This is a genomic window from Jonquetella sp. BV3C21 (genome assembly GCF_000468895.1).
Taxonomy (GTDB): domain Bacteria; phylum Synergistota; class Synergistia; order Synergistales; family Dethiosulfovibrionaceae; genus Jonquetella; species Jonquetella anthropi.
Genome location: NZ_AWWC01000012.1, coordinates 1 through 56063 on the forward strand (window position 1 = coordinate 1; position 56063 = coordinate 56063).

The window sequence follows — 56063 nt, forward strand, 5'->3', positions numbered from 1 at the left end:
GGTTGTATTGGGCCCCAACGTTGCCGTTTTCGGCCGCTTTCGTGTACCACTGAACCGCTTTAGCCTTGTCGACCGGTACGCCCTCGCCTTCGTCGTACATCAGCGCAAGGTTGTATTGGGCCCCAACGTTGCCGTTTTCGGCCGCTTTCGTGTACCACTGAACCGCTTTAGCCTTGTCGACCGGCACGCCCTCGCCTTCGTCGTACATCAGCGCGAGGTTGAACTGAGCGTCAGTATTGCCGGCTAATGCCGCTTTGGTGTACCACTCGATCGCCTTCGCGTTGTCCTCCGGCACGCCGTCGCCTTCGTCGTACATCAACGCGAGGTTGAACTGAGCGTCAGTATTGCCGGCCAATGCCGCTTTGGTGTACCACTCGATCGCCTTCGCGTTGTCCTCCGGCACGCCGTCGCCTTCGTCGTACATCAACGCGAGGCCGTACTGAGCGTCAGATTGGCCGGCTTCGGCCGCTTTCGTGAACCATTCGATCGCTTTGGCTTTGTCTTCGGTCACGCCGTCTTCGCCGCTATAATACGCCAGCCCAAGCAAGAACTGACTTTCCGGGTCATTTTCTTTGCCCTTGAACCAGTCGGGGACATCCGCTGCCCACGCCACCCCGGAAACTGCCACCAACAAGGAACAAACGACTGCAGCTATTTTTTTCATCGTGAAATCTCCTTTTTGTAAAATGAGCCTCGATACGAAGGCCCTTGAACCCATTTGATGAGCGGGGAAAATCTCCCCAGCGTTTCGCTGTCCGCGCCTTCTCCCTCGCCCTGCTCCCCAATTATCTTGTTTGCGCTTGAGCGAGACGGTGGTCCTCCTGGGCTTGGGACGCCAGAACGCCAACTGTTTCGGCCTCCAATCTTTCTTCCGCCCGTTTTTTGAGATTGTCCGCTTTTTTATTCCCGGCCAAGAGAGCGCGGCAGGCCCAGTAGTACGTTCTCGTCATGTCCTGCGGAACTCCGTCGCCCGAATAATACATGACTGACAGGTGAATCTGCGCGTCCGAGTCGTTGCCTTCTGCCGATTTGACGCACAGTTCCGCCGCCTTTGTCCTGTCTTTGGGAACTCCGATGCCCAACTCGTACATTCTGGCTAACTGAAACTAGGCGCGGGGATATCCGGCGTCTGCTGCCTGTAAATACAGCTCTGCCGCTTTGGCCGTGTCTTTTTTGACCCCGTCGCCTTTAAAATATGCCTCGGCCAGCCGATACTGGCTCGCCGGATCGCTCCCCTTTCTGTCGGCCCCTTCAGGACCGGCATCTGCCCAAGCAGCCCAAGCAGACGCGACGAGCGCCGCACAGACTAATGCCGCCCTTTTCTTCACGATTTTTCCTCCCCTCAGACCCCAGACGGGCCTGCCTTTTCCGCGCCCTGATGCCCGCGTTGAGGCCGCCAGGGCAGCGGAATTTTCTCCGTTCAAAACGTGTCCTGAGGCTGGACTTTCCGAGTCGGTCTGCCCCACAAAAACAGCGCGGATATTTTCCCGGCCGTTTTCTTTTTCGCCCCGGTCGAGCGACAACGGGCGATGTCCCGATGATCCGCTGTTTTTTGTATCGTAACACCTTTATTTTTTCCTGTCATCTTCCTTTACGGGTGGTTTCCCCTACCCTTTGGACCGCGACAAAAAAAGGGGCGCTCTTTAAAGAGCGCCCCTTTTCATCATGAATTGTTTTAATACACCTGTCAGCAGCTGACTTGGTCATGAGTTTTTCCGCGGTCCGAACGGCCCGTTGTCCGGGTGACAGAAGCACGACGTGAGATGATCGCAGACCATGCCGGACGACTGCATGAACGCGTAGCAGATCGTCGGGCCGACGAAGACGAAGCCGGCCTCTTTCAACCGTCGGCTGAGAAACCGCGAGAGGTCCGTTTGAGCCGGCACCTGCTCCTGTCGGTCATACCGGTTGATCACAGGGGAGCCGCCGACGGTTTCCCACAGCCACGCGGCTGGGTCAACTCGGTCACGCAGGGCGAGCCAAGCGCGGGCGTTCGTTATCGCCGCCTCGATTTTTCGCCGGTTTCGTATGATCCGGGGGTCAGCGGCCAGTTCGTCGACCTTCCGTTCGTCGAACCGAGCGACGGCCTCCGGGTCAAAGCGACAAAACGCGGCTCGGTACCCTTCCCGGCGGCGAAGGATCGTCAGCCAGCTCAGTCCGGCCTGAGCGCCCTCAAGGACCAAAAGCTCAAACAGAGATCTCTCGTCCCAGCATGGCCGCCCCCATTCGAGGTCGTGATACGCCTGGTAAAGCCCGTCGTTTCCGGGCCAAGGGCAGCGCGTTACTCGGTCCAACGGATGAGGTTGTCCCGAAGGAGCTCGGCCACGCGGGCTGTCACCGGCCCGACAGCGCCGCTTCCCACCGGCAGCTCTCCCACGGCGACGACCGGCACGACACCTTTAATGCTGCCGGTGATGAACGCCTCGGACGCCTGAGTGATCTCGTCGAGCCGAGGGCAGCGGAGCTGAACCGGCAGCCGCGCTTCTCCCATGAGCTGGAGAAGAATTGCCCGGGTCGTTCCGGCCAGCACCCGCTCGGACGGGGCGGTGATGATGACGCCGTCTTTTACCAAAAAGAACGTACTGTGAGCCGCTTCGGTGATCTGTCCGTCCGGGCAGTAGACCACTTCAAACGCTTCCGGGTCGTGGCGGTTTTTCTCGTACGAAGAGGCGTAATCGATGCTCTTGGCCGTTGGGTTGGTTCGGCCGTGAAGGACCGGGTACAGCCTGACGCCTTTTTGGTAGACTTCCGCCGGCGGCAGGACGAGCGGCTCAAAGGTGCAGAAAAGGCGCGGCGACGGGAATCGGCACTCGTCCACAAAACTGTCTCCGCCGGTGACGAAAACTTTGGCGAGAACTTCGCCTTCCAGCCGGCCGATGCCCTCAAGCACCAGTTTCTTCAGCTCGCCGATATTCCACGGCATTTCAATGCCCAGTTGGGCCGCTGACGAAAAGAGCCTTTCCAAGTGCATGGTCAGCTGAACCGGCCTCCGGGAAGATGTGCGAACCAAGTCGAAGACGCCGACTCCCCGCTGAATGACGTGGTCGCTGACCGGAATGCTGACCGCCTCAGCGGGAAGGAACTTCCCCTCGTAGTAGCAGATTTTCACTCCATCATCGCCTCCAGATCCCACCCGGCGCGAAGCTGCTCCAGCGCGGCGCCGTGGGTGAACTTGAGCCCCAGCGGCGTCACGGCCGCGCAGCGGCGCCCGATCGCCCACAGCTCGCAGCCCAGCTGAGGCTCGTCGTGAGGACGTCCTTCCAGCCAGAAGCTGACGCCTGTTTCGTTTTCCTCGTGGCGGCGAATCATGCCGCCGTAGCGGTACACCCGCTGTCCCTGATGGCAGATTTTTATTCCCGCCAGCTCGTCTTTAGGACAGTCGGGCACGTTGACGTTCAAAAAGACGCCGCCCGGCAGAGGGCTTTTCCTGAGCTGACGAAACACAGCAACGGCGACGGCCCCTGCGGTTTCATAGTGAACCGCAGGCTGCCCGACCGGCGTGACGACCGACACGGCCACGGCCTGCCGGCCGGTCAGACAGGCTTCCATGGCCGCCGCGACCGTGCCGGAATAGGTCACGTCGTCTCCCAAGTTCGCCCCATCGTTAATGCCCGAAAAGACGGTCCCGTCCGAGAGACCCAGCCCGTCGAACGCCAAAATGACGCAGTCCGTCGGCGTCCCGTCGCACTGCCAAGAGCGCACGCCGTTCCACCGGTCGACCGGCTCCAGCCGAACCGGCCGTCCGAGCGTCATGCTGTGACCGCATAAGCTGCGCTGGCGGCTCGGCGCGACGACCGACGGCGTTTCACCTTCGGCCTGAAAGGCTCGGACCAGAACGTCAAGCCCGGGGGCGCTGATGCCGTCGTCGTTTGTCACCACCATGGCGAGATAACCAGACGGTACAAAAGCGTCAGAGGGTAGCCCAATATGTAGGCAGTCGCCCCGGTGTACACCAGCGCGATCAGCACGAAAAAGCCGTACCGCTCGTACTGCCATATCCAGCGCTGCCACGCCCGGGGAAAGAGCGGAAGAAAGACTTTGCTGCCATCCAGCGGCGGAATTGGCAAAAGGTTAAACAGCCCAAAGCCTAAGTTGATGATGACAAAATACTGGAGCACTTCCAGCAGGGGCACGCCGCCGAACGCCCCGGACAGCAGATAGACGGCGCTCCAGCGAAGGATTCGCCCCACGACGAGGGCTGTCAGGAAGTTGCCCGCCGGGCCGGCCAGAGACACGAGGACGATGTCCCGCCGCGGGTTTTTGTAGTACCGCGGGTCGATCGGAACCGGCTTGGCCCAGCCAAAGCGGAAGACCAGCAGGGCAAGAGTTCCCCACAGGTCAAAATGTTCCAGCGGGTTCAGGCTCAGCCGTCCCCGCATTTTGGCCGTCGGGTCCCCGAGCTTCCACGAGGCCCAGCCGTGGCAGACCTCGTGAAACGAGACGGCCCACAGCACCGCCGGCAGACTGAGCAGCAAATCGACTAACGTTCTCACTCACTCACGCTCCTGACCCGTTCGGGCCGATAACTCGAATACCAACGCCTTCCGGGCGCGGCAGCTCATACAGAAGTTTTTAGAGGACCACAGCCCTGCCAACTTCCCGCTCAGACGGCCGATATGCCGATCAAGCGAAAACGCCCGGCACTCGCCGCCGCTGCATGACCAGCGGGCAATCTGCCCGGCGGCTTCAAGCTCTTTGGCCTCGCACTCGCTCCCCTGCCAGCCGACGGCCATCAGTCCGTCGAGAAGCCTCAGCTCGTCCCACAGGCATTCCAGTTTGCCGTGCAGCTCTTCAAGGGAGCCGTCGTTGACGACGACCCAGTCGCTTTTACTTTTTCGATCGCCGTCGGGCGAAAAAAACGCTTCCCGGCGGCTAAGTTCCGCCTCGTCCAGCCCGCGGCCGGCGTTCCGCTCTCCCCGCCGCGTCAAAGGCGCGGCCACGTAGATGACGCCTTGGCACCACCACGGCAGGCCGCTCTCAAAAAGAAGCGGGATTTCGACGACCGCTATGCCGTTCGCCGGAAGGGAGCGTTCGATTTCGGCTCTCACCGGCGGGTGAATCAGGCCGCACAGTTTTGCCTGCTCGTCCGGGCTGGCGAAAGCTCGGCGGGCCAACGCGGCTCGGTCAAGCCGGCCGTTTGAAACCACGTTGCTCCCCCAAAGGCGGCGGGCCCGTTCGAGGATTTCTTCCCTCTCCCACACCCGATCGGCTATCCGATCGGCGCTCAGAGTCGCAGCGCCGCGGCCCCCAAACCACGCGAGCGCCGTCGACTTACCAGCGCCGACTTGGCCGGTTAAACCGATAGCCAACACTGGGCCTCACCTCCCCAAAGTCAAATTCGTCCCGAAGGTCGGGGGCAATTTCTGCTAAAAACCGCGACGGCCTTTGAGTCGTCGTCGAGCCAAAGAGGCGCCGCTCCCGAACCCGCGTCAGGATCAGCCGCTCCTGCGCCCGGGTCATGCCCACGTAGCACAGCCGACGCTCTTCCTCGATCTCTGCCGGGTCGTCGGACGACCGGCTGTGAGGGAAGATCCCCTCTTCCAAGCCGATCATGAACACCAGCGGAAACTCCAGTCCCTTGGCGCCGTGGAGCGTCGACAGGTTGATCCCCTGACCGCCCGAGTCCCGGTCCGCGTCGGTGTACAGCGCGGCTTGGGCCAAGAGTTCCGGCAGCGAGTCGCCGTCGCCGGCTAGAGACAGAATTTCCATCACGTTGTCGTACCGGTCTTCCCAGCCGGCCGGGTCGATTTTCTGCAGGACCGTCTCATAGCCAATCCGCATGAGGATCACGTCCAGCGCGCGTTTGAGATCGCCGCCGCACCCGAGAATCTCGCCCATCGCGCCGGCCAGCTGGCGGGCTCCGGCAGCGCCCTGCCCGGAAAGCTCCGCCCCGGTCTGTGCCACCGCCGCCCAAACGTCGGCCGGGTCAGCAGTCCGGTGAGACAGCAGGTACGCGTCCAGCTTGTCCAGTGACCGAGGGCCGAGCCCGCGCGTCGGAAGGTTGCCCACCCGATCGAGCGACGCCCGGTCGTACGGGTTGAGCGCCAGCCGAAGGTAGCTCAGCACGTCCCGAACCTCGCGCCGGTCAAAAAAGCCCTGACCGCGCACCACTTGGTAAGGCAGGTTGTGGCTGAGAAGCGACTCTTCAATCCGGCGGCTGAGGGCGTTCATTCGGTACAGGATCGCCACGTCGCTCGCCCGGTAGCCGGAGGACAGGAACCGTTCGATTTCCGTCGTGATCAGCTCGGCCTCGTCGTCGCTCGTCGGACAGTTCCAGACTTGAGGCTTGGCGCCCTGCTCCCGGTCGGTCCACAGGTTCTTCTCCCGCCGGTCAAAGTTGTGGGATATCAGCGAGTTGGCCGCCTCGAGAATGCCCCCAGTTGAGCGGTAATTCTGTTCCAACAGCATGACCGACGCGCCGGGAAAGTCGCGTTCAAAGTTCATAATCATGCTCATGTCGGCGCCGCGCCAGCCGTAAATCGACTGATCCGGGTCTCCGACGGCCGTCAGATTCGCGCCGCCTGACGCCAGCAGGCGCATGAGCCGGTATTGGGCCGCGTTCACGTCCTGATACTCGTCCACCAGTACCCAGTCGAGCGCCTTCTGCTCCCGCTCCTTCACCTCGAGGAACCTCGTCAGAAGCTCCAACGGAAGGGCGATCAGGTCGTCGAAGTCCCACGCGCCGCGGGACTTGAGCAACCCGTCGTACCGCTCGTACAGCGGGCCGACGATCGACTTCATCGGGGAATTGTCGAACGCCCCCAGCCCGGCGCCCGAGTTCTTCGCCTTAGAAATCGTCTCCAGCACCCACGCGGGCGTGTACTGCTCCGGGTCTAAGTTCAGCGCTTCCAAAACGGCCTTGGCCGCCGAAAGGGAGTCGGCCCGGTCGTAGACGACGCACTGGGGCGGATAGCCAAGCTGTTCGAGCTGAGCGCGGCTGCGGAAAAGCATCTGCAGTCCGAACGAGTGAAAGGTCCGAACTTGCAGACCGGCCAAATTTTCTCCCAGCGACGCGGTCAGGCGGTCCAGCATCTCCCGGGCCGCCTTGTTGGTAAACGTCACGGCCAAAATCCGCCAAGGCTTCACGCGCTGCGCGTCAATCAGCCACGCTATTTTTCGGGTCAGCACCCGCGTCTTGCCGCTTCCCGCGCCGGCCAGAATCAGCTGACGCTTGCCCAGGTAGACGACCGCTTCTTTTTGGGCGTCGTTCAGCCCCTTCAGCCACGCCGACTCGTCCATCAGCAACGCTCCTTTTGACTCGAAAAAAGGGAGGGCACAGGCCCTCCCTTTCATTGACTTGTTTGCTCAGGCCCGGATCTTCAGCAGGCCATAGCCGCCCGCCTCGCGGCGGTAAACCAGCGCCGGATGCCCGGAGTCTGTGTCCACAAAGATGAAGAACGAGTGACCCAGAAGCTCCATCTGCAGCGCCGCTTCCTTGGCCGTCATCGGGTGAGGCTCGACGACCTTCTCCCGTTCGATTCGGACGCCCGAGTAGCTGCTCTCCGGCTCGGCCTGCGCCGCAGTGTCCTCGTACCCAAACGACACGTCGTGAGCCTTCAGCTGAGCGCGGTCAATCAGGTACTCTTTGTGACGGCGGATACGGCGCTCCAGGACCTTGAGGGCCAGATCAAACGCCTTGCGCAGGTCCGGATCCCGCTGTTCGCCCCGGAGGACGACGCCATTCGCGTCGGCGGTAATCTCTACTGTCACAAAGTCTTTTTTATCAGTTTTCACCGCCACCTGCATGTCCAAGATCCGGGAGAAAAATTTCTCCATCCGCCCCAGCTTGCCTTCCATGTACTCTTTCATCTCGGCAGGAATCTTTGCATTGTGCGTGGTGAATCGAATATCCATCATTCCATCCTCCTTCCGCAGGTTCTGCTGCAGGTAAAGAACCAAGTTTCCTTTACCTTTAACTGTATTGTATCACATTGGCAAATTATCACGCCCGCGTCAAAACGACAGCGAAGCCGCGACGTTTTTCGCCTAGCTTTTTTAGCTGGGGTCTGTTTAAATAGATTTATCACAATGCCTTCAGGAGATGATTTCTTTGGAGCTTTCAAAGCGTGCGCGGAACCTTCAGCCTTCGGCGACGTTAGCCGTGTCGGCCAGAGCGGCCGAACTCAAGCGGCAGGGACGCCCGGTCATTTCGTTTGGCGCCGGCGAGCCGGACTTCGACTCCCCCGACGCGGTGAAAAAGGCCGGACACGACGCGATAGAGTCGGGCAAGACCCACTACACGCCCAACCCAGGAACGCCTGAGCTGCGAGAGGCCGTCTGCGTCGATTACTCCCGCCGGTTTGGCTTGGACTACGCGCCCTCAGAAGTGCTGGTCGGAAGCGGCGCAAAGCCGTTGATCTACTGCGCTCTGGCCGCGCTGCTTGACGACGGCGACGAGGTGATTCTCCCCGTCCCGGCTTGGGTGAGCTACGTGGAGCAGATCAAGCTCTGCGGCGGCAAGGCCGTCTTGGTGGAGACCGGCGACACGAACCACCTGCCGTTGGCCGATCGGCTCGAAGCGGCCGTCACGCCCCGAAGCAAGTGCATTCTCATCAACAGCCCGAATAACCCGACAGGCGCCGTGTACGACGAGGAGACACTGAAGGCCATCGCCAGCTTGGCGCTTCGCCACGACCTCGTCATCATCAACGACGAGATTTACGAGCAGCTCGTCTATGAAGGCGCGTACTCCCAGATCGTCAAGACCTGCCCGGAGGTCAAAGACCGGACGATCAACGTCAACGGCGTGAGCAAGGCTTTCGCCATGACGGGCTGGAGAATCGGCTTCGCCCTCGGCCCGGCGAAAATCATCAAGGCCATGGCAGGCATTCAGGGACACCTGAACTCCTGCGCCTGCTCGGTGTCTCAGGCGGCCGCCCTTGGCGGACTTCAAAACGCCCAGGCCGACGTGGCCGTCATGCGGCAGGCGTTCAGCGCCCGCCGACAGCTGGTGTTCGACCTGCTGGCCAAGATCCCCGGCGTCTCGTTCGTCCGGCCCAAGGGGGCTTTCTACGTCCTCGTGGACCTGAAAAACTTTCTCGGCAAGCGGCGCGGCGATGTGATACTGACCGACGACGCGGCGTTTTGCTCCGACCTTTTAGAATATGCCAACGTAGCTGCCACGCCGGGCAGCGCGTTCTTCGCGCCCGGCACAATGCGGCTGTCCTACGCCAACTCGGAGGAAGATATCCGCGAAGGGCTCAAGCGCTTGGCGTCCTACGTGGCGTCTCTCCAATAAAAGCTTTTCAACAACAAAGGAGCCGAAGGCCTGCGATGCAGTCCTTCGGCTCCTTTTATTTTTTTACCCCGTCAAGGCCGGTCCGGCCTGTTGGCCGTCTCGTCGAACCACCCGTTCAGGCGTCTCAGGTACTCAGCCTTCGTCAGCCGGGGCGTGAAGTCCTTGATGACCGCCTGTGCCTTGGCGCCGCCGTCGGACAACAGGTCGACCAGCGTCCCCAGAAGGGCGCGGGCAGGGTCAATCAGCGCCTTGTCCACGTTCTCCACCTTGTAGTCGGCGCCGTGAAACGAGCCGCTGCAGCCGCCGCTGTGCGGGTGAAGGGCCGGCATCAGGCAGCTGATGTCCCCCATGTCGGTCGAGCCGGCGCTCCAACCGGCGCGGGTAATGCCGCTCCCAGTGTAGCGGACGTTCGCCGAAAAAATTTCTTCCAGCTGTCGGTTCGGGTGCAACGGAAGGTATCCCGGCAGGGCCCGCACGACGCACCGAGCGCCCAACGCGTCGCCGCCGGCGAGAAAAGCGCTTCTGACGCTGGGGAACGCCCGGTCGATGGCGTCGAGCGTCGCCGCCCGGAGGTACCCTTCCAGCCTGACGTCGTCAGGAATGGCGTTCACCGCGTCGCCGCCTTTTGTGATGATGTAGTGAACCCGAAGGTGGTCTTCGTCCCGAAACGTCTCCCGCAGGGCGTTGACGCCGTTCATGCCCGACAGCGCCGCGTAAAGCGCGTTCACGCCCTTGTGAGGCTCGCCGGCCGCGTGGGCCTGCCGGCCCTGATAGGCGACCGAGTAGGCCCGAAAGCCGTTGCAGCCTTCCGGGAGCGTGAAGTCATCGCCGCACCCAGCGTGAACCATCATGGCAATCTGCACGTCGTCAAACGCGCCTAGCCTGACGAGTTCCTGCTTGCCGCCCAGGTAGCCGATCTCTCCGGCCTCACGCAGCCTGAGCCGTTCGCCGATCATGATGTACTCCTCGGCAGGGACGGCTATGAAGACGATGCGGCCGCACAAGCTCTGCGCCGCGCCGGAATCCTTCAAAGCCATCGCGCAGCCCAGCAGTCCGGCCATCTGAAAATCGTGGCCGCAGGTGTGAGACGCCCCGGTAGTCAAGTCGGCCTGCGGATAGTTCCGACAGGTCACCGCGTCCAGCTCGCCTAATATGGCGACCGTCGGCCCGGGGGCCCCGCACTCCAAAACAGCCCGAAGCCCTGTACGGCCCAAGCCGGTCTGCACTTGAAAGCCCAAACCGGACAGGACTTCAGCAGCCTTCGCGGACGTGCGGAACTCGAAGTACCCGTGCTCGGGGTGAAGGTGCAGGTCAGTCCAAAACGACAGCAGATCGTCCCGCCGCCGGTCCAGCGCTTCCATCAGACTCGTTTTCAGACCTTCAATGTCCACCGTCATGACGCTTCTCCTTCCCGGCTGGCTGGAACTTCGCCCAACGCTTGGCCGATAACAGCCGACAGCTCATCCCACGTCGGCACGCCACGAAAGATCACTTTGTTGTTCAGCACCCACGTCGTTTGGCCGGCACGGATTGAAAACCGAATCGTCTGCCACAGCCAAGCGAAGCACCGAGGATCGTAAAAATCAATTTCCAGCCTGTCGCCGTAAACTGAACTCAACCGTTTAACCAGTCGGCCGACCGCTACGCGGTCGTTCTCTCCTGGACGAGTCCGCCGATCGTCGTCCCGAAGAACGACGGTGCATCACCCGCAGCCGCCCGTCGCTCCTTCTCGGAATATCTTGAGCTTCATCGGCCTCTCCCCCTTTAAGTTTTATCTTAAAGCAGGAATCAGGACTTGACAACACGAGGCCAGACAAAAAAAGTCCGTCCCCGGGGGGGACGGACTCGAAAAACGAATTAACGCTTGCTGAACTGGTAGCGGGCGCGGGCGCCTCTCTGGCCGAACTTCTTGCGCTCGACCATACGGGGATCCCGGGTCAGCATGCCGGCCTTCTTGAGCTGGGCCCGAAGGTCCGGGTTCAGCTTGATGAGGGCGCGGGCAAGTCCCATGCGGATCGCTCCGCTCTGACCGGTCAGGCCGCCGCCGTGCGCGTTGACGAACACGTCGACTTTGTTCTCCAGACCGAGCAGAACGAGCGGCGACAGGGCCGCCGTCAGCCAGTTGTGCCGGGGGAAGTACTCGGCCGGCTCACGGTCGTTGACGAGGAATTTCCCCTCGCCGGAAACAAGGCGAACTCTGGCGACAGCGTTCTTCCGCCGCCCGGTGCCCCAGAAGTAGGACGTAGCCATTGAGTTTTTCCTCCTTTACAGCGTAATCTGCACGGGCTGCTGTGCCGCGTGGGGGTGATCGGCGCCGGCGTAAACCTTGAGCTTGCGCTCAAAGTGAAGGCGCGACTTGGGAAGCATGCCGCGGACGATGCGCTCCACCAGACGGGTGGAATCTTTCTGCATCATCTCAGCATACGTGGTCTCCTTGAATCCTCCGGGATGCCCGGAATGACGGTAAACTTTCGTCTCAGCCAGCTTCCGGCGGCCGGTGAATCCGACCTTGTCGGCGTTGATGACGATGACAAAGTCGCCGGTATCAACGTGCGGCGTGTAGCTGGGCTTGCTCTTGCCGGTAAGAATTAGCGAAATCCGCGAAGCCAAACGGCCCAACGGAATGTCCGTTGCGTCGATGACGTACCACTTGGGCACGTAGCTGGCCTTCGTCGCCATAAAAGTCCGGTTGGCGGTCATGGTTCAAAACACACTCCTTTGCGCTGTGGTGTCTCTTCAATCGTCGAGTCTCATTCTGGGGAAAGAGAACTCATCGTCTGACTGCGCCGCCGTCCGGAACGGGTCTGAGGTCGTAGGGAGAGCGTGTGACGGCTCACCATCAGATCCCAGACGAGCAGTGCTTCAAAACAGACGAATTATTGTACATCAACAAGCTTGGGGTTGTCCAGTCTCCCGGGCAATCTTCCCCGCTTGGCGATCGGTTTACCGTCCACTTCTTTCAAGTCCATAGTCATGTCGCAGGTCACGCCGTGGCAAATGTAGCTGCCCACGCCGAACATGTCGACGCCGGCGGCGGACAGAATACGGATCCGATCGGGATCAAGCCCGCCGGAAGCGACGATTTTTACGTTCGGGAATCCGGCCTTGTCGAGCCGCCACCGAACCTCCCGGACAAGCGCCGGCGTCACGCCGCCGCGCTCGCTGGGCGTGTCGAGACGAATGGACGTGAGCCGGTCGCCGAGGGCTTCGGCAACCCGAAGCGTCTCTTCGGCCTCGTCCTTAAACGTGTCGACCAGAACCGTCATCGGCTCATGAGGCTTCAGCAGCGACGCGTATGCCTTGGCGACCCGAACCGTGTCGCCGTTCACCAGCACAACCGCGTGGGGAATCGTGCCGGACGGCTCGCCACCGGCAAGCTTAGCGCCCAGAATACAACTGGCGGCGCTGCAGCCGCCGACTGACACGGCGATGCTCTCCATGACCGGCGCGACAGACGGGTGAACGTGCCGGGCGCCGAAGCACAAGCACGGCTTGCCGCCGGCGGCTTCGACACACTCCCGAGCTGCGGTCGCCCAGCCTGATGAGCTGGCCAAAATGCCGAGGAGAATCGACTCGTAGGCGCCAAACTCGCCGTACGCCCCCTCGATTCTCATCAGGGTGTCCTTGCTCTCGAAGGTATCCCCGTCCCGAAGCGACTGCACCTTGACGTTCAGCGGCTTCAAAATCCGCAGGGCCTCTCCCAGTCCGGCAAAAACGCCGTGCCGTCTGGCAAAGATCTCCGCCGTCACCGGGACGTCGAGCTGACCGGTAACCCGAAGGACGTCCCGGGACCGAACAAAGTACACGTCAGCCACAGCGCCGGAGATAATTTCCTCGTGAGTGGCGCTTAAAAACAGCCTGTCTTTGTCCGGCGTAAAGGCCTTCACATCGGCCATCGTGTCGAAGGCCAGAGGCGTCGTCATGACTTCATCATCACCAGCGCGACTGAAGTGATGAGGAACAGGGCGCAGCAGGCCACCGAAATCTTCGACAGGGTGGTAAACCGGTGCCACTGGCGGGTGGACACTGCGTCAGCCTGAGTAGCGCCGCCAAAGATACCGCCAAAGCGGCCCTGCTTCCGGGGCTGCATGATCACGCTGGCAGACAGGACAACGCACAGCAACAGTTGAAAAATGTTCAGCGCGGTTCTCATATCGATGAGACACCTCCGTTTAATATCTCGGGCCTTCCGGCCGATCAGGACTTGATTGTATCACACTTGCCGCCCAGAGCTAAAAAAAGCTGGCGGGTTGCTTTTCCCCGGTGGGACACCGCGTCTTTCTCCTCCATGGTCATCTGAGCAAACGTCTTCGTCTCTCCCAGCGGGAGGAAAAGCGAGTCGTAGCCGAATCCTCGTTCGCCAAGCTCCTGCTCGGTCACAGAGCCGTCGCAGTACTGCAGAGTCGACCACTCCGAGCCGTCGGGCCAGCACAGGACCAAAGCTGCGGCAAAACGGGCGGACCGATCTGCAACGCCGGCCAGCTCGCCCAACAGCTTCGCCCGGCATTCCGCGTCCGTGGGCGCGTAGCGGGCCGAACGGACGCCCGGACGCCCGCCCAGAGCCGCCACTTCGATGCCGCTGTCGTCCGCCAGAGCAGGGAGGTTCGTCCGCTCGCACCAAGCCTGGGCTTTCAGGCGGGCGTTCTCCAAAAACGTCTCGCCGGTTTCTTCTACCTCAAGGTTCGGGCAAAGGTCTTTCCCCATCAGGAGCGTTATCCCCAAAGGCGCGAGAAGTTTTTGGAACTCGACGAACTTGTTTCGATTGCCAGTGGCAATAACCAGCTGACGAAGCGTCTTCACATCGATCACTCGAATGTCCCCCAATCCTTCACGCCCATAGTTTTGCGCTGCAGTTCCGTGATTTGGGCCAAGGCGTTTTCCCCGCAGTCGAGCAGCTCATTCAGTTCGCTTCGGCTGAACGTTCCGCCCTCGCCTGTCCCCTGAAGCTCAATAAAAACGCCGTTCCCGTTGCCAACAACGTTGAAGTCCACCTCTGCCCGACTGTCCTCCGAGTAGTCCAAATCGGTCAGGATCTGGCCGTCGACCTTGCCGATGCTGACGGCAGCAACCGGCATTCGGAAAGGACTCGCGGCAATTCGCCCTCCGGCGATGAGGCTTCGGACCGCTCCGGCCAAGGCGAGAAAAGCCCCGGTGATCGACGCCGTTCTCGTGCCGCCGTCCGCCTGAAGAACGTCGCAGTCCAAGGTGACTGTCAGCTCTCCCAGCTGGGCCAGGTCGACCGACGCACGAAGGGACCGACCGATGAGCCGGCTGATTTCCATGCTCCTGCCCGACTGGCGCCCCTTGACGCTCTCCCGAACCGTCCGAGAACTGGTCGCCCGCGGAAGCATCGCGTACTCGGCTGTCACCCAGCCCTGCCCGCTTCCCCGCAGAAACGGCGGAACTTTGTTGTCCACCGACGCGGTGCAGAGCACTTTTGTCTCGCCCCATTCGACCAGGCATGAGCCTTCTGCCCAGCGATTGACGTCCAGCGTCAGGGAGATTTTTCGCAGGTCGCAGGCGCCCCGGCCGTTGTTCCTCAAGAGTCCAGCCCCCACGCCGATGACAGGTCCAAACCGTTGATCGGCTGGCTCCAGTTGCCCTCGATCATGAACTTGACCTGTTTGAGGGACGGGAAGTTCTCAATGGCCGTCCGCACAATTCCCTTCACCAGAATCGAGGCGTTCTCAGGCTTCAGCTCCGCCAGTCCGGCGGCAAAAGCCTGCGGCAAATCCACGTACAGAGCCGTCCCGTTCCGGAACAGGTGACGAACGGTCACGCCCTTGAGCCACTGTTCAGAGCTGGAGGCGAAAACTGTGTTCAGCGTCCGCTCCACATCGGTTTCCAACCGGTCAGAGATGATCTTCAGATTCCCTGTCGCCAACCCCTGCGCGCTCAGCGTGTAGATTTTAACGTCCGGCGACTTGCCCACCGCGACGCTCTGCGGCCCCGACTCGGCAAGAATCTTTTTGGCCTCCTCGACGGTTGAAACGACGCCGTCAGGCGGCAGAGCCCCTCTCTGGTCCATCGCCTTAAACAACGCCTCGCTGCCGTAATACCCTACAGCCAAAAAAATCAGAATCAGAGCTGACCAAGCCAGCCAGCGAATCAGCCATGGGGTACGGCGTTCCTCCCGCATGGTGCGGCGCCGGTATTCTCGTTCTGTCATTTGCCTTCAACTCCTTGACGTCTGCTTACTGATCAGGATGATCTTTAAAGTACTGCTGAAGCCCTTTCGCCACGCTGACGGCGATTTTCTGCTGGTACGCTGCCGAGGCAAGCCGTTTCACCTCTGCCGGGTTCGTGATGAAGCCTGTTTCAATGAGAACGGCCGGCATCGCCGCTCCGCGAAGGACCGCAAACGGCGCCTGAGCGACCCGCCGCATGATAATACCATTTTGTCCCCCGCTGGCGTACAGCGCTTCAGCCAGATTCGTGCTCTCCGATATTTTCGCGTTCTGCTGCATGTTTCCGAGAATCGTCATCAGCATGTCGGTTCGGGAATCCGCTGACGCTTTGCCGTTGTCCATTATATCGGCATTTTCAATTCTCGCGAGTTTCATGGCATCTTTATCGGTCGGCAGGGCCATGATGTAAATCTCCTGCCCCTGCGTCGAGTTCGTCTTGCTGGCTACCGAGTTCAGGTGAATGCTCACAAACGCCGAGGCGTTCAGCGAGTTGGCCAGAGCGGGACGCTCCGAAAGGGTCGGATACGTGTCGCCTGTGCGGGTCATTTGGACGTCGATGCCCAGCTTGTTCAGTTCGGTTTTAAGACGGGTCGCTATCTGCAGGGCGATAATCTTTTCCTTGTAGGCCCCGCGCATGGCGCCCGGGTCCTTGCCGCCGTGCCCAGGGTCGACGACCACCAGCGGCCTTGCCCGTTTGGGCTTGGGCAGATGGGACGGCCTCGGCCGTTGAATCTGCTGGGGAATCACGGGAGTTTTTCTGCCCGCCGAGCGGTTGATCGAAGCGCTCACCGACTCCACTGAATCAGAATCCTGCGCTTCTGCCTCCTTCGCCGGCCCCCCTTCGGAGACGGCCCCGCCGGTCGAAACGCCCGCAGTGGCGCCGCTTCCCGCGACCGATGGAACAGCGGCCTTTTTCCCCTTTCCGCTATTCGGAGACGTTTCGGCGGTCGACTGGGTTTTATTCGACGGTTGAGCCGAACCAATGTCCAGCACGAGACGCTTGGGGTTATCAAGCCAAAAATACCGGCCAGTTCTCCCGGCGAACCGAACTTCAAGGCTCGCCTCCTTCCCGCAGATCAGAAGAACCGTCACCCCCGGCTCGGCCAACTTGGCGGCCCGAACCGCCCGGTCCGTCGCTTGGGCGAAGGTGGCGGTCATCTGTCCGTCTGAGAGTTGGACGTCCGGCGAACTGGATCCTTCGACGTCCACAACCATTCTAATGCCCGTACCAGCCCGCCCCCATCGAATGTTGGATACCTTCGAAGAGGTCTGTTTTGACGGCCCAGCCGGCGCAGGAGCTGGCGCTGCCCCACGGACCGCGTCTTTCCGGCCGTCGGTCGGCCCTGTCGGAGTATGGGGTGTTTGATCTGCTGCCGGAGGCGGCACACTTTGGTCGGGAACGTTTTTCGTCTTTCCCCATGACAGAGCGAACGGAAGCTTATTCTTTCGGAGAAGATTTTTCAGAACTCTCAGCCCGCTGTCGGCGTCCACCCAGCAGTGTTCTTCGTCAATCACGGAGGTTCGCGGCATGGCAACGATATCGAAGTCAGTCCACGCCATGGCGGCGCCATTCACGACTCTCAGCTGATGATCACCTAAAACGGCGGAAAACTCGCCGTTTTGGATCGTTCCGTGGGCGCTAAGCAGCCCCGCCGCGACGTCAAGCGCCATCATCAGAGAAGGGCCGTCATCTCTCACTGGAACGGTACCGCAGGTTTGACCGTCCTGAATCAACTCTCTGACCGCCGCATGAACCGGCAGAGTTCCCCAAACGAGCAGGACGGTCAACAGAGCCAACCAGGCGAAAAAACCCCGGCGCCGAAGTGCGCCTAAGTTACCGAAGCGCCGCATATTCCCGTGCAACCACGTCGGCCGCCCGTTCCACGTCAGAGTCGTTAATTCCCATGTGAGTCACCAGACGAATACGCTTCGGACCGGCCGTTGTTCCGAGAACTCCAGCGGCCTGCAGTCGAGCCAAGAACTGGTCTCCTGTGACCGAGTTCTCCGGCAGGGGGAAATAGATCATATTGGTGCTGCACTCCCTCTCTTCCACCGGAAGGCCGGCGCCGCGAAGCATCTTGCCGAGAAACGCGGCCATGCGGTGGTCTTCCGCTAGGCGGTCGATGTTGTGCCGAAGGGCGTATAGCCCGGCAGCGGCCATGAAGCCGACCTCTCTCATCTCGCCTCCGACCCGTTTTCGGTTGAACTGGGCGTGGGCGATGAAATCGGCCGAGCCGCAGAGCATGGACCCCATCGGCGCGCCCAACCCTTTGGACAGACAGAATTGAACGGAATCCGCCTGATCCGTGTAGGCCTTCACGTCGATTTTCCAGTAGACCGACGCGTTAAAAAGCCTCGCTCCGTCCAAGTGAACTGCCAAATTCTTCCGCCGTCCGGCCTGGGCCGCTTCCGCCATCCGCTCCGGAGATATGGCCACGCCGCCGCAGTCGTTATGAGTGTTTTCCAAGCACAGAAGCGTCGCTTGGGCAAAGTGGACGTTTACTTCTGGGACGGCCCCTTCAATCTCGTCTGGCGACGGACAGCCCGACGAGTCGTCCAGCAGTCGGGGCAGGAGCCCCGAAACGGCGCTCAGCCCGCCGGCCTCGTAGGCGTAAATGTGGGCGTTGCGGCCCACAAGCGCCGATTCGCCTCGGCGGGTGTGAGTCATCGTCGCGACGAGGTTCCCCATGATGCCCGAAGGCATGAACAGGGCTTTCTCCTTGCCGACAAGAAACGCGGCGTATTCCTGAAGTTCGTTCACCGACGGATCGTCGTCGTACCCGGCGTCCCCCACCCGAGCCTCAAAAATCGCCCGGCGCATCGGCTCATCAGGACAGGTGACCGTATCGCTACGCAGGTCAATTACTCGATCGCTCATAGTTTCCCCCTCACTTTCTCGAAAAGACGACTCCCAGCTCTGACCAGTCGATGATTCCCGGCGGGACGTCGACCCCCAGCCTGTACCCCGGACGGTTGGCCCCGTGGAAATCGGACCCGGCTGTCGTTTTAAGGCCCAGTTCTTCCGCCAAACCGATCAGCTGCTCTGCCGCCTGTCGGTCATGATGTCCGGAAAAACATTCCATCCCCCACAGTCCTAGGTTCTTGAGGTCTTCGACGATCGGCCGAAGTTCCTCAAACGGCGCCGTCTGAAGCGGGTGAGCCAGCACGGTTTTGCCGCCCGACCGATCGATCAGACGAATGCAGTCTGCCGGCGGGAACCCGCGCTTGACTACGAACGCCGGCGCGCCGCGGCCCAAATATCGAGCAAACGCCTCTTTCAGGTCGCGAACAAATCCCCGGCGAACCAGCGCCTTCGCGAAATGAGGCCGGCCGATGACCCCCGGGCCGGCTTCTTTTTTCACTTCGTCCATTGTGACATTCAGTCCAAGATCGTTCAGCTTGCTCAGCATTCTCTCGTTGCGCTCGTCGCGGCAGCGCCGAAGCTCAGCCAGCTCTTCGTTCAGCAGTGGATTGTCCACGTCAAAGCCATAGCCCAAAATATGGAGCGTGCCGGGCCACGCGGCGGACATTTCAATGCCGGACAGGCATGCCATGCCCAAACGAGCGGCTTCTTTCATGAACGAGCGGACGCCTTCTGCGGTGTCATGGTCCGTCAGAGCCATGACACGAATCCCCGACGCGCAGCCAAGTCGCGCCAGTCGAATCGGCGACTCAGTCCCGTCAGAACAGTTGCTGTGACAGTGAAGATCAATTCTCATCGCTCAGGCCCCCATCCTTCAAAAGCCAACCGGCTGCCTGAAAGAGTCAGGATCTCTACGCCCTCGTCGCTTACGACCGCCACGCTGGCCGGATCCCGCCCTTTTGGCAGAGCCGCTGAACCGGGATTAAGGAAGATCGTCCCGCGCTCGCGAATAATGGACGCCACGTGAGTATGTCCGGTAATCGCCAAGTTGGCTCGAAGGGCAAGCGACCTCGCGCGGAAATCGGTGAAGTCGTCGCCGTGCGCCGCTGTGATGACTCGGCCATGCCACCTCATCTGCAAAAACGGCTGAACCGGCCAGCCGATCAGGCGCGACAAAACCGAGCTGTCCGTGTTGCCCCGAACAACTCGAAGGAGTATAGGCGAGCTCCGCAGAGCGGCCGCCAAAGGGTCGTCCGCCGACGAGAGGACGTCGCCGGCGTGAATGAGCTGCTCAACTGCCCCGAAGACGTCCAGCGCCCTGCGCCACGCGCTAAGGTCCCCATGAGTATCAGAGATGACTCCCAAGCACATGAACATCACTTCCTTATGAGGCTGGCGTCGCTTGTATCGCTTTGTAAACTATAACACAGAAAGCTCCCTTCGCCTGACGGCAAAGAGGACGGTTTTTCGGCAAAAGCCCCGGCCGAAGCGTCATTCAGGGGACAAGCGCAGCATATAAAAGAAGGGGAAAGGCTCAGCCTCTCCCCTCGTTTCTCTTCGTCCTTACTGATCCAGCTTAAACGCGCCGCCCAGCGCGTCGCCGAAGGTGAATCCGCCTTCGTCGCTGGCATAGCCAGCCGCGGCGTGGTTCTGCTCCTCGCGGCGCTTATGCTGCTGCGGCCTGTTTTCCTTTCTCTCGGCCGAGCCGCGCGGCTCGCCGGCCTCGGGCTTTCCGGCCTCAGGGGCCTCAAGGGCACGCAGGCTCAAGCGAATGCGGCGCTCCGTCGGGTTGACTTCCAGAATGCGGGCCGTGACTTCCTGCCCCTCAGTCAGGACGTCCTTGGGCTTGTCAACTCTCTTGGAGCTCAGCTGGGAGATGTGAATGAGTCCTTCGACTCCCTCTTCCAGCTCGACAAACGCGCCGAAATCGGCCAGACGGACAACTTTCACCTGAACGTCCTGCCCTTTGGCATAGCGGTTCTCGATGCCGTTCCACGGATCGTTGAGCTGCTTGTAGCCCAAGCTCATCCGACGGCGGTCGGCTTCGACGTCCAACACGACAACTTCGATCTCCTGTCCCTTGCGGATCACGTCGCGCGGGTGCTTGATGCGAGCCCAGCTCAGGTCGCCGATGTGGACGAGCCCTTCGATGCCGGGCTCCACTTCGACAAAAGCGCCGAAGTCGGTCACGTTGGTAACCACGCCGGTGGTCGTCTGCCCCTTCGTCCAGCGCTCCGTCACCGTATCCCACGGGTCGCCCTGAACTTGGCGCATGCTCAGGGAGATCTTGTTGTTCTCCCGGTCAATGCCGATGACCTTGACCTTGACCTCGTCGCCCTTCTTCAGGAGGTCTTTAATCTTGGCGCTTCTCTGCCAAGAGATCTCGCTCAGGTGGACAAGGCCGTCGATCGGCCCCACGTTGACGAACGCGCCGAACGAGGTGAGGCTGCTGACCGTGCCGTCAACGACGTCGCCAACTTTGACGTTCTGATAGAACTCTTCGCGGCGCGCGTTCAGGTCCTTGTCGAGCAGGACGCGGCGGGACAGCACAAGGCGGCGTTTCCGCTTGTCCTTCTCCAGCAGGCAGACTTCGAACTCCTCTTCCTCAAAGCGGCCCGGGTTCACGCCCCGGCCTTCGGCGGCCAAGTGGGAAATCGGGATAAACCCTTCAAGGGAGCAGCAGTCAACGATCAGACCGCCCTTGACCTTGCGCAGGCCCTTGACCTTGAGCGGCTCGCCGGACTCGAGCTTCTTCTCCAGCTCGTTCCAGCGGCGGTCAAACTCACAGCGCCAGCGACTCACGATCAGCTGAGCTTCTTCGCCGTCGCGCTTGCTGGTCACCTGAACTTGGATCGTATCGCCGACTTTGGGTTCGGGTACGTCATTGACCAGCACGTGATGAGTCCATTCGCGCTGAGGTAAAAATCCTTCGCACTTGTATCCGACGTCCACAAGCCAGCCGTCGCCAGCCGGCGCCTGTCCGACGATGACGCCCTCAATAACCTTGCCCCGGGCAATCTCTTCGGCAACCGCGTCGTACTCAGCAAGCAGCGCGCCCATGTCCATCGATTCATCGCCGGACTCGGCTCCTGCGTCATGAGCCGGCGCCTCTGCGGGCGCATCAGCCCCGCACCCTGCAGACGAGCAGCAGCACGGGCAGGCGTGAACTTCTCCGGCAGTCTCATTCAGTTCTTGATTCTTCAGCTTTTCACTCACTTCTAACATCCCCCTTGACGTCCACGGCTTGGCGGGCCGCTTGTATGAATTCCTCGATCAGCCAGTCGGGTGTGCTCGCACCGGCTGCTATGCCCACATGGGTCTTTCCGGTAAACCATTTGCCGTCCAGCTCGCCCGCTTCTTCAATCCACAGGACGTCGGCGCCGCAGCTTTTGGCAATGTGAAACAGTTTGGCCGTGTTGGCGCTGTCCCGGCCGCCGATGACGACGATGCCGTCGGTCCGCTTGACCAGTTCGGCGACGGCGCGCTGCCGCTCGAAGGTGGCCCGGCAAATGGTGTTGTGCGCCTTGACGTCCGGGGATATCCGAACGGCTGCTGACACAATGGAAGCGAACAGATCTTCCGGAAGCGTCGTTTGTGACACGAAACCAATTCGCTCTATTTTAGCAAGGTCCTGCAGGTCTGTCGAGTTAGATACGACTTTCGCCCCGTTTTGAAGCCCCCCGACGATGGAGATCACTTCCGGATGACTGGCGTCGCCTGCGACGACGACCGAATAGCCTTCGTCCTCCAGCGCCTTGGCCCGAGCCTGAGCGACCCGAACGAACGGACAGGTCCCGTCGATGATTCGAACGTTTCTCTGCTTCAGGGCATTTCTCAGATCAGGCGCTATGCCATGAGCCCGAATAAACACCGTCGAGCCGGACGGAACGTCTTGCGGCGACGCCACGACGCGCAGGCCTTTCTGCGCCAGTCGGGCGATCTCCTGCGGATTGTGAATCGGGCTGCCGACGCAGTACAGCTCGCCGTCAGAGGACAGGGCCTTTTCCATCTGAGCGATGGCCCGTTTGACGCCGAAGCAAAGTCCCGTCGGCTCGGCTTTGGAAAAACGAACCGTCATGGTCAGCCCTCCAAATGCCGGCGCGCCGCTTCCAGCATACGTTCGACTGTCGTCTGAGCGCTGAGTCTACCCCGATCAAACCAAACAGCCGGTTCAAACTTGCGGAACCACGTCATCTGCCGTTTGGCAAACTGCCGAGTTGCCGTGACGTCCCCGTCCAGCGCCTCTTGGTACGTCATACGGCCTTGGTGATACGCTGCCAGTTCGCGATAGCCGAATCCTTTCATGGACGGCAGGTCGGCCGAAAATCCGTGGCTCAGAAGCCACTCGACCTCGTCGGCGTACCCGGCGTCAAACTGTTCCTTTACCCGTTGGGCGATGATTTCCCTCAGCTCTTCCCTGTCCCGGTTTAATCCCAAATACAGCACGTCCAGCGGACCGCCGGTCTTTTTAGCCTGAGCGAAGAGCTCCGAAGGAGGCGTTCCCGTCACGCTGTAAATCTCCAAAGCCCGAAGGATCCGGAATCGGTCGTTCGGGTGAAGCCGCTTGGCCGTCAGCGGGTCAACCTCGCCGAGCCGGCCGTGCAGCTCGACGTCAGTCATGCCGTTCAGCTGCGAGCGTACGCCCTCGTCCGGCGGAACGTTGACCGAAATCAGCCCGCCCATCAGCGCTTGATAGTAAAACGGCGTGCCGCCCACAAACAGGGGAACCCGGCCCCGAGCGGCAATCCGCCGGGCGGCGTCGAGGGCGTCGCGAGCAAAGTCCGACGCGGTGTAAACCTGGTCCGGGTCCGCCTCGTCGATCAGGTGATGAAGGATAAGCCGCCGCTGAGCGGGAGAAATTTTGTCCGTTCCGATGTCCATGTACCGATAAACCTGCCGGGAGTCGACGGAAATAATCTCGGCGTTCAGCCGATCAGCCAACTCAAGGCTCAGCGCCGTTTTTCCAACAGCCGTCGGCCCGATGACCGCCAGAACTTTCAGTCGGCCGGCGGCAGCTCCATCACAGGCCATTTCTGCCAAAGTGATCGTCCAGCGCTTGAGCCGTCAGTCGAAGGACCGTCGGACGGCCGTGAGGGCACGCCGTTGGCTGCTGGCACGATTCTAAGTCCGAGAGAAGCTGGCAGGCCTCCTGCGGCGTCAGACGGGTTGTCAGCTTCACCGACGCCTTGCAGGCCTTCATGGCCCACCGGTCGATCAACGGACGGCCCGCGTCTTGGCCGTCCTCAACCGCCGCTAGCGCACCGCGCAGAAGCTCCATTGCCCCAGCGCTCACCCCGGCATGGCACGGAACTTGGGCGAGCTGGAACTGTTTGTCAAAGCCAAAGCCCAGAGACTCTAAGTCTTTTTTGTTTTCCTCGGCCTGGCGTCTGACGTCCGGCGTCAGCGGAAGATGAACAGCCAGCCGCTCGGCTGGCCCGCTTTTAACGCCCTGAGAGAAGCGCTCAAAGTTCACCCGCTCGTGAGCGGCGTGGGGGTCGACGACTAAAAGGCTCTGCTCGTCCTGGAAGACCAGATACCCTTGGCTCATCTGGCCAAAGTACAGGACCTGCGGCTTTTCATCGGGGAACAGCTCAGCCGGCTCGTTTTTCCAACCAGCCTCGGTTCCCCTTTCGGCCTCGGTTCCCATCGCCTCAGCCGCAATCGAGGCGGCCGGATCAGAAAGGGAAACGACGCCGCGGAGCTGTACGGAACTTTTCTGCGCCGACGGCGAAGCCACCCGAAACGGCGGGTCAATCGGCCGGAAGAAATCTTTCGGACCTTCCGAGGGACGCCACGCCGTCTCCTTTGGGGCTGCAGGCCCCGACAGAGGAAGCTGAGTAAAGCCCCTACCAAACTCTTCGGCGGTCTTTCTGACTAACTCGAACACTTCGCTGCCCTTGCGGAACAGGACCTCCGTTTTGGCAGGATGAACGTTCACGTCCACCTCGTCGGCCGGAATCGTCAGCTTGAGAAACCAATTCCCGCGGGAAGCCCACGGGTGGCTTAAAATCGCCGCCCGAACAGCGCCGTCGGAAACTCGCCGGCCGTTGACGAAAAGAATCAGCTGGAACCGGCTCCCCGGACCGGTGTCCTGCCGCCACAGTTCGGCCACGGAGCCGTTCACCTCGCCTTGGGCCTTTTCGATCTGCGGTTCTTTGCCCCACATCTGAAGCAGCGCGCCTTCAACCGTCCCGTCGGCCCGGCTGGAAAACGACGTCTGCCCGTCGTTGACCAGCTCAAACGACACGTAGGGCCAGCAGAGGGCGTAGTCCTGCAGGAGCCGGGAAATACGCCGGTACTCCGCGAGGGCGCTTTTGAGGAATTTTCGTCGCGCCGGCAGGTTGTAAAACAGGTCTTTGACGGTCACGGTCGTGCCGGCAGGAAGCGCCATCGGGTGAACGGCCGGACGGCCGTCCGAGTAGGTCAGCCCGGCTCCAGTTTGACTGGACCGTTCCCGGCTGTACAGCTCAAGTCGGGAGACCGCGGCGATGGAGGCTAACGCCTCGCCTCGATACCCCAGCGAGCTGATCGCTTCCAGATCGGACTCGGTAGAAATTTTGCTGGTGGCGTGTTTTTCGACGGCCAGCAGCAGATCGTCCGGCGAGATGCCGCTCCCGTCGTCACAGACGGAGATGAGCGTCTTTCCGCCCTGAACGAGCTCCACCCGAATTGTTTTTGCCCCGGCGTCAAGGCTGTTTTCAATCAGCTCCTTGACCACCGACATGGGACGTTCCACCACCTCGCCGGCGGCGATTTTGCGTGCCAGTTCGTCGGGCAGCCGTTGAATTCTCATGGGGTCATCCTCAGCTTTCTGGCCTCGTCGGTCAATCGGTACAGACAATCCAAGGCCTCTTTCGGCGTCATATCGTCCGGGCGCAGGGCGCTTAATCGATCGATCAGCCGATCCCCTTCAAGGTCGAACAGTTCCATCTGAATCGACGGCTTCATGGCCTCGGAGCGGCCTTTCGGCGCGTCTCCCTCGAGCTTTTCCAAAAGCTCGGACGCCCGGCGGACGACGACCCGGGGCAGCCCGGCCAACCGGGCCACTTCTACCCCGTACGACCGATCCGCCGGCCCTTCCTGAACGTGATGGAGGAAGCGAACCTCTCCGTCCGCCTCGCTGACGGCCATGCTCAAGTTGAACAGCCCGTCGAGCGTCTCTTCCAGCCGGGTCAGCTCGTGATAGTGGGTCGCGAACAGCACCCACGGGCGGAAGCCCCCTTGGCCGTGAAGGTACTCAAGGGCCGCCCAAGCGATGCTCATGCCGTCGTAAGTGGAAGTCCCGCGGCCCACCTCATCCAAGATGACAAGGCTGTCCGACGTGGCGTTGTTCAAAATGGCCGCGGTCTCGATCATCTCCACCATGAACGTACTGTTGCCTCGAGAGAGTTCGTCCCGCGCGCCGATTCGGGTGAACAGCCGATCGACCAGCGGCAAGCTCGCCTTTTCGGCTGGGACAAACGCCCCCATCTGAGCCATGATCTGAATGATCGCCGCCGCCCGAAGGTACGTTGACTTGCCGGCCATGTTCGGGCCCGTGACAAGACCGACGCGCCGGGTTCTGTCCATCGTCAGGTCGTTGGGGACGTACGGCACGCCTCGCAGGGACGCTTCGACGACCGGATGGCGCCCTGCCCGTATCTCCAGCCGATCCGGCGAGAAAACCGGACGGCAGTACTGGCCAACCGACGCCACATCGGCAAATGACGCCAGCACGTCCAGCCGGGCCAAGGCCTGCCCGGTCTGCTGCAGAGCGGCCGTGGCGTCCATGACAGCCTGACACAGCTCGTCAAAAATCCTGTTTTCGATGTCTTTGATGTGGCTTTCCGCAGAGAGCCGCCGGTCCTCGTACTCCTTCAGCTCCGGGGTGATGAACCGCTCCCCGTTGACGAGCGTCTGGCGGCGCTCAAACCGATCGGGCAGTTTGGCCTCGGCGGCGGCCCCTTTGGACAGCTCCAAATAAAAGCCAAAGACCCTGTTGTATCCCACCTTGAGCTTGGAGACGCCGGTCGCCGCCCGCTCTTTTTCCAAATAGGCGTCAAGCCACTCCTGCCCGCCATCGTTCAGACTGCGCCACGAGTCCAGCTCTTCGTCCACGCCGGAAGCTACCAAGGGCGTCGCGCCGATGGTCCGAGGAACCGACTGAACCAACGACGACGCCAAACGGGAAGCGAGTTCGCCCGTGAGGGCCGGGTCAGGCAGGCCGACCAAATCCCTGACCGGCGCGGCGCTTTCAAAAACGGCCGGGTAAACCGACAGGGTATCGCGAATCGCCGCTAAGTCCCGCGGGCCGCCGGTACCCAAATGGAGGCGGGCGACGCTCCGCTCCAGATCGCGGCAGCAGGCCAACCCTTCTTCCAAGTCCCGGCGGTTTTGCGCGGCCAACAGGGCTTCGACGGCGTCAAGCCGACGATTCACCGCCCTTTCGTCCCGCAGAGGACGGACGATCCAATCCTGAAGAAGACGCCGGCCGGCGGTTGTCCGACAGCGGTTTAAGAACGCGAAAAGCGATGCGCCGCCGTTCAAAAGCTCCAAGTTCATCTGGGCGCTCTGGTCAAGGTGAAGGTACGACTCGGACGTCAGACAGACGATCCCCTGCAGGTGGCTGATTTTTGAGAAGCTCGTCTCTTCCATGTACGACACGGCAGCAGCCGCGGCTCCGATCCGCGGGTCGTTTTCCGGCAAGCCGAACGGAGCGAGGTCCCTGAGGCCCCACCGTGCCGCCAAGCGCGATTGGCCGGACGTCGGGCTGAACTCGCTTTTTGGCAGCTCAAGTACGGACCACGATCCGCCTCGAAGGGCCGGCGGACAGGACGATGCGGGCACGAGGAGTTCCCGGGGCGCTTCGCCGGTGATCAGGCCTAAGATCTCGTCGGGGCCGGCAAGAGCCACCCGAACGTGCGGGCTGCTGGGAGCCAAAAACGCGGCGGCCCACGTCTCCTTGCCGGGAAGAACCGCGGCCAAAGAGGCGTTCAGCGACGCGTCCTCCGGAAGCCACGTACCGGGCGTCACCACCCGAATGACTTCCCGGTCGACGAGCGTCCGGCCGTCCGGCTCGCTCATCTGCTCGCAGATTGCAACTCGATAGCCCTTCTCGATGAGCCGGGCCAGATAACCGTCGACGGCATGATAAGGGACGCCCGCCATGGGGAGCTTTTTGTCCCCGTCGCGGGCCGTCAGCGTCAGATCGAGCTCTCGCGAGACCGTTCTGGCGTCGTCAAAAAACGTCTCATAAAAGTCCCCCATGCGGAAAAGCAGCAGGCAGTCGGGGTATTTGTTCTTCCACTCCAAGTACTGCCGCATCATCGGGGTCATCTTCACGTCTGAACCGCTCAACGGAAACCCTCAGCTCCTCCCGCATCGATGAAATTCTGAAGGATCAGCGACGCGGCGATCTGATCCACTTTGCCTTTCCGCTTCCGTCGGGACAGGTCGCCTTCGATCATCGCCGACTGGGCGACCCGGGACGTGTACCGCTCATCCCAGAAGCGAATCTGCACCTGCGGATACCGTTTGGCAATCCGGCCGGCGGTCTCCCGGACCTTCGCCGCCATTTCGCCTTCGGTGCCGTCCTCTTTTCTGGGCAGCCCAAGCAGAAGCCGGTCCGTGCCGTACTGGGCCATCAGCTCTCCCAATTTCCCCATCCAGCCGCTGGCCGCATCCCAACACTCGATCCCTTGGGCAAAAGTGCCCAAGGGATCGGTGACCGCCACGCCGATTCGGACCGTGCCGAGATCGAGGGCGATAATTCTCTTCACTTTTTCGTTCCGCCGCGGGACGAGCTGACAATGCCCTCGGCGTCCGCCAGAGCTTGGTCAATCTTCGCGCAGTCCCGGCCTCCGGCCTGAGCCATGTCAGGCCGCCCGCCGCCGCCCCCGCCGACCAGTCCGGCCAGTGCCTTGACGATCTTTCCCGCGTGATAACCGGCCTTGAGGGCCTCTGCGCCGACCATGCAGAGGATCTGCACTTTGCCCTCTTCCGTCTGCCCCATGAAGACCACCACCGAGCGCGGCTCCTTGTCCTTCACCCGGTCGCCGGCCTCGCGCATCATGTCCATTGGGACGCCGTCGATACGAGCCGAGCAGAGGCAGCAGCCATCAAGCTCCGTCCGCGCGATGCCGCCGTCGAGTCGGCCGGCCAAATCGGACTTCACCTTGTCGGCCAACTGGCGAGCCAACTCCTTATTCTCCTGCTCCAAAGCGGCGACCTGTTCCACGACGCCTTCCGGCCGGACGTTGAACTTCTGAGCCAGAGTCCGCAGCGCTGACGACGCCTTGTCAAACATGTCGTACGAGTTCATGCCGGTGACAGCGGTCAGACGTCGGACGCCGCTGCCGATGCTTTCCTCGGAAACAATTTTTACGAGGCCAATTTCCCCGGTCGCCCGAACGTGAGTGCCGCCGCAAAGCTCGCAGGAGAAGTCTCCCGCTGAGACAACCCGGACCACGTCGCCGTATTTTTCCTCAAACAGGGCCTTAGCGCCCTTCGCCTTGGCGTCGGCTAGGTTCATCTGCTCGGTGTCAACCGGCATGTTGGCCAGCACCTTTCGGTTGGCCAGCGTCTCGACCTGCCGAATCTGCTCGGGCGTCATCGCTTCGAAGTGGGTGTAGTCAAACCGCAAAAATTCCGGCGAGACCAGCGAACCGTTCTGTCTCACGTGCCCGCCCAGCACGTCGATCAGCGCCTGATGAAGCAGGTGCGTGGCCGTGTGGTTTCGGGTGATCGCCGCCCGGCGCTCTTTGTCCACCGACGCGGTCACAAACTGATCGGTCTCCAACGCGCCCGAGTTGACGGTGATGTCCAGCACGGACAGGTCGCCGGCCCGGTAAAAACAGCCTGTCACAGCGGCCTCTGTCCGGACAGCCGTCAAGGTCCCGGTGTCGCCCACCTGACCGCCCCGCTCGGCGTAAAACGGCGTCGGGGTGACCACCGCCTGCCCGGATTGGCCGGTTTCAAGCCGGTCAACCAAGGCGCCGTCGCACACCAGTCCGACGATCTGGGACGACGACGACAGAGCGTCGTACCCGACGAACGGCACGGTTCCCAAACGGTTCTGAAGGGCGGTGAACGCGTCGCCGGTGATGACTACGCCGACCTGTTTGCTGGCCTTGCGGGCCCGGTCTTTCTGCTGAGTCATCTGAGCCTTGAACTCGCTCTCGTCCACCGTCAGGTTCTTTTCCGAGCAGATTTCAGTCGTCAGTTCCAGCGGGAAACCGTAGGTGTCGTAGAGCTGGAAGGCCACGTCGCCGGCCAGTGTTTTGCTTCCGGCCTTCACCGCCCGGTCGATCTCGTCGTTCAGCAGGGCACAGCCCTGAGAGAGCGTGCGGCCGAACCGATTTTCTTCCACGTCGATAATCTGGCGAATCGTCAGCTGACTTTCGGCCAGTTCGGCGTATGGGTCGGACATTTCGCTCACGACGACCGGGAGCAGGTCGTTCAGGAACGGCCGGTCGATGCCGATCAGCCGTCCGTACCGAACGGCACGGCGAAGCAGCCGGCGCAGGACGTACCCCGGCCCTTCGTTGGACGGGAGAATACCGTCGGCCAGCATGAAGCACACCGACCGAATATGGTCGCTGATGACCTTCAGGGCCAGATCCCCGGCCGCCGACGAGCCGTACGCGACGCCGGACAGGTCTGTGACCTTTCTAATGAGCGGCAGGAACAGGTCGGTCTCAAAATCGTTCGTGACGCCTTGGACGAGAGACGTGAGCCGCTCAAGCCCCATGCCGGTGTCGATGTTCTTCCGCGGCAGCGGGAGCATGCTCCCGTCCTCCTGCCGATCAAACTGGGTGAACACGTGGTTCCAAATTTCCAGATACCGGTCACAGTCGCAGCCCGGGTGGCAGTTCGGACCGCAGGAGAACTTCTCCCCCTGATCGTAAAGGATTTCCGAGTCAGGTCCGCAGGGACCCTGAGGGCCCATGAACCAGAAGTTCTCCTCTTCGCCGCAGCGGAGAATGTGATCGTCCGCCAAGCCGATTTCGTCATGCCAGACTTTATAGGCCTCCTCGTCGTCCTTGTAGATCGTGGCGTACATTCTCGATCCGTCAAGGCCGATCACTTGGGTCAAGAACTCCCATCCCCAAGTCAGAGACTCGTGCTTAAAGTAGCCGCCCCAGCTGAAGTTCCCCAACATCTCGAAGAACGTGTGATGGCGGGCCGTGTGCCCAACGTTTTCGATGTCGTTAGTCCGCACGCACTTCTGCGACGTGACGGCGCTCTTGACCGGCGGCTCTTCCAAGCCGAGGTAATACTTCTTAAACGGGACCATTCCGGCTATCGTGAAAAGCAGGCTCGGGTCGTCGGGGACCAGCGAGAAGCTCGGAAAGTGATGTGCGCCCTTGCTGACCCAAAAATCGATGAACTTTCGCCTGATGTCTTTTCCGCTCAAGTATTGCAAGATCGTTGCCTCCTCGTGTTCAGCAGTTCCCGCCGGGCCTCGTCCAGCGACTGTCTGAGCGTTTTCTCTTCCACGCCGGCCAACCGGCCGTCCCTCCATACCCATCGCCCGGAGACCATCGTCCCCCGAACGTCAGCGGACGAGCCAGCGTACACCAGCCATGCCGCTAAATTTTCTTCGTCCGCGCCGGAGTAGTTGAGCCCGGTCAGGTCGACCATCACAGCGTCAGCCTGCCACCCTTCGCGCAGCAGCCCGACGCCCTCGAATCCCAGAGCCTTCGCCCCGCCGATTGTGGCAGCTCTCAACGCCATCTGCGCCCCGAACGTCTCCGGCGTCCCGCGCCCCTTCTGCAGGAGAGCGCACAGCCTCATTTCCTCCCACGGGTCGATCCGGTTGTTGCTCGCCGGCCCGTCAGTTCCAAGCCCGACGGTCAGTCCCGACGCGATCATCTCGCGAACCGGCGCTACCCCGTCGCCGAGCTTCAAATTGCTGCTCGGACAGTGGCAAACCGCGGCGTCCGGCCACCGCGACAGCTCGTCGATTTCGTCCTGCGTCAGCCACACGCCGTGGGCCAAGACGAGCTCTCTGGCCCGGTCGAAGCCGACCATCCTGAGCCACCCGAGCGGGCCGCCGTACTTGGCAAGTCGCTCCCGCTCCGACCGCGTTTCCAAAAAATGGATGTGAATCGGCAGGCCGTCCGCCTGAGCGCTCTGGGCCAGCTGAGCCGCCAGCTCGACGCTCACCGAATACGGGGCATGAGGGCCGTAGAAAACTTTCAACATGCCATCTGAGGCCGCGCGGGCCGTTAAGGTTTTCACCTCGTCTAAGCCCCGCTGAAGCGAGTCGCGGCCCAAAAACGTCACGGCGAGGGCCGCTCGGACGCCAAGCTGCCGGGCCGCGTCCGCCACCTTGTCCATGCGAAAGTACATGTCAAGGAAAGCCGTCTGCCCAGCCTTTGCGGCCTCAGCAATGCCGCAAAGCGCGCCGAGTTCAATCAACTCGGGCGTAAGACGGGCTTCCGCCGGCCAAATGGCCTCCTTGAGCCACCGATCCAGCGGAAGGTCCTCGCCCAGCCCCCGGACCAGCGTCATGGCGAGATGACTGTGGGCGTTGACGAACCCGGGCATGAGGGCCATTAGCCCTCGGCCGCAGATTATCTCGTCCTCTTCGGCAAGTCGGAAATCGACGCTGCCGGGAGACGTTATTTTTTCGACGACCCCGCCGGAAACGAGCAGGTCGGACCGGCACGCCCGGCCTTTCAGCGGGTCGACGAGGTAGAAGTCCCGAAAAAGGGTTTTCACGCCCCCGCCTCGGAGGCACCGCTCTGAAGGGTCCGCCGGGCGCGGCGGGCCGCCTCTGTCAGGGACTCAACCGGGTCGGGAAGGTAGTCCCTGTTTTTGACGATCCAGCGGCCGACGACCAGCAGGTCTGTGACGTCGGCGCTGGAACCGCTGTAGACGATAAATCCTGCCAGATTATCTTCGTCGGCGCCGACGTACTGGGGCCCCGAAAGGTCCACCAGAGTCAGGTCCGCCTGCCAGCCTTCCTCGATCAGCCCGACCCCTTCAAACCCGAAGGCCCGATATCCCGCCAGCGTGGCGCAGTTCAGCGCCGCATGAGCCGGCACGGCGGTCGGGTCTTTCGACGTCCCCTTGTGAATGAGCGCCATCAGTCTCATCTCAGACCAAAGGTCCAGCCGGTTGTTGCTCGCCGCGCCGTCAGTTCCGAGGGCTACCGGAAGTCCGGCGTCCAGCATAGCCGGCAGGGCGGCGACGCCGCTCCCCAACTTGAGGTTGCTTGCCGGGCAGTGGACGACCGTCACGTTGCCGCGACCGGCCAGTTCTTTCATTTCACCTTCGGTCAGCCAGACGCCGTGGGCCAGCACAAGGTGGTCCAACTCGAGCAAACCGGTCTTTTCCAAGTACTCCACCGGTTCCATGCCAAACGTCTTTTTTATGTAGCCCCGCTCCCACTCGGCTTCCAGAAAATGGGTCTGGACGGTCAGTCCGTTCTCTCGGCCAAACCGGGCAATTCGCTCCATGCCGGCCAGCGAAACAGTATACGGGGCGTGGGGGTCCAGATTCAGCCGGGTCAGCGGGCCTCGATACGGCGTCAGGTCCTTTTGAAGGCTGGCGGCCAAAAGTTTGTCGTCCCGGCTGACGACGCCAACCGACAGCGCGCCGCGCAGCCCGACACGCCGCACGACTTCGGCGACTACCTCCATGTGGTAGTACATGTCGGCAAAACAGCCGGCGCCGCTCAGCGCCATTTCAGCCGCCGCCAGTTCGGTACCGGCCCGAACCGTTTGGGGCGTCAGGCGGGCCTCGACGGGCCATATTTTGCGTTCCAGCCATTCCATCAGCGGCTCGTCCTCGCCCAGCCCGCGGAACAGGGACATCGCCGCGTGGCAGTGGGCGTTGGCGAACGCCGGAATGACCGCCGTCCCGTCGTGCCGATCGTCCACACAGTCGTCCGGCTGAGGCTTCAGCGATCCTGCCGGAGCAATCGTCCCGATAACGCCAGCCTCGGTGATTCTCAGGTCAACCCTGCGGGCAGGCCGGAGCCGACCGTCCAGAGCGTAGACGTTTTTGAGCAGGAGGGCCATCAGTCCTCACGCCAGTCGTTCATGTACGCCGTCTGTTCCTCGGTCATCGAGTCAATCAAAACGCCCATAGACGCCAGTTTGGTCTCAACGACGCCCCTGTCGATCTGCTGGGGCACAGCCATCAGTCCGGCGGGGCACTCCCGGCCGTGCTGCCAAGCGTACAGAGCCGACTCCAGCTGAAGGGCAAAGCTCAAGTCCATGATCTCGATGGGGTGGCCGTCGCCGCAGGCCAAGTTGACGAGCCGCCCTTCTCCCAGCAGGTTCAGCCGGCGGCCGTCAGGCAGGACGTAGGTATCCACGCCAGGCTTGGCGCAGACCACTTCTTTCGCCAGCTTCGCCAAGGCCTTCTTGTCAATTTCCACGTCAAAGTGGCCGGCGTTGCCCAACAGCACGTTGTCCTTCATGACGGCCATGTGCTCGCCCCGAATGACGTGAATGTTGCCGGTAAACGTCAGGAAGATATCGCCCAAGGGGGCTGCCTGTTCCATAGACATGACCTGATGGCCGTCCATCATGGCCTCGAACGCCCGGTGAGGCGCCACTTCCGTCACGATAACACGGGCTCCCAGTGCGGAAGCTCTCAGGGCAGCGCCTCGGCCGCACCAGCCGTACCCGACGATCACGACAGTCTTCCCCGCGACCAGCATGTTGGTCGTGCGCATGACCCCGTCCCACACCGACTGACCGGTGCCGTACCGATTGTCGAACAGGTACTTGCTGTCGGCGTCGTTAACCGAGATCACCGGGAACTTGAGAAGGTTCTGGGCCTGCATGGCCTTGAGCCGCTTGACGCCCGACGTGGTCTCTTCCGAGGCGCCTCTGACCTTGCCGATCAGGTTCGGCATCCGGTCGACCAGCGTGGCCACCAAATCAGCCCCGTCGTCGACGATGACGTCAGGCTCGCAGGACAGGACGTCTTCCAGATACGCCGCGTACTCCTGAGGCGTCATGCCGTGATGGCTGAAAACCTCAACGCCCTGCTCGACAAGGGACGCGCAGACGTCGTCCTGAGTGGACAGCGGGTTGCTCCCAGCAGACCGAACCGACGCGCCCAGCCGCTTGAGAGCCAGCAGAAGGCAGGCCGTCTTCGCTTCGAGATGAAGACAGGCGGCTAACGTCGCGCCGGCCAGAGGGGCCTGAGGCTCGTACCGCTCCACGAGAGAGCGAAGAACCGGCATGGCGCGCCATGCCCACTGGATTTTCTGACTGCCCTGAGGAGCTAATTCAACGTTTGCGATTTTATAGCGCATGGAAGACTCTCCTTTCGTCCAACACTTCAGCAAATGTATTCAGTTAACGACTGACAGCGCATCTGCGCCTGACCGTCGGACAACTGCAAAGTGACTCCGTCGCCCGGCGTCAAATCTCCCACCGAGCGCACCGGAACGCCGCCTTTCAGACAAACCGAGTAGCCTCTGGAAAGCACCAGCTGAGGGGACAGCGCTTCGATCGTCGAGCTGATTCCCTGGAGTTTCAGCGCCGCGTGCCTTACTCTGCCCAACGCCGCAGATGATAGCCTGTCGGACAGATCGTCCAGCCAAAGGGCTGAGTTCCTGAGCCGCACAGAAGCCGCGTCAGCGCAGCGTTTTGCAAGTTCTGACAGTCGGTCCCCCTGCTTGCCCAGCCTCGCGCGGACGAGGCTTTTCAAGTGAGAGCCGGCGGCACTCAGCTGGTTTTCAAGTTCCCGCGCGTCGGGAAACAGCCGTTCCGCCGCCGCGGACGGCGTGGGGGCAAACTGGTCGGCCGCCCTGTCACAGAACGTGCTGTCCACGTCGTGACCGACGCCTGACATGACCGGTATCGGGCTGCGGGCCACCTCGCGCACCAACCGCTCGTCGTCGAACGGGTTGAGGTCATCCCTGCTTCCGCCGCCCCGAACGATCATGACGGCCTGCACGCCAGGCAGGAGGTACGCCCGGTGAAGCGCCCGAATGATCGAGTCGGGAGCGTCGACGCCCTGAACGAGGCACGGGACGACCGTCAGCGAGGCTTGGGGGAACCGTTTTTTCATGACGTTTTCCACGTCATGGACCGCCGCGCCGGTCGGCGACGTGACGACCGCCACTAATAGAGGCAGTTCCGGCATCGGGCGCTTGCGCTCCGGCGAGAACACGCCGTCCCGTAAAAGCCGCTCTTCCAACGCGCGCCGTGCCCGCTGAGCCGCGCCGGCACCAACCGGGAACAGCCGCGTCGCGTACAGCTGAACCTGTCCTCGGTCAGCGTAGAACCCCACCTGCCCGATCAGCCGGACTTGGTCTCCCACTTGAGGGACAAACGTCATGTATTGGGTCCAGCTCTGGAACATGACGCAGGGGATCCTCACCAGCCGCCCTCCAGTTCGGTCAAACGTCTTCTCGGCCAGAGAAAAATACGCGTGTCCGCTGGCTTGGTGCATTTTGAACTCGGTCAGCTCGCCTTCAACGACGACGCGCCGAAACTGGGGGTTCTCGTCGATCGCCTGCTTGATCAGGCCGACCAGCTCGCTGACCGTCATGACCTGCGAAGGGGCCTGAAGTTCCCGGTCCGTCATTGCCCCGCCCCTCTCATGATGGAACCGATGACCCCGTTGACGAACTTGGCGGACTGCTCGCCGCCCATGGCCTTGGCCAGAATGACCGCCTCGCTGGCCGCAACCGCGTCGTTCACCGAGCCCTCGACCCGGGACTCGAAGAAACACAGCCGAAGGATTGCCCGGTCAACGCCGTCAAGACGCGGCAGACGCCAGCCGCGCAGGCACGGGGCGATGAGAGAGTCCACCTGATCGAGATGGGACCACACCCGCTCGGCCCACTGAACCGCCGCGCCGCAGTCTTCCGCGCTGATGGCAGGAAGCTGAGAGGCCGTCTCGTCGTCGATCTCCAGCTCGTCGCCGTGGAACCCCAGAAGCTCCCAGTCGTCCGCCAGAAGCCGAAGCGTCCCGGCAGGATCGGCCGAGCTGTCCAGAGCGAACAGGGCTTGAACGGCCAAGAAACGCCGCAGGTGCTGCTTTTGACTCGAAATATTGCCCTTCGATTCGGTTGTCATTTGAAATATCTCCTTGGCGGCGTCGTGGCCAAACGCTTCAGTTTTTCAAGTCCTCCCCGGCGCAGAAGCCAATGGGAAACCCACCAAGCGGCTCCGCACAGGGCCCAGAAGACGACCGATCGATGAAAAGTCATCATCACCGGCGCCAAAACGGCCGCGGCCGTCAGCGTCCAAAACAGCGGGCGTTCCACAAGGCGGGCGGTCGACCGCCGCAACTCTTCCATTTCCTCGTCTGAGGTGGTCCGCACCCATTGAAGCCTGGGCATGGACACGCCGAGCATTTTCAGGTCGCTGACGATGGCCTGGGCGCGCTGCTGGTCATCCCACCGGTTCCACCGGCTTCGGCGGTCAGTGATCAGCACTAGGCAGAGCCTGTCGTGGCGTCGGAACCGAAGCGACGTGCACGCCACGCTCCGAGGCAGGTGACGGGCCACCAAATCGGTCATCGTTTTCGTCGACACGCTGATAGAACCTATCGGCGTCTGATCGAAGAGCAGCTCCACTGACGCACCTCCTGTTCGGCCCGCGGCGCGGGAAGAAAAGATAAAGAAGTCGGCTCGGCCTTCAGGACGAGCCGGCTTCCGCCACTGGTCTCAGATGTCTGACGTCTCGCCGGCAGGTTCAGCCGGCGTTTGATTCTCGTCAGTCTCGAAGAAAATCCCTTGGACGTGAATGTTCACGGCTTTCACCCGGTAGCCGGTCACCCGCTCGAGCTCCCGCTTGAGAAGTTCCTGAACGTCCCAAGCTAAGTCGGGGACGCGGACTCCCCATCGGACAAGCAGGTAAGCGTCAACCGTGATGACCGGCTCTTTCCCGCTCTCGTCGACGGAAACCCGCAGACCCTCCACGCTTTTTCGGCTGAGCCCCAGAACGGACGAAAGCCCCGTGCTCGCCAGCCGGATATCCGTCGTGGTTCCCAGCGCCTTGCGGGCCAGATCCAGCAGGACGTCGTCGGACAGGTGGAGCTCGCCTTGGGGATCAGACGCCTGAAGCTCGTCCTTGGCTTCGGCCAAGGCTTCGTCCAGGTCAAACTCTTCCCTTTTCGTCAGCCGAGTCGTCCCTGGGGTCTCCGGCACGGCGTCACTCATCTTCCGGCGCTTCGGCCATCACGGCCACCGGCGCATCGCAGCCAGGACACCGGACCGCCCCGTCTTCAATCAACGACGGGTGGTAGAAAAAATGGGTACCGCAGGAGGTGCAGCAGGCCTCTTCGAACTCCTGATCAAGCTCGTCGGCGTTCGGTTCGCCGTCCGTTTCCTCGAAGTGTTCCGCCAGCTCGTCCACTTGGGCATCCAGTCCGTCAAACAGGGAGTAGAGTTCCCGACAGTCCTCGGTTCGCTCCTCGGTTTGGCGTCTCAGGTCGTCCAACTCGTCGCCCAACGCTTCCAAGGCGGCCAACAGGGCCGACTGAGTCGGCGAGACCGGCGTCTTTTGACCGTCCAGCAGTCCTTTTAAATAGGCGATCCGTTCTCGGGCACTCACAGAAGCTCCCCTCCTTTTTATCCGCCGGCTGGGGCGGAAATCTACTTTTTAGCCCGCTCGATGTATTCGCCGGTTCGGGTGTCAACGACGACTGACTCGCCCGACTCGACGAACATGGGAACGTTGACGACAAGCCCGGTTTCCATGGTCGCCGGCTTGCCGCTCCCCGAAACGGTGTCACCCTTGAAGGCCGGCGCCGTCTCGGCGATTTTAAGCGTCACGCTGTTGGGCAGCTCAATGCCCATGATGCGCCCTTCAAACAGGTCGAGCCGCACTTCCAGATTGTCAATCAAATAATGGAGCGCCGAGCCGAGAACCTCTGCGGGCAGAGAAATGTGGTCGTAGGTCTCCATATCCATGAAGACGTAGCTGTCGCCCTCTTTGTAGATGTACTGCGCGGGCTTCTCTTCAAACACGATCCGCTCGAACCGCTCGCCGGCCCGGAAGCCGTTCTCGACGATCGAACCGGTGTCGATGTTGCGAAGTTTCGTCTTGACGACGGCTCCGCCCCGCCCCATCTTGTGGTGCTGGTAATCGACGATTTCCCACATTCCGTCCTGCCATCTGATCTTGAGTCCCACGTAAAACTTACTGGTATCGACAACTTGTGCCATAAAACAACCTCCATGTCAGCTGATGAACCTTTGGACTATGAACCAGTATTTGATTTTAGTTGTACGTCCTTTCGTTTGCAACCGAAAGACGGCGTGCCAGTGTCTCAGGAGCCCAGAAGCACGATTCTCTTATGATATAATACGCCAAATTGGAGTGCCTTTCTCTTCATTGAGCGCTCCTGTTCCCGCGCCCGCGCGCAAAAGCGCCGCCGGTTTCGGGAACCTTTTGAGGATGTGGTAAATATGACCCAGTTTCAGTGGGCCCTCGCTTTCGCCCAAATCGCAGGCGGGCTGGGCCTGTTTCTTCATGGCTTGGAGTTCAGCGCCAGGGCGTTCCGCAAAGGGCTCGGCGCGGCGGCGAAGGACTTAATGACGCTGATCTGCCAGCGGAAGGGCTACGCGTTCTCCTTCGGCCTGGTGCTGGCGCTGCTCACTCAGAGCACGACCGCGGCCACGTCATTTGCTGTCGGCCTGGTTGACCTGGGAATGATCCCTTTTGCCGGGTCGCTCTTGGTGATGATGGGCGCGAGCGTCGGGACGACGTTCATCATCTTCCTCCTGTCGATGAACATGACCGTCTGGTCGCCGCTCGGCCTAGCGCTGGGCGTGGCTCTGGCAAAAACAGGACGCAGCCGGGCCGTCAAGGCCGGGTACCTCATTCAGGGCGTGTCTCTGGTCCTGATGGGCATGGAGCTGATCGGCATGGGCGTGGCGCCGCTCCAACAGGCCGGCGTCTTCGAGCATTTTCTCATGTTCGGCGCTGGACGTCCCGTCCTGATGTTCGTCATCGCCCTGCTGCTCACGGCCCTCGTCCAGAGCAGCGTTCCGGTGCTCGGGTTGGCCGTGACTTTAGCCTCCGCCGGCGCGTTCCCCGCTGAGGCCGTCTTGGCTGTGGTCCTCGGCTCACGAGTGGGCAACTCCGCTCTGGTGCTGATCACCGGGCTGGGAGCGCGGAAAAACGCCAGAGCCCTCGCCTTGGCGACGGTGATCTTCCGAGTCGCCGGCGTTTTAATCGTCCTGCCGATCGCCGGGTCGCTGATGAGGTTTCTTGCAGGACACGTCGCCGGCGTGGCCAGTCAGGTGAGCTGGGCCCAGTTCGCCGTCGGCTGGCTCAACGTCGCCGTCGTGCTCCCGTTCACCTGGCTCTTGGGCGCGGCGGCCCAACGATTAGCAGGATCCGAAGAGGACTTCGGTACGCCCAAGCTGATCGACAGCTCCAACGTTCCTCTGCCGGCTTTGGGGATCCCGCTGCTGGCCCGGGAGATGACCCGACTCGCCGGCTTTGTGGACGAAATCGTCTTTTTATGCACCACTCCGGTTCAGCCCCAATACCGAAACCGGCTGAACGCGCTGGCGTCGGGCGTGCCGGAACTTTTTTCAGCCTGTCAGAATTACCTGTCCGCCCTCGACAGCGACAACGAGGACCCTCAGCTGCGGCGGGAGCACGTCGCGTTGGCCTATTCGCTGACTGCACTGGGCGACCTGTGCCGCGCGCTGATCGACGACTTTGTCCCCTTAAGCCCCAGCCTGATCGCCGCCGGAACGGCGGAGACCCGATCCGGCGAGCTGTGGCGTCAGCTGCCCGACCGAATGATCGAGCTGATACGAAACGCGCTGGCCGCCTTTGCCCTCGACGAAGGGGCGATGTTCCGAGCCACGATGGAGAGCAAAGACGAGTACCGGCGGCTGACCTTGGCGCTCCGCACCCAGATGGCCGGCGAGACGTCCCGGGACGGAAAGAACTTCAACGGCGAGCAGGTGCTCCTCGCCTGCGACCGAATCGCCCGAGCCTGCGCCGAGCTGGCCCGCGGCGGCGCCGTTAAGGCCCGGCTGCGGACGTCCGACGACGCGGCGGCCCTGACGGCCGATTTTTAACCCGAGGTGACTGATATGAGCTTTTTTAAACGGAAGGCCGACGCGGAGCCTGCCAACGATTGGCAGTCCCTCCTGTTCGCCCGAGACAGAGAGGAGCTGGCAAGTCAGCTCCAGACCATGGCGGACGCGGCGGTGAGCATGGTAAAAAACGCGATGGCGGCCCTGCAGAAGCGCGACGAACAGTTGGCCCGACAGGTGATCAACTCCGACGGAACTGTTGACGATCTGGAGATATCCATCGAGAACCTGTGCCTTCGCGCCTTGGCGATGAGACAGCCGGTTCGGGAGGACCTGCGGTTCGTCTTCTCGGTGCTGAAAACCATCACCGACTTGGAACGGATCGGCGACCAAGCCGTGAACATCGCCCAGCGGACGCTGAAGATTCACGGGCCGTTCATCAAGCCGCTCGTCGATCTGCCCCGTATGGGCCAGTTGGCCGAAGAGATGGTTCGCCACGCCGTGGATTCGCTGATTCACGAGAACGCGCCGGAGGCTCAGGAGGTCATCGAAGGCGACGACGCAGTTGATGACCTGAACGACCGCATCTACGACGACCTGATCGAGATGATGAGGCGTCATCACGAGGACGACCAGCTGGTCGATCAGGCGACCCAGCTCATCATCACGAGCCGAAACTTGGAGCGAATCGGCGACCACGCCTGCAACATCGCCGAGCGGGCGTGGTACACTGTGACTGGAGAGCGCTTTCAGCTGGAACATCACCGCCGCGGTATTCCAGAGCCGCCAGACGGAGCAGACGGGCAGCCCTCCTGATACGGGAACAGCCAACGGAAAGAGAGAGGAACGATGCAGGCTTTAGGACCAATCATTGCCCTGATGCTGATCATGTCGCTGGGGTGGTTCATCAAACAGAAGGGCTACTTGGACGAGCACACCGAGGGGAAGATTAACTGGCTTCTCTTTCGAATCCTCATGCCGTGCAGCATTTTTTCCGCCGGCATTCGTTTCCGCGCCGACCTGATCGGCGGGTGGAACTTCATGTTGGCCATTTACTCGTCGTTCATCTTCGTCATGATTCTCTCCCTCGTGCTCAGCCGACTGAGAGGCTTAACGCCGGAGCGAACGGCGACGAGCGTCATGATGTCCATTCGAGGGAACGTGCTGTATGTGGCCCTGCCTCTTCTCGTCCTTTACATCGGCGAGCAGGGGAAAGAGATGATCGCGCTTTACGTCGCGGTGGGCATGCTGTTCTACAATTTCTTCCCAATCTTGGCCGCGCAGATCTGCCTTGCCGGGCGGCTGAGCTGGAAAAAGCTCCTCTCGTCACTCGTCGCGTCGTTGAAAAACCCCGTCTTGCTCGCCGGGTTCGCCGGCATTCTGTGCGCCATAGCCGGCCTCGTACGCTTCATTCCCCAGCCGGTCCTTCAGGCGATCAACATGCTGTCCCAATCGGCTACCGGCTTAGCACTTCTCGTGATCGGCGCGTCGCTGGAACTTTCGCGGCTCCGAACCGACCTGAAAGTCTGCTGGATCGACGTCATGCTGAAGGTCGTCGTCCTGCCAGCGTGCCTGTGTCTGGCCTTTCACATCTGGCCGCTCGCAAGCCGCGAGGGCATGATCGCCGCGGTGATCATCTCGTCGGTGTCTCACGCGTTTAACTGCTACATCTTCGCCTACGGCATGGGAATGGACTACCGATACGCCTCAAGCACTCTGGCCTGCGCCACCGTTCTGGGGCTCGGCACCACGGCCGTCTGGCTGGGAATAGCGCCAGTCTTGGTGCCCTGAAAAGAATAAAAAAGAGGTCTGCGCTCACGATTGAGCGCAGACCTCTTTTTTTATTCGGCTAACGTGCCGGAAGCAGCGTCGGAATGACCACCATCACCACCTGACTGCGAACCGATCGACGCCGCGATGACCTGAACAGGGAACCGAGAAGCGGCAAATCCCCGAGGACTGGAATACGCTGCGTCGTCTTCGATACCGACTCTTTGAACAGGCCGCCGACCACGAAGGGCTGACCGTCCAAGACCCGAACCGACGATGAGACTTCCCTCTCGCTGATCTGCGGGACGTCCTCGCCGAGGCCGCCGCGCTTCCACTGGACGATCTCGCCGGTTTTAAGCGCCATGGATATGGTCATTCCGCCCTCGCTCCCCACTCGAGGGGTGACTTCCAGACGGGGGCCGACCTCTTCGTCGCTGTAGCCAGGATTGCCCGCGTCGTCGCGCCAGCTCACGTACTTGACCCGGTCGACCAGTTTAATCGTCGCCTTGTGCCCGTCAAGGACGACGACCGTCGGATCGGCCAAGACTCGAGCCTTTCCCTTTTCAACCAGCCCGGCAATTCGGGCGTCCAACATCCGCGCGACGGTCCCGGCGCCCTGCGCCGTACCCGACGATGGCGCTAACGGCGAGGAGCTGTCAAAGAAGCCCAAGCTGGCGACGCCGGACGAAAATGACAGCCACCACTGGTGGTACACCGCCTGAAGGACCGATTCCATTTCGCTCGTCGCGTCGTCGTTGACCTCAATGATACGGGCCTTGATCATCACCTGATCAGCCGGCTCGTCCAACTGGGCCAGGAGCTCACGAACCTGCTCCTGTTGGGCCGGCGTTCCCTTCACGTAAATTCGGTTCCGGCGCTCATCCACCGAGACGGCGTCGTCGCCGACCAAGCCGACAATCGACTTGACCAGCGCGCCAGTCTTCCCCGGATCAGCCCAAAAGACGTCGTAGCTTTTCAGCCCGTTCTTTCCCAGTCGGGCGGCCAGAACGGACCGCGGGCCGACGAGAATCGTCGAGCCGATCTTCGCCCAGCCGTACCCGGCCGAGGCGGTGATCAACTCTAAAGCCTCCTGGGCCGTCACGTCCCGCAGGGAGAGCGTAACCGTCGGGCTCGTTTCCGGCTCGTCAACGATGATGCTGCACTTCAGCCCCTCGGCGGCCAACCGCAGGGCGTCGGCTACCTTGACTTCCGTCAGGCTCATCGTCAGCCGTTTCTCCTTTTGACCGGCCGGCTTCGCGCACCCGGCCGAAGGAGCGCCTTTTTTCCCCGCGGACTCCAGCTTAACGTAGGCTTTTATCCCGCCGGGGTCGGACTCGAGTTTTTTCAGGACCATCGGAACTCTCGTTCGGATGAAAACGTCGGCCCCGCCGTCTTTGAGTTCCGCCGAAACTCCCCAAAGAAGCGGCGGCGTCAGAATATCGCCCGTCAACTTGAGGGCACAGCTTGGGAAACGCAGTTTCACGCCGTCCGGCCCTTGGCTCACGACGGCCGGGCGTGGCAGGTCTTGGCCGGTAAACCACGCTTCAACCAGCCGATCGCCGCCCTGCTCGATCCGAACGCCGCGAAGACACGCGGCAAAACTGGCTGAAGTAAGACACAGAAGGGCGAACAGGGCTGAGACTACCCGGCGCATGTCACCGTCCTCCTTTTTCAAGCCGAAGCGTGAACGCTTCGCCGTTTCGTCGGCACTTAATCCACCCGTCGCCGATCGCCGTCACGGTCAGGCCGCCAGCCTGACCGCCCGGAGGAAGCAGCCGCGTCTCGCCCTGAATCTGCACGAGGGCAACCCGGCGGGGACCGCTGATGAACACGCCAAGGAGCCGGGCTGGAACCGCTTCTTTGGGCAAAGCTGCCTCGTCGGGAATGCTCCAAAAGACCGGCGCGACAGGCGGCAAACTCCGCCTCCTGTTCAGCGCCTCGGCCAAACGGGCGGCGAGCCCGTCGTCGAGCTCCCTTTCTTCGCTCCTTTCGGCTGCGCCCTGAAAGGCCGCAGCCGGCAGGTCGATTCGGGCGTTCCACAGAAGAGCCGCCCCGGCGGCCACGGCGATGAGAAGACCTCCGAAGCTTTTCATCCCTCATCCTCCGGGGCCTCGATGACGACCCGCAGTATTCCCTCGCCTGGAGCTTCCGGCGTCTCAAAAAACTCAGCCTGCCTCACCAACGAGGCCGGACAGTTCCGCTCCCAGTCGTCCAGCCACTTCAAGAGCCCGTCGGCTCGGCCCTTCAGGGAGAATGCCGTCAGACCTTCCGTCCGTTTCGGAGCTGAAAAAACCGTCAGCCCCTTTTCAGCCGCCGACGGCGAAACGACCGTCAGCGCCGCCTCGCCTTCCGGGCCGAGCGGCTCCGCGGCCAACTTGTCTAAAATTTTCTGCGCCTCATCGGCCCGGCTCGAGAGCCGGGCGACTTGGGCCTGACAGGCAAACAGCTTTTCTGCCGCCGCGTCGCGCCGCTTGGCTAAGTCGGCCAAATAGGCCCGAAAGGCCCAAACGCCGGCCAACTGGACGACAGACAGAAGCAGCAGAGCCCCGATAAGCCTCGGCCTCATGGACTGTTCCTCCGCCCGTCAATCCCCCACAAGTCCCGGCGGGACGACTGGCTTTCCCGGTGCGGCGCTGAAAACGTCCAATCCGGGACCGTCAAAAGATCTTCCGACAGCTGATAGACCTTTTCGCCGTCCGAGCTTCGGACGACAAACTTAGCCGCGTCCCCTTCGATTCGGGCATAGTGAAGCCCTGTTCCCTGCGGAAGTCTCCCGGCAAACTCGGAGAGGATCAGCGCCATCGGCTTTTCCAGCCGCTGGGCTATCCGCTCATACAGGTTAAGACGGGCGGCGTACCGCTCGTTGTCCTTTTCAAGCTCTGATGACCGAGCCAAGCAAGCCGCAGTAGCCGCCTCAAACCGCACCAGCTCGCCGCCCGCAGTCTGCCAAGCCCGCCATCCCGTCACGCCGGCGATGCCGCAGGACAGAAGCCACAGGCCGAGGAACAGGAGGACCGGCGAGCTCAAGAGCTGGGTCGGTTTGACCAGATTGACGGCGGTTTTCATGACATCCCCCACATCGCGAGGCCAAAGGCCGCTATCGAGAGCCCGTCGTCAGGCGGCGGGCTGCCGTCCCAGCAGTCGGACAGGCTCACAGGACGCGCCCGCAGGCCTGAGGCGCTCAGGGCCTTAGCCAACGGATCTCGGCCTTCGCCGAGCGTGAAACAGAGCGTCCCTTTCAGCGGTGAATACCGCTCGGTCAGGTACTCCACCGTCCGCAGCGCCTGCCTGACGATCTGACCGTCATCGTCCGCCCCGTTGTCCGTGGCCCTGAAAAAAATCGGCTCGCCCTTCCACAGTTGAGCGAAAAGGATCGCCCCGCCCAACCGGCAGACGAACAGCGCGCCGCCGGCCGACGACAGGTCGGCAAACGGCCGGACGACGGCTATTTCAAGGGGCTCGACGGCCCGCACTGGGACGGCCTTTTCAGCCCTCGCGAGAAAACCGCATACCGATTCGCAGTCCGCTTGGGCGGTCAAGCAGAATTGTTTTCCGCCCAGGTCAACCGGCTCCGTGCAGTTCGGGCCGACCGCCCCGGAACTCACGTCAAACCGCGTTCCCCCCACTGGCCAGCCAAAAACTATTTTCGCGCCGCCGGACGCGGCCCGCTTGACTTCTCCCCAATCGGCTTCCGAGGTGAGAACCGACGGCTTGAGAAGCCGAACTTCTTTCGTTTTCACCTGACGGCTTCTGACGTCGATTTGGCCGCGAAAGACCGTCGTCCCCCTATCGTCCGATGCCGCGCCGACGCGATCGGGGCTCCATAGGCTCATCTGTCCCGCCCCGCGCGCCGAACGGCGGCCAACTTTTCCGGCTCGCCCGGAACGTCAAGAACCGCTTCGACTGTTTCGGACGTCAGACGAACGGAAGCGCTCTGTCCCGCCCACGTTCCCGACCGTCCGGTCACGACGGCGGAGAACAGCGCGTCAAGCCGAGCTGACCGAGCGGCCGCGTCAACTGTCACGGCGTGAATTCGCTCACAGGCCCACCAGACCGGAAACCCCGCTCCGGCAGCCAACGCCAAAGCGACGAGGACTTCCGTCAAAGTAGTCCCCCGCCGTCTCATCAGCTCAGCCCTTCCACGGCCGAAACGAGCGGCGCAAAAATTCCCCACGCCACAAAGGCCGTCACGGCTCCGGCGGCGAGGATAACCGCCGGTTCAAGAATTTTCATCGCCATGGCGCTCCGTCCTTCCTGCTCCTGTGCCAACAAGTCGGCCAGCCGTTGGAGGCTTTCAGCCAGACAGCCGGTCTGCTCGCCTACCTTCAAAATTCCAACCGCCCACGGGCCGATGACTTTTTCGCCGCTCAGCGCGTCCGACAGGGACATACCGGCTGAAACTCGGTCCCGCGCTCGGCTTAAAGCCTGACAGACAGCTGCGCGGCCGCTCGCCCGGCCGGCCAGTCCAAGCGCCGTTCTCATTTCAACCCCGGCGGCGAGAGAACCGGCCAGCACCGCCGTGCTTCGGGCCAACGCCGCCGCCCTTCGCCACGGGCCCGAAAACGGCAGGCGGTCGCATATTTTCTCCCACCAGTCGGTCACGCCCTGCGGCAAAAGTCGCCGGCGGGCCAGCAGGGCGACCGTCCCCAAAAGCAGAATGACGACGGGCAGGGCAACCGCGAAAGCCGGCCCGACGGACATTAAAAACCGCGTTGCCTGAGGCAGTTGGACGCCCAACCGCTCGAACGCCTGACGGAACCGCGGCAGGACGACGCCTCCCATAACGGCGGTAACAACTCCGGCCAACGCGAGGACAAACGCCGGGTAAACCGACGCCGAGACGGCGGCGCTCCGAAGTTTCTGTCGGCGGCACCGCACGTCAGCCGCTTGGTTCAGAGCCTGAACCAACGCGCCGTGAGCCTCGCCGGCCCGAACCAAGGCGACTGTCACAGGGTCAAATTCGTTCTCCCGCTCCAAAGCGTCAGCAAACGAGAAACCGCTCAGCAGGGACCGCCGAAGTCGGGACGCCAAGGCCCCGCCGACCGGCAGATCTTTCAGCGCTTGGTCGACCGGCACGCCGCAGGATAAAAACTGCGACAGGGCCTGCAAAAACGCCGTCCGTTCGGCGCCGGAGATCCGAGAGCGCCAACGCATCACTGGCCGTCAGGCGTCGAGAGCAGGGCGTCTTCCATCGTGACAAGCCCCTGCGACGCCAGCTCCAGCGCTTGATCCCGAAGCGGTTTCACGCCCCGTCGTGCCAGAAGTCGGCGGACTTCAGTCAGCCCGTCCGGCCCCATGACGAGGTGGCGGACGGCGTCGTCCATCTCCAGAATTTCAAAAATCGCCGTCCTTCCTCGATACCCTGTTCCGCCGCAAGACGGACAGCCGACCGGCGTCCAGCAGGCCGAACTGGCGCTTTGACGGCGGCAGTGAGGGCACAGAAGTCGGAGCAGCCGCTGAGCGACGACCGCTTTGACTGACGCGGCCACAAGCCACACCGGAACGCCGATTTCAATCAGCCGCCACAGGGCTGACGCCGCGTCGGCCGTGTGCAGCGTGCTGAACACCAAATGACCGGTCAGAGCGGCCCGCGTCGCCAACTGGGCCGTCTGAGGATCGCGGATCTCGCCGACCATAATCACGTCTGGATCCTGACGAAGCATCGCTTTCAGAACTGACGAAAACGTCGCCCCAGCGGCCTCGTTGATCTGCACTTGGTTGACGCCGGGCAGACGGTATTCTATCGGATCCTCAACGGTCAGGACGTTGAACGAGTCCCGATCAATTTCTTTTAACAGCGCGTACTGGGTCGTCGTCTTGCCGCTGCCGGTCGGCCCGGTGCTGAGCACCAGCCCTGACGAGAGCGACGTCAGAGCACGAAGGGCTCGTCCGACCGCCTCGCCGCCGCCCAGCCGGCCAATCGTCAGCCCGCCGGCCGACGTCAGCAGACGGGCGGTCAGCTTTTCGCCCCAAAGCGTGGGCAGGGTTGATATCCGCACGTCCACGGCGGACTGACCGACCGTGACGCTGAGCCGACCGTCCTGAGGGCGCCGTCGCTCGGCGATGTCTAAGCCCGATGTCAGCTTCAGCCGGCTGAGCAGGTTTTCGTGAAGCCGCCGAGGAATGAACGAGACGAGCCTGAGCCGGCCGTCAACCCGAAAGCGTATCCGCGCGTCGCCAGAGCTCGGCTCAAAGTGAATATCCGAAGCCCCCTCGCCGCAGGCCCAAGAAAAAATCAGGCCCGTCAGCTCGGCAAGGGCCCCTTCATTTTCCGACGCCGCGTCCTCCACGGCGGACACGAAGGCCAGATGGCGAGGAAACTCGGCGGCGAACCACTCGTCACTCACCCGAACGGTCTCAACCGGCCCGCGCCATTCCCTTTCCAGCCGGTCGAACTGAGGCAGCTGGAGCGGTTCGGCGGGCGCTGCAAAAAGAGTCCGACCGTCTGACCGCAGCGGGACCACCCGAAGGCTCTCGCAACAGTCCCGCGACAGAGCAAGCCGCACTTCCCCAGAAACGCCCATCTCGTTTTGACCGTTCATCGGCTCCTCCGTCATCGTTTCACCCTGTACAGCCGGCGGATCTCTTCGCCGCTGGTACCGATGGACACCAGCTCTTCCCATTCCTGACGTTCCTTCGTCGCCTCGACGGTGCCGGTCACTCGAATAACATAGAGCTTTCGGCCCGGTTCAAGTTCCTGAGCCGACCAGTCGGGCGGCCATAAGACTGCTTGGTCGGCAACGCTCCCGGAGGTCACGGCGTATAGGGGCCAGAAAACTTCCGCCTTCCGGTTCACGCCGCCGGAAACTTGGCTGGCGATCTCCGATGGAAGGGACAAGCGCAGCTTTTCAAGCCCATTTCCAGCCGCCACCGCGGGCCGCTCGCCGCTTGCCGGTCCTGGCCGTTCGGCGATAAGCCACCGCTCGGCCAGAGACAAACCGTCTTGGCACGAAAGGAACAGTTCCGCGCCGTTTTTCTCCTGCCGCCAAATATCCGCGGCTTCTTGGCCCCACCTGAGGGACGAATAACAGGCCGCCGACGCGACGGCCAGCGCGACGAGAACAAGCGGCAGGGCAAAGCCTTTCCGGTTCATCTTTCGATCCTCCAAGACCGCCCTCGGACCGCCCCGCCGGCTTTGATGAAAAGCTCAACTTCACCGCTTCCAGCGCGGAACCAACAATCCTGGACGCCCGAAAACAGGACTTGATTGCCCGAACCGTCCTGATAATTCACCCGAACGGCGCCGTCCTCAAACCAGAGTTCGACCGCCACGAGACGATACCAGTCCGCCGCGGCGGGAAAGACGGCGTCGCGAGCCGTCAGAGCCCGAGCCGACAGGAACGTCGTTTCGCCCTGAAGAAAGACCGGAACGTTCATCCCCGGCACGAGCGCCCAACGGGACGGATGAGAGACCCCAGCGCCTTCAAAAACTAACCGACCAGCATGACGCCAGTCGAACAGCTGTCCGGCCCGCGCCCAACAGTTTTCCGTCCCGGCAACGCCAGACCGCCGAAGGGCGGTGACCAACCGAACCGCGTTGCCCGCCGTGCCGTCAGGCAAGGGAACAAAGCCTCCCAGACGCTTGCGCCCGACCGTCACGGGTCTTCCCCACCCCGACCAACGAGGCTCATGGCCGGCGACGCGAAATAGCCCACGCTCCCACCGGCTCGGCAATCCCAAGCCGCTGTTGGAGACCGCCGACTCCATCCAAGCGACGACGCTCGAAGCCGTCCGGCTCCCTCGGACGGGATCGGCGCTCGTCAACCGACAGAAAAGGGCCCCGCTCACAAGGGCGCCAGTAGCCCACAGCAGAGGAACGGCGGCTGACAGCGCGACGAGTACCTCAACGAGAGTGGTCCCGGCTCTTCTCATCGCCCCTCCTTGTCTCTCCAGCGATCTCATTACACAATTTCTTTTATCATATTTATTGCTTATCTTTCAAGTAATTCTTTTCACCCAGCGAGCGGCTCTGAGAACGAACGACTCGCCACTTCATCTCTCAACTGCCGCGTTTAGCCCTGCCAGATCGGCCAATATTCTTCTGCCGAACGGCTTCTCCGGTCGCAAATCGGGTGTTTTACGTATATTATTTCGCGGGCCTGACTTTAGGATAGTAAATAAATGCTAATTCATTTATAAATATAAAATATATATTTGTTTATTATTTGAACTTATCCTAATAGGTTTTCGAGCATATTTTGCATGCCTCGCCTGAAAGAGGTGTATACGATGACCTAATTCCTACTGATATCTCGCCAAATTTGCTCCCCTCGGAAATAACTCAGACGTTTTTAAAGACTGGAGGGATAACATGAACTGCTCGGACCTTTTTTCAATTCTCTGCCGTTCCGCCGCAGCTGCGGCCCTTCTTTGCTGTGCCGCACAACCAGCGGCCGCGAAGGATTCTCTGATGTCGTTTGACCCCAATTACTACCCGTATCCGGCGCGGCGCAACGTCGTCTACGGTTCCAGAGGTATGGTCGCCACGTCCAACCCGCTGGCGGCACAGGCCGGACTGGAGATCCTTAAAAAGGGCGGCAACGCCGTTGACGCTGCAATTGCTACTGCAGCGGCTCTGACGGTGGTCGAGCCTACCAGTAATGGACTGGGCAGCGACAACTTCTCGATCCTCTGGGTGAACGGTCAGATGTACGGCATCAACGGCAGCGGTCGGGCTCCCAAGGCCCTAACTCTGGACGCCTTCAAGGACCTCAAGACCATCCCCGAGTTGGGTTGGAAGGCTGTTACGGTACCGGTAGCGCCGAAGACCTGGGCCGTCCTGTCCCAGCGGTTCGGGAAGCTGCCTCTTTCTGACGTTCTCGCTCCGGCGGTGTCGTACGCTCGAGACGGATTTACCGTCCAGCCTACAGTGGCGTACTACTGGAACCGCAGCGCGGATAAATACATCTCCCATTCGCCCGAGGAGTGCCGGGAATGGCGGAACGTTTTCGCCCACGATGGGAAGGCCCCGCACGCCGGCGAACTGTGGAAGCTGCCTGATCACGCCCGCACGCTGGAGCTGATCGGCAAGACGAACGCCGAGGCGTTTTACACCGGCGAGATCGCAAAGAAGATCGCCGCGTTCTCCAAGGCAACCGGCGGTTACATCACGGAAGAAGACCTGGCAGCCGTGGAGCCTGAGTGGGTCACGCCGCTTCACGTCAACTACCGGGGCTACGACGTCTGGGAACTGCCGCCCAACGGTCAGGGGATCACAGCCCTGATGGCGCTGAATATCCTGAAAGGCTACACGTTCACTAACCGCGGCCCTGAGACGGCTCACCTTCAGATCGAGGCAATCAAGCTGGCCTTTGCTGACGCGATGAAATACGTGGCAGACCAGCGCTTCTCCAAGGTCCCAGTGGCGGAGATGATCTCCGACGAGTACGGAGCAAAACGGCGCGGGCTGATCACCGATCGGGCTCAGGTTCCTGAGGCTGGCAATCTGGAAACGAGCGGCACAGTCTATCTTTGCACCGCTGACGGCGAGGGGAACATGGTGTCGTTCATCCAGAGCAACTACGGCGGGTTCGGGTCAGGCGTCGTCGTTCCCGAAACCGGCATCTCTCTGAACAACCGAGGCCGTGGGTTCTCGCTTGATCCCAACCACGCCAACGTCCTCGCGCCGGGCAAGCGCCCTTACAACACCATCATTCCGGGTTTTCTGACCAAGGACGGCAAACCGGTCGGACCGTTTGGGGTCATGGGCGGTTTTATGCAGCCGCAGGGACACGTACAGGTCCTGATGAACGCCATCGACTTCGGCATGAACCCCCAACAGGCGCTGGACGCGCCGCGCTGGCAGTGGTCCAATGGGCTGACGGTCGACGCCGAGACGTCGTTCCCTGCCGAAGACGTCCGCAAGCTCCAGAGAATGGGCCACGACATTCGGTACAACACGCTGGAAGGGACGTTCGGCCGGGGACAGATCATCTGGCGCACCGACGACGGCACTCTGGTCGGCGGCACTGAGTCCCGGACCGACGGGTGCATCGCCGCGTGGTAACACCTGCTTGGGATAGAAAAAACTCCGCCCCAAATAATGGGGCGGAGTTTTTTGCGGGCGTTTGGGCGCGACGCGCAAAAGAAGCCGTCCCGACCGAGCGAGCTCGGCACAAACGGCTGAAGAAGGGACGCCGCCGCTCAGCGCGCGGCGCCCTCCACTGTGTCGTTAAGAACTTTGATGAGGCCCTCAATGTCAATTCCATGCGCCAGCGCGCCCTGCTCGATGTTTTCAAAGTGAGCGATAGCGCAGCCAAGGCACCCCATGCCCACCTGCTGAAGCACCGGAATCGTCTCTGGATACTGCTCGACGATCGAAGCGATACTCATGTCCTTGGTGATTTTCATCGTTGACCTCCCAAAGTTTTTTCTGGTAACTTTTAATAATTATACGGTCAAATCGGCTAAAAACAACCGAGCTTTCAAAAAAGGATCGAACCGCCCTAGGGCGGTTCGATCCTTTTTCTTCCGTTGAGCTGAGCGGGTTAAACCTTGCCCATGATCCGAAGCACGATTTCGGCGATCAGCGCAGAACCGAGGAAGGTGCCGACAAAGACGAACAGCCCGACGATGACGATGCGCCAGCCCTGTTTCTTGAGAATGTGCAGGTCCTTGCCGATAGCAAGGCCGGCGTAAGCCAGAATGGGCGTGCACAGGCCGATGAAGCTGATCTTGGACACCCACTTGGTGATGAACTCAGCGCCAGGGAAACCGGGAACGGTGACGATGCAGCCGAGCGTGACGATGTACGCGACGGCCGGGAACCCCTTCCACGGGATGGCATTGGAGATGCCCACGCCGACCAGAATAATGGCCAGCAGGATCAACATGCCGGGGATCGATTCGATGAACAGCTGGCTGGCCGTCCCGGCGCCGGAGGAAATCATGCCGAAACCGCCGCCGGAAACCCAGTTACCGACAAGACACTGAGCAAGGCAAATCAGCAGGAACATAAACATCTGGCGGAAAGTCATGGCTTACTCTCCCTTCTTTTCCTGACCAACGGCATAGGCTGACGAGCCGGTAGGAACGCTCGGGGCGTCCTTCACTCCCAGCACGCGAAGCAGCCAGTTCGAAAGCGGCAGGCTCAAAATGACGCACATGTACACGCCGTCGAGACCTGACATCATGTTGCTCGCGGCGGCCAAGGAGACGAGCTCGTCCTTCATAGCCGGCCAAATTTCGGTCAGCGGCGCAACAGCGGCGGTCATCATGCCGGCGCTGCCGGTGCCGCACGCCATCGCCAAAGACTGAGGAGAGAAGAACGGCATGGTGGTGGCGACAACCGACGCGAGGAAGCTGCAGAAAATCGCGCCGAAAACGGTGCCGACGACGTACACGCCCATGACGCCGAAGCCTTCAGGAGAGTCCAAGCCGTACTTTTCGCCGATGATGGCGATGTTGGGCTCGCGGGCGTTGGAGAACGCGGCGCCCACGGCTTCACGTCTCAGTCCCAGCAGGACGGCCAACGGAATCCCAAGGAAAACCGTGCCGATATTCCCGAACTCCTGCAAGATCAACGCCGGTCCGAGGGCCAAGACCTTCCAGAAGTTTGGCCCCACCAGCGTCCCATAGCGGGCCATGAGGAAGAAGAACGTCACGCCCACCAGCGACGAGGCCTGAAACATTTCGTCCTTGTTCAACAATTTCAGGCTGGGCGCTCCGCAGCACGCCCCGAGAATAAACGAATACAGGAGCGGAACGGCCACCAGCGTGCCAATCCCGATGGGAAACTTCCTCGTCCCGATGAGCTCCGCGATGATGACGAGGATCACCACAAGCACGTGGAGCTTCCAGTTGCGCAAAGCCTTTTCCACAATAGTCATTGCCCTTCTCCTTTCGCTACGAATGATTTATCGGCTTTCCGGGCCGCTTGATCGGACGCCGAACGACGCGTCCAGATTGGCCAAATAGCCGGACTTGCTGAACACAGGGGTGAAGTTCGCCAACAGGTCTTTCGCTTCCGCGGCGCCGTCGGCCAGAAGATCAATCACGGTCATCGCCATCGCCTTCGCCGGGGCGAGCACCGCCGAGTTAAAGTCGACCACGCCGAACTCCGGCGCGTGAAGCGCCCCGTCGGTTCCGCCCGCCAGAGGCTGAATGGCCGGCATGATCTGGGTCAGGTCGCCCAAGTCAGTGGAAGCGGAAAACACAGTGTGTCTCTTGACCCGGTCCGCGCCGACGAGCCCCTCCGCGTTGCTTGAGAACAGGTCATTCAGCCGGACTGAGCACTTGAGAGGCAGATACCCCGGCAGGGACGAGGCGGAGAAGGAAGCACCGACGGCCTTAGCGCCGCTTTCAAACGCGTCGATAACCCGGTCAAACGTCCTGTTGATGCAGTCGGTCGACAGGGCGCGGACGTACCCTTCCAGTCTCACGTCGTCCGGCACGGAATTTACCGACGTGCCGCCTTTTGTGATGATGAAGTGAACCCGCACGTTGTCCTCGTCGCGGAACGTCTCCCGCAGGGCGTTGACAGCCCCAATGCCAATGATTGCCGCGTTCAAGGCGTTGATTCCCTCGTGCGGAGCGCCGGCGGCATGAGACGCCTTGCCCTTGTAGCGGATCGAGAACGCCCGAAACCCCATGCTCAGATCCGGCACGTCAAACCCCGGCTCGGGCGCGTGTCCTCCGGCGTGAACCATCATGGCCATGTCCACGTCGTCGAAGACGCCCAGCCTGACAAGCTCCTGCTTCCCGCCCAAATAGGCAATGGCGCCTTCCTCGCGGAGCGCCGTACGGCGGTCGATCTCGATGAACTCCTCCGCCGGCACCGCCATGAAGGCTACCCGCCCGGACAGTTTGCCCCGAACCGCCGGATCGCTCAGCGCCGCCGCGACGGCTACCATCTCGGTGACCTGCAGGTTGTGGCCGCAGGCGTGAGAGGCCCCCGTCTTAGGGTCGGCTGTGGGGTGCGCGACGCAGGGAATGCCGTCCAGCTCGCCGATGACAGCAACTGTCGGACCGTCCGTCGAGCACTGAAGGACCGCTTTGAGCCCTGTCCGAGCCAGTCCGTTCTCCACCTTCAGACCCAGAGCCTCGAGCGCCTTCTTGATCTTCTCCGAGGTCTGGAACTCGAAGTACCCCAGCTCCGGCGTCTCGGCGATGCTCGACGCCAACTGCTGGGACTCTTCGGCCCGTCGGTCAATGGACGAAACAACCATCGCTTTCAGTTCTTTTTTCGTCCCCGTCATTGATTCAACTCCTTCCGTAAAAAGAATGCCGTGCTGTTTATTCTTTCAGCACGACAATGTATTGATTGTATTATACATTGAATTACTGTTTATGTCCAATTTTATAAATTTCACGAAAAAATAAGTAAGGACGCTCCGGAACAGATGATCAGACAGATCACCACGAGACGAAAAACGCGAGCCGGCACAAAAAAACCCAGACGGGTTCCCAGAGCGCTGCCGAGGCAGATGAGCGATATGTAAATCGGCGCCAGCTTGACCAGCTCGAAGGACAGCTGCCCGCCCAGCGCCAGCGCGGCGGTCACCAAGACGTTGACCGACAGAAAAAACAAGGAGATCGTCGCGCGAAATTCGTTCTTGGACAGCTCGCCGGCGGTCAGGAAAATAGACACCGGCGCGCCGGCAATTGAAAGGCACCCGCCCAGAACGCCGGCGAGAAATCCCACGCCGACCGTCAGCATGTCGTTTTGGCGCTTGAGCTGCCAGCCAGTCGCCAAGACGCCTCCGCAGCCGATGATGAGGACGCCGATGATCCACTTGAACGCCGTCAGCGGCACGAGATGACGGATCATCGCCCCCGGGATAATCCCAAACACGGCGCCGGCCAAAAGCAAAAGGTACAGCCGCCGGTTGACCGACCGGCGCAAGCTCCAGAGGATGACCAAGTTGGAGCTGCTGGCGAAGATGGCCAGCATGGCCGTCACCATTGACGTCGAGTAGAACATTAAAAGGATCGGCGCGCCGATCAGCCCTAACCCAAATCCGGCGACACCCTGCAGCATGCTGCCAAAGAAGAAAACTGCCGAGCCGACGAGAAGTTGGACCATTCCTCCGCGTCCTCCCTAAA

Annotated in this window: 60 protein-coding genes and 1 pseudogene (1 of these 61 running past the window's edge); 5 read left to right on the forward strand and 56 right to left on the reverse strand. The window is 61.6% G+C overall.

Annotation, left to right across the window (positions count from 1 at the left end; genetic code table 11):
• The 11 genes and pseudogenes from HMPREF1249_RS03270 to hpf all read right to left on the reverse strand — a co-directional run.
• Positions 1–664: tetratricopeptide repeat protein (locus tag HMPREF1249_RS03270; RefSeq protein ID WP_021775838.1), on the reverse strand; the 664-nt coding region annotated here is incomplete at its 3' end.
• Positions 665–785: 121 nt separating this feature from the next.
• Entirely contained in the window at positions 786–1040 is a 255-nt protein-coding gene (locus HMPREF1249_RS03275; protein ID WP_324602921.1) for a sel1 repeat family protein, read from the reverse strand.
• Positions 1023–1094: pseudogene (locus HMPREF1249_RS08195) on the reverse strand (tetratricopeptide repeat protein); the annotation flags it as partial. The gene HMPREF1249_RS03275 and the pseudogene HMPREF1249_RS08195, both read right to left, overlap by 18 nt.
• A gap of 12 nt (positions 1095–1106) precedes the next feature.
• Positions 1107–1328 carry an SEL1-like repeat protein gene (locus tag HMPREF1249_RS08075; RefSeq protein ID WP_021775825.1) on the reverse strand — a complete coding sequence of 74 codons (222 nt, stop codon included), beginning with the start codon at positions 1326–1328 and terminating at the stop codon, positions 1107–1109.
• Positions 1329–1703: 375 nt separating this feature from the next.
• On the reverse strand, positions 1704–2294 hold the full coding sequence (locus tag HMPREF1249_RS03285; protein WP_008519430.1) for a DNA-3-methyladenine glycosylase I: 591 nt from the start codon (positions 2292–2294) through the stop codon (positions 1704–1706).
• The gene (locus HMPREF1249_RS03290) at positions 2282–3109 is read right to left on the reverse strand and encodes an aminotransferase class IV (protein WP_021775831.1); all 828 of its coding nucleotides are present in this window, start codon (positions 3107–3109) and stop codon (positions 2282–2284) included. Before HMPREF1249_RS03290 ends, HMPREF1249_RS03285 begins: the two co-directional genes overlap by 13 nt.
• Complete coding sequence (surE, locus tag HMPREF1249_RS03295) at positions 3106–3882, reverse strand: 5'/3'-nucleotidase SurE (RefSeq protein WP_008523311.1); 777 nt, start codon at positions 3880–3882, stop codon at positions 3106–3108. Before surE ends, HMPREF1249_RS03290 begins: the two co-directional genes overlap by 4 nt.
• Positions 3873–4493, reverse strand: a complete 621-nt coding sequence (locus tag HMPREF1249_RS03300; RefSeq protein ID WP_008523312.1) for a site-2 protease family protein — start codon at positions 4491–4493, stop codon at positions 3873–3875. Before HMPREF1249_RS03300 ends, surE begins: the two co-directional genes overlap by 10 nt.
• Positions 4494–5312 (reverse strand): dephospho-CoA kinase, encoded by an 819-nt coding sequence (coaE, locus tag HMPREF1249_RS03305; RefSeq protein WP_008523313.1) that lies wholly within the window; start codon positions 5310–5312, stop codon positions 4494–4496. It abuts the gene before it with no gap.
• Positions 5272–7239: an ATP-dependent helicase gene (locus HMPREF1249_RS03310; protein ID WP_021775839.1), complete on the reverse strand. Its 1968-nt coding sequence runs from the start codon at positions 7237–7239 to the stop codon at positions 5272–5274. The genes coaE and HMPREF1249_RS03310 overlap by 41 nt, the downstream gene beginning before the upstream one ends.
• A gap of 66 nt (positions 7240–7305) precedes the next feature.
• Positions 7306–7857, reverse strand: coding sequence for a ribosome hibernation-promoting factor, HPF/YfiA family (gene hpf / locus HMPREF1249_RS03315; protein WP_021775836.1), 552 nt, complete (start codon positions 7855–7857; stop codon positions 7306–7308).
• A gap of 184 nt (positions 7858–8041) precedes the next feature.
• Between hpf and HMPREF1249_RS03320 the strand changes: the two genes are divergently transcribed.
• Positions 8042–9238: a pyridoxal phosphate-dependent aminotransferase gene (locus tag HMPREF1249_RS03320; RefSeq protein ID WP_081686653.1), complete on the forward strand. Its 1197-nt coding sequence runs from the start codon at positions 8042–8044 to the stop codon at positions 9236–9238.
• Between the two features lie 71 nt (positions 9239–9309).
• On the opposite strand, the gene HMPREF1249_RS03325 is transcribed toward HMPREF1249_RS03320, so the two are convergent.
• From HMPREF1249_RS03325 to efp, 29 genes are all read right to left on the reverse strand, one after another.
• Positions 9310–10635 carry an amidohydrolase gene (locus HMPREF1249_RS03325; protein WP_008523316.1) on the reverse strand — a complete coding sequence of 442 codons (1326 nt, stop codon included), beginning with the start codon at positions 10633–10635 and terminating at the stop codon, positions 9310–9312.
• On the reverse strand, positions 10632–10856 hold the full coding sequence (locus HMPREF1249_RS03330; RefSeq protein ID WP_008519448.1) for a hypothetical protein: 225 nt from the start codon (positions 10854–10856) through the stop codon (positions 10632–10634). Before HMPREF1249_RS03330 ends, HMPREF1249_RS03325 begins: the two co-directional genes overlap by 4 nt.
• A gap of 239 nt (positions 10857–11095) precedes the next feature.
• A complete protein-coding gene (gene rpsI, locus HMPREF1249_RS03335; protein ID WP_008519450.1) occupies positions 11096–11488 on the reverse strand; it encodes a 30S ribosomal protein S9 in 393 nt (130 codons plus the stop codon).
• Positions 11489–11503: 15 nt separating this feature from the next.
• On the reverse strand, positions 11504–11938 hold the full coding sequence (gene rplM / locus HMPREF1249_RS03340) for a 50S ribosomal protein L13 (protein ID WP_008519453.1): 435 nt from the start codon (positions 11936–11938) through the stop codon (positions 11504–11506).
• Between the two features lie 176 nt (positions 11939–12114).
• Entirely contained in the window at positions 12115–13161 is a 1047-nt protein-coding gene (locus HMPREF1249_RS03345; protein ID WP_008523317.1) for a nicotinate phosphoribosyltransferase, read from the reverse strand.
• A complete protein-coding gene (gene secG / locus HMPREF1249_RS03350; RefSeq protein WP_008519457.1) occupies positions 13158–13391 on the reverse strand; it encodes a preprotein translocase subunit SecG in 234 nt (77 codons plus the stop codon). The genes HMPREF1249_RS03345 and secG overlap by 4 nt, the downstream gene beginning before the upstream one ends.
• Positions 13392–13435: 44 nt before the next feature.
• On the reverse strand, positions 13436–14047 hold the full coding sequence (rdgB, locus tag HMPREF1249_RS03355) for an RdgB/HAM1 family non-canonical purine NTP pyrophosphatase (RefSeq protein ID WP_008519459.1): 612 nt from the start codon (positions 14045–14047) through the stop codon (positions 13436–13438).
• On the reverse strand, positions 14044–14781 hold the full coding sequence (gene rph / locus HMPREF1249_RS03360) for a ribonuclease PH (protein ID WP_008523318.1): 738 nt from the start codon (positions 14779–14781) through the stop codon (positions 14044–14046). Before rph ends, rdgB begins: the two co-directional genes overlap by 4 nt.
• Positions 14778–15407, reverse strand: coding sequence for a GerMN domain-containing protein (locus HMPREF1249_RS03365; protein ID WP_021775829.1), 630 nt, complete (start codon positions 15405–15407; stop codon positions 14778–14780). The genes rph and HMPREF1249_RS03365 overlap by 4 nt, the downstream gene beginning before the upstream one ends.
• 25 nt (positions 15408–15432) lie before the next feature.
• A complete protein-coding gene (locus tag HMPREF1249_RS03370; RefSeq protein WP_021775830.1) occupies positions 15433–17223 on the reverse strand; it encodes an N-acetylmuramoyl-L-alanine amidase in 1791 nt (596 codons plus the stop codon).
• 37 nt (positions 17224–17260) lie between these two features.
• Positions 17261–18304, reverse strand: coding sequence for a GntG family PLP-dependent aldolase (locus tag HMPREF1249_RS03375; protein WP_008519468.1), 1044 nt, complete (start codon positions 18302–18304; stop codon positions 17261–17263).
• A 10-nt stretch (positions 18305–18314) separates the two neighbouring features.
• Positions 18315–19145 carry a PHP domain-containing protein gene (locus tag HMPREF1249_RS03380; protein WP_021775827.1) on the reverse strand — a complete coding sequence of 277 codons (831 nt, stop codon included), beginning with the start codon at positions 19143–19145 and terminating at the stop codon, positions 18315–18317.
• Entirely contained in the window at positions 19142–19660 is a 519-nt protein-coding gene (locus HMPREF1249_RS03385; protein WP_008523325.1) for a YfcE family phosphodiesterase, read from the reverse strand. The genes HMPREF1249_RS03380 and HMPREF1249_RS03385 overlap by 4 nt, the downstream gene beginning before the upstream one ends.
• Before the next feature lie 192 nt (positions 19661–19852).
• Positions 19853–21355, reverse strand: coding sequence for a S1 RNA-binding domain-containing protein (locus HMPREF1249_RS03390; RefSeq protein WP_008519474.1), 1503 nt, complete (start codon positions 21353–21355; stop codon positions 19853–19855).
• 142 nt (positions 21356–21497) lie between these two features.
• Positions 21498–22367, reverse strand: coding sequence for a 4-hydroxy-3-methylbut-2-enyl diphosphate reductase (gene ispH, locus HMPREF1249_RS03395; RefSeq protein ID WP_008519477.1), 870 nt, complete (start codon positions 22365–22367; stop codon positions 21498–21500).
• Positions 22368–22369: 2 nt separating this feature from the next.
• On the reverse strand, positions 22370–23320 hold the full coding sequence (gene miaA / locus HMPREF1249_RS03400; RefSeq protein WP_008523328.1) for a tRNA (adenosine(37)-N6)-dimethylallyltransferase MiaA: 951 nt from the start codon (positions 23318–23320) through the stop codon (positions 22370–22372).
• Positions 23310–25082 carry a DNA mismatch repair endonuclease MutL gene (mutL, locus tag HMPREF1249_RS03405; protein ID WP_008523330.1) on the reverse strand — a complete coding sequence of 591 codons (1773 nt, stop codon included), beginning with the start codon at positions 25080–25082 and terminating at the stop codon, positions 23310–23312. The genes miaA and mutL overlap by 11 nt, the downstream gene beginning before the upstream one ends.
• Positions 25079–27625 carry a DNA mismatch repair protein MutS gene (gene mutS / locus HMPREF1249_RS03410; RefSeq protein ID WP_008523333.1) on the reverse strand — a complete coding sequence of 849 codons (2547 nt, stop codon included), beginning with the start codon at positions 27623–27625 and terminating at the stop codon, positions 25079–25081. The genes mutL and mutS overlap by 4 nt, the downstream gene beginning before the upstream one ends.
• Positions 27622–28047, reverse strand: coding sequence for a Holliday junction resolvase RuvX (gene ruvX, locus HMPREF1249_RS03415; RefSeq protein ID WP_008523335.1), 426 nt, complete (start codon positions 28045–28047; stop codon positions 27622–27624). The genes mutS and ruvX overlap by 4 nt, the downstream gene beginning before the upstream one ends.
• Positions 28044–30692 carry an alanine--tRNA ligase gene (alaS, locus tag HMPREF1249_RS03420; RefSeq protein WP_008523336.1) on the reverse strand — a complete coding sequence of 883 codons (2649 nt, stop codon included), beginning with the start codon at positions 30690–30692 and terminating at the stop codon, positions 28044–28046. Before alaS ends, ruvX begins: the two co-directional genes overlap by 4 nt.
• A complete protein-coding gene (locus HMPREF1249_RS03425) occupies positions 30680–31993 on the reverse strand; it encodes an amidohydrolase family protein (protein ID WP_008519489.1) in 1314 nt (437 codons plus the stop codon). Before HMPREF1249_RS03425 ends, alaS begins: the two co-directional genes overlap by 13 nt.
• Positions 31990–33297: an amidohydrolase gene (locus tag HMPREF1249_RS03430; RefSeq protein ID WP_008519492.1), complete on the reverse strand. Its 1308-nt coding sequence runs from the start codon at positions 33295–33297 to the stop codon at positions 31990–31992. The genes HMPREF1249_RS03425 and HMPREF1249_RS03430 overlap by 4 nt, the downstream gene beginning before the upstream one ends.
• Positions 33297–34547 (reverse strand): adenosylhomocysteinase, encoded by a 1251-nt coding sequence (locus HMPREF1249_RS03435; RefSeq protein WP_008519495.1) that lies wholly within the window; start codon positions 34545–34547, stop codon positions 33297–33299. Before HMPREF1249_RS03435 ends, HMPREF1249_RS03430 begins: the two co-directional genes overlap by 1 nt.
• A gap of 26 nt (positions 34548–34573) precedes the next feature.
• The gene (xseA, locus tag HMPREF1249_RS03440) at positions 34574–35827 is read right to left on the reverse strand and encodes an exodeoxyribonuclease VII large subunit (protein WP_021775833.1); all 1254 of its coding nucleotides are present in this window, start codon (positions 35825–35827) and stop codon (positions 34574–34576) included.
• Positions 35824–36321: a transcription antitermination protein NusB gene (locus tag HMPREF1249_RS03445; protein ID WP_008523343.1), complete on the reverse strand. Its 498-nt coding sequence runs from the start codon at positions 36319–36321 to the stop codon at positions 35824–35826. Before HMPREF1249_RS03445 ends, xseA begins: the two co-directional genes overlap by 4 nt.
• Entirely contained in the window at positions 36318–36824 is a 507-nt protein-coding gene (locus tag HMPREF1249_RS03450; protein ID WP_008519500.1) for a hypothetical protein, read from the reverse strand. The genes HMPREF1249_RS03445 and HMPREF1249_RS03450 overlap by 4 nt, the downstream gene beginning before the upstream one ends.
• A 90-nt stretch (positions 36825–36914) precedes the next feature.
• Positions 36915–37409 carry an Asp23/Gls24 family envelope stress response protein gene (locus tag HMPREF1249_RS03455; protein ID WP_008519503.1) on the reverse strand — a complete coding sequence of 165 codons (495 nt, stop codon included), beginning with the start codon at positions 37407–37409 and terminating at the stop codon, positions 36915–36917.
• Positions 37402–37803 (reverse strand): CD1247 N-terminal domain-containing protein, encoded by a 402-nt coding sequence (locus HMPREF1249_RS03460; RefSeq protein ID WP_008519504.1) that lies wholly within the window; start codon positions 37801–37803, stop codon positions 37402–37404. The genes HMPREF1249_RS03455 and HMPREF1249_RS03460 overlap by 8 nt, the downstream gene beginning before the upstream one ends.
• A gap of 41 nt (positions 37804–37844) precedes the next feature.
• Complete coding sequence (gene efp, locus HMPREF1249_RS03465; RefSeq protein WP_008519506.1) at positions 37845–38417, reverse strand: elongation factor P; 573 nt, start codon at positions 38415–38417, stop codon at positions 37845–37847.
• 243 nt (positions 38418–38660) lie between these two features.
• On the opposite strand from efp, the gene HMPREF1249_RS03470 reads away from it, so the two are divergent.
• Genes HMPREF1249_RS03470 through HMPREF1249_RS03480 form a run of 3 tightly spaced genes read left to right on the forward strand, consistent with a single transcriptional unit; the run spans position 38661 to position 42041 of the window.
• On the forward strand, positions 38661–40292 hold the full coding sequence (locus HMPREF1249_RS03470) for a Na/Pi cotransporter family protein (RefSeq protein WP_008519510.1): 1632 nt from the start codon (positions 38661–38663) through the stop codon (positions 40290–40292).
• Positions 40293–40307: 15 nt separating this feature from the next.
• A complete protein-coding gene (phoU, locus tag HMPREF1249_RS03475) occupies positions 40308–41066 on the forward strand; it encodes a phosphate signaling complex protein PhoU (RefSeq protein WP_008519512.1) in 759 nt (252 codons plus the stop codon).
• A gap of 33 nt (positions 41067–41099) precedes the next feature.
• The gene (locus HMPREF1249_RS03480) at positions 41100–42041 is read left to right on the forward strand and encodes an AEC family transporter (RefSeq protein WP_008519515.1); all 942 of its coding nucleotides are present in this window, start codon (positions 41100–41102) and stop codon (positions 42039–42041) included.
• Positions 42042–42099: 58 nt separating this feature from the next.
• Here HMPREF1249_RS03480 and HMPREF1249_RS03485 read toward each other — a convergent pair whose 3' ends face one another.
• From HMPREF1249_RS03485 to HMPREF1249_RS03530, 10 genes are read right to left on the reverse strand one after another with little or no spacing between them, the layout of a single operon-like run.
• Positions 42100–43674 (reverse strand): type II secretion system protein GspD, encoded by a 1575-nt coding sequence (locus HMPREF1249_RS03485; RefSeq protein WP_008523349.1) that lies wholly within the window; start codon positions 43672–43674, stop codon positions 42100–42102.
• 1 nt (position 43675) lies between these two features.
• A complete protein-coding gene (locus HMPREF1249_RS03490; RefSeq protein WP_008523350.1) occupies positions 43676–44113 on the reverse strand; it encodes a hypothetical protein in 438 nt (145 codons plus the stop codon).
• A complete protein-coding gene (locus HMPREF1249_RS03495) occupies positions 44110–44586 on the reverse strand; it encodes a general secretion pathway protein GspM (RefSeq protein ID WP_008519521.1) in 477 nt (158 codons plus the stop codon). Before HMPREF1249_RS03495 ends, HMPREF1249_RS03490 begins: the two co-directional genes overlap by 4 nt.
• Positions 44583–45086: a hypothetical protein gene (locus HMPREF1249_RS03500; RefSeq protein WP_021775840.1), complete on the reverse strand. Its 504-nt coding sequence runs from the start codon at positions 45084–45086 to the stop codon at positions 44583–44585. The genes HMPREF1249_RS03495 and HMPREF1249_RS03500 overlap by 4 nt, the downstream gene beginning before the upstream one ends.
• Entirely contained in the window at positions 45083–45853 is a 771-nt protein-coding gene (locus HMPREF1249_RS03505; RefSeq protein ID WP_008523353.1) for a hypothetical protein, read from the reverse strand. Before HMPREF1249_RS03505 ends, HMPREF1249_RS03500 begins: the two co-directional genes overlap by 4 nt.
• The gene (locus HMPREF1249_RS03510) at positions 45850–46146 is read right to left on the reverse strand and encodes a hypothetical protein (RefSeq protein WP_008519526.1); all 297 of its coding nucleotides are present in this window, start codon (positions 46144–46146) and stop codon (positions 45850–45852) included. Before HMPREF1249_RS03510 ends, HMPREF1249_RS03505 begins: the two co-directional genes overlap by 4 nt.
• Positions 46146–47174 (reverse strand): type II secretion system F family protein, encoded by a 1029-nt coding sequence (locus HMPREF1249_RS03515; protein ID WP_021775826.1) that lies wholly within the window; start codon positions 47172–47174, stop codon positions 46146–46148. Before HMPREF1249_RS03515 ends, HMPREF1249_RS03510 begins: the two co-directional genes overlap by 1 nt.
• Entirely contained in the window at positions 47174–48562 is a 1389-nt protein-coding gene (locus tag HMPREF1249_RS03520) for a GspE/PulE family protein (protein WP_008523354.1), read from the reverse strand. The genes HMPREF1249_RS03515 and HMPREF1249_RS03520 overlap by 1 nt, the downstream gene beginning before the upstream one ends.
• A gap of 11 nt (positions 48563–48573) precedes the next feature.
• The gene (locus HMPREF1249_RS03525; RefSeq protein ID WP_008519532.1) at positions 48574–49113 is read right to left on the reverse strand and encodes a hypothetical protein; all 540 of its coding nucleotides are present in this window, start codon (positions 49111–49113) and stop codon (positions 48574–48576) included.
• Entirely contained in the window at positions 49110–49892 is a 783-nt protein-coding gene (locus tag HMPREF1249_RS03530; protein ID WP_008523355.1) for a hypothetical protein, read from the reverse strand. The genes HMPREF1249_RS03525 and HMPREF1249_RS03530 overlap by 4 nt, the downstream gene beginning before the upstream one ends.
• A 439-nt stretch (positions 49893–50331) precedes the next feature.
• On the opposite strand from HMPREF1249_RS03530, the gene HMPREF1249_RS03535 reads away from it, so the two are divergent.
• On the forward strand, positions 50332–52026 hold the full coding sequence (locus HMPREF1249_RS03535) for a gamma-glutamyltransferase family protein (RefSeq protein ID WP_008523356.1): 1695 nt from the start codon (positions 50332–50334) through the stop codon (positions 52024–52026).
• 137 nt (positions 52027–52163) lie between these two features.
• Here the strand turns inward: HMPREF1249_RS03535 and HMPREF1249_RS03540 are convergent, their stop codons facing one another.
• The 6 genes from HMPREF1249_RS03540 to tal all read right to left on the reverse strand — a co-directional run.
• A complete protein-coding gene (locus tag HMPREF1249_RS03540; protein ID WP_008519539.1) occupies positions 52164–52370 on the reverse strand; it encodes a DUF1858 domain-containing protein in 207 nt (68 codons plus the stop codon).
• Between the two features lie 137 nt (positions 52371–52507).
• A complete protein-coding gene (locus HMPREF1249_RS03545; protein WP_008519541.1) occupies positions 52508–52996 on the reverse strand; it encodes a hypothetical protein in 489 nt (162 codons plus the stop codon).
• A 3-nt stretch (positions 52997–52999) separates the two neighbouring features.
• On the reverse strand, positions 53000–53848 hold the full coding sequence (locus HMPREF1249_RS03550) for a DUF3100 domain-containing protein (protein WP_008523359.1): 849 nt from the start codon (positions 53846–53848) through the stop codon (positions 53000–53002).
• A gap of 27 nt (positions 53849–53875) precedes the next feature.
• Positions 53876–55216: an amidohydrolase gene (locus HMPREF1249_RS03555; RefSeq protein WP_008519545.1), complete on the reverse strand. Its 1341-nt coding sequence runs from the start codon at positions 55214–55216 to the stop codon at positions 53876–53878.
• A gap of 110 nt (positions 55217–55326) precedes the next feature.
• Positions 55327–56043 carry a sulfite exporter TauE/SafE family protein gene (locus HMPREF1249_RS03560; RefSeq protein WP_008523361.1) on the reverse strand — a complete coding sequence of 239 codons (717 nt, stop codon included), beginning with the start codon at positions 56041–56043 and terminating at the stop codon, positions 55327–55329.
• A 15-nt stretch (positions 56044–56058) separates the two neighbouring features.
• Positions 56059–56063: the 3' portion of a transaldolase gene (tal, locus tag HMPREF1249_RS03565; protein ID WP_008523362.1), read on the reverse strand. It continues 1087 nt past the right edge of the window; only the last 5 of its 1092 coding nucleotides appear in the window; its start codon lies beyond the right edge, outside the window; the stop codon is at positions 56059–56061.

Bases quoted from the DNA above. Each gene is read 5' to 3' on its own strand.
- HMPREF1249_RS03380 (WP_021775827.1), bottom strand. From the start codon at position 19,145: ATGAGAATTGATCTTCACTGTCACAGCAACTGTTCTGACGGGACTGAG.
- efp (WP_008519506.1), bottom strand. From the start codon at position 38,417: ATGGCACAAGTTGTCGATACCAGTAAGTTTTACGTGGGACTCAAGATC.
- rpsI (WP_008519450.1), bottom strand. From the start codon at position 11,488: ATGGCTACGTCCTACTTCTGGGGCACCGGGCGGCGGAAGAACGCTGTC.
- HMPREF1249_RS03385 (WP_008523325.1), bottom strand. From the start codon at position 19,660: ATGTGCTTGGGAGTCATCTCTGATACTCATGGGGACCTTAGCGCGTGG.
- HMPREF1249_RS03500 (WP_021775840.1), bottom strand. From the start codon at position 45,086: ATGAAAACCGCCGTCAATCTGGTCAAACCGACCCAGCTCTTGAGCTCG.
- HMPREF1249_RS03530 (WP_008523355.1), bottom strand. From the start codon at position 49,892: ATGAGAAGAGCCGGGACCACTCTCGTTGAGGTACTCGTCGCGCTGTCA.
- HMPREF1249_RS03490 (WP_008523350.1), bottom strand. From the start codon at position 44,113: ATGAAAAGCTTCGGAGGTCTTCTCATCGCCGTGGCCGCCGGGGCGGCT.
- HMPREF1249_RS03485 (WP_008523349.1), bottom strand. From the start codon at position 43,674: ATGCGCCGGGTAGTCTCAGCCCTGTTCGCCCTTCTGTGTCTTACTTCA.
- phoU (WP_008519512.1), top strand. From the start codon at position 40,308: ATGAGCTTTTTTAAACGGAAGGCCGACGCGGAGCCTGCCAACGATTGG.
- hpf (WP_021775836.1), bottom strand. From the start codon at position 7,857: ATGATGGATATTCGATTCACCACGCACAATGCAAAGATTCCTGCCGAG.
- HMPREF1249_RS03540 (WP_008519539.1), bottom strand. From the start codon at position 52,370: ATGAAAATCACCAAGGACATGAGTATCGCTTCGATCGTCGAGCAGTAT.
- HMPREF1249_RS03470 (WP_008519510.1), top strand. From the start codon at position 38,661: ATGACCCAGTTTCAGTGGGCCCTCGCTTTCGCCCAAATCGCAGGCGGG.
- HMPREF1249_RS03525 (WP_008519532.1), bottom strand. From the start codon at position 49,113: ATGAACCGGAAAGGCTTTGCCCTGCCGCTTGTTCTCGTCGCGCTGGCC.
- miaA (WP_008523328.1), bottom strand. From the start codon at position 23,320: ATGGCCTGTGATGGAGCTGCCGCCGGCCGACTGAAAGTTCTGGCGGTC.
- HMPREF1249_RS03310 (WP_021775839.1), bottom strand. From the start codon at position 7,239: ATGGACGAGTCGGCGTGGCTGAAGGGGCTGAACGACGCCCAAAAAGAA.
- HMPREF1249_RS03560 (WP_008523361.1), bottom strand. From the start codon at position 56,043: ATGGTCCAACTTCTCGTCGGCTCGGCAGTTTTCTTCTTTGGCAGCATG.
- HMPREF1249_RS03495 (WP_008519521.1), bottom strand. From the start codon at position 44,586: ATGAGGCCGAGGCTTATCGGGGCTCTGCTGCTTCTGTCTGTCGTCCAG.
- rplM (WP_008519453.1), bottom strand. From the start codon at position 11,938: ATGACCGCCAACCGGACTTTTATGGCGACGAAGGCCAGCTACGTGCCC.
- HMPREF1249_RS03365 (WP_021775829.1), bottom strand. From the start codon at position 15,407: ATGACAGAACGAGAATACCGGCGCCGCACCATGCGGGAGGAACGCCGT.
- HMPREF1249_RS03430 (WP_008519492.1), bottom strand. From the start codon at position 33,297: ATGGCCCTCCTGCTCAAAAACGTCTACGCTCTGGACGGTCGGCTCCGG.
- HMPREF1249_RS03445 (WP_008523343.1), bottom strand. From the start codon at position 36,321: ATGACAACCGAATCGAAGGGCAATATTTCGAGTCAAAAGCAGCACCTG.
- HMPREF1249_RS03480 (WP_008519515.1), top strand. From the start codon at position 41,100: ATGCAGGCTTTAGGACCAATCATTGCCCTGATGCTGATCATGTCGCTG.
- HMPREF1249_RS03435 (WP_008519495.1), bottom strand. From the start codon at position 34,547: ATGCGCTATAAAATCGCAAACGTTGAATTAGCTCCTCAGGGCAGTCAG.
- HMPREF1249_RS03550 (WP_008523359.1), bottom strand. From the start codon at position 53,848: ATGACTATTGTGGAAAAGGCTTTGCGCAACTGGAAGCTCCACGTGCTT.
- HMPREF1249_RS03375 (WP_008519468.1), bottom strand. From the start codon at position 18,304: ATGAGCGATCGAGTAATTGACCTGCGTAGCGATACGGTCACCTGTCCT.
- ispH (WP_008519477.1), bottom strand. From the start codon at position 22,367: ATGACGGTTCGTTTTTCCAAAGCCGAGCCGACGGGACTTTGCTTCGGC.
- xseA (WP_021775833.1), bottom strand. From the start codon at position 35,827: ATGACGGACCGGGAACTTCAGGCCCCTTCGCAGGTCATGACGGTCAGC.
- secG (WP_008519457.1), bottom strand. From the start codon at position 13,391: ATGAGAACCGCGCTGAACATTTTTCAACTGTTGCTGTGCGTTGTCCTG.
- HMPREF1249_RS03390 (WP_008519474.1), bottom strand. From the start codon at position 21,355: ATGGACATGGGCGCGCTGCTTGCTGAGTACGACGCGGTTGCCGAAGAG.
- HMPREF1249_RS03325 (WP_008523316.1), bottom strand. From the start codon at position 10,635: ATGACGGTGGACATTGAAGGTCTGAAAACGAGTCTGATGGAAGCGCTG.
- HMPREF1249_RS03535 (WP_008523356.1), top strand. From the start codon at position 50,332: ATGAACTGCTCGGACCTTTTTTCAATTCTCTGCCGTTCCGCCGCAGCT.
- HMPREF1249_RS03545 (WP_008519541.1), bottom strand. From the start codon at position 52,996: ATGACTTTCCGCCAGATGTTTATGTTCCTGCTGATTTGCCTTGCTCAG.
- HMPREF1249_RS03555 (WP_008519545.1), bottom strand. From the start codon at position 55,216: ATGACGGGGACGAAAAAAGAACTGAAAGCGATGGTTGTTTCGTCCATT.
- HMPREF1249_RS03505 (WP_008523353.1), bottom strand. From the start codon at position 45,853: ATGAGCCTATGGAGCCCCGATCGCGTCGGCGCGGCATCGGACGATAGG.
- HMPREF1249_RS03515 (WP_021775826.1), bottom strand. From the start codon at position 47,174: ATGCGTTGGCGCTCTCGGATCTCCGGCGCCGAACGGACGGCGTTTTTG.
- HMPREF1249_RS03345 (WP_008523317.1), bottom strand. From the start codon at position 13,161: ATGACGACGCCTCTGGCCTTCGACACGATGGCCGATGTGAAGGCCTTT.
- mutL (WP_008523330.1), bottom strand. From the start codon at position 25,082: ATGAGAATTCAACGGCTGCCCGACGAACTGGCACGCAAAATCGCCGCC.
- surE (WP_008523311.1), bottom strand. From the start codon at position 3,882: ATGGTGGTGACAAACGACGACGGCATCAGCGCCCCCGGGCTTGACGTT.
- HMPREF1249_RS03520 (WP_008523354.1), bottom strand. From the start codon at position 48,562: ATGAACGGTCAAAACGAGATGGGCGTTTCTGGGGAAGTGCGGCTTGCT.
- HMPREF1249_RS03455 (WP_008519503.1), bottom strand. From the start codon at position 37,409: ATGAGTGACGCCGTGCCGGAGACCCCAGGGACGACTCGGCTGACGAAA.
- HMPREF1249_RS03320 (WP_081686653.1), top strand. From the start codon at position 8,042: ATGATTTCTTTGGAGCTTTCAAAGCGTGCGCGGAACCTTCAGCCTTCG.
- HMPREF1249_RS03510 (WP_008519526.1), bottom strand. From the start codon at position 46,146: ATGAGACGGCGGGGGACTACTTTGACGGAAGTCCTCGTCGCTTTGGCG.